This window comes from Candidatus Bathyarchaeota archaeon A05DMB-5, assembly GCA_019685655.1.
GTDB lineage: Archaea > Thermoproteota > Bathyarchaeia > Bathyarchaeales > Bathycorpusculaceae > DSLH01.
This window is the reverse complement of record JABFQP010000002.1, coordinates 1-56,613: the sequence shown is the minus strand read 5'-3', so window position 1 is coordinate 56,613 and position 56,613 is coordinate 1. Positions and strand designations below refer to the sequence as shown.

The window sequence follows — 56,613 nt, the reverse complement described above, 5'->3', positions numbered from 1 at the left end:
GCTTTCGCTCCGCCTCTTTTCTTAACATGGGTTTTCGTAATCATATGGTCCATTGTTTCTGCATTTCCAATATTGATAATTATAACTGGGCTTTACATTATAACTCGGATAAGCGACTATGAATTATTAGATTTTGCAAAAGACTTCACAAAATATAAACCTTCAAAAATCGGCGTAGGGGACTTGAACCTTCTAAAACAAACATGGAAGGTTCTGCGGCGTTCCGTCTTCTTGTCGTTTGTGCTTGCTTTGGTGTTTCTGTCTTTAACTATTGCCTTAACATTTTTAATCGTTTAAAAACGTATCTCTAAATGTACACTTTTTCGATTTTTGAGGCATGAATACTTAATAATAGTGAGAAATTTAAGCGAGCACGTGTAACGTTAGTTTCAGTGAAATAAATGGATGTTGTCTTCAGTTTTCTCTATTTCTTGCTTTCAGTAATTTTATTATCTTTGTCCGGGGTTATGATGCCTGGACCAGTTTTTGCCGTAATAATCGCGAAAGGATACAAGAATAAAATTGCCGGAGCCTTAATCGCTTTGGGACACGGCGCAGTGGAATTTCCGTTAATGTTTCTGATTTATTTTGGTTTTACATGGTTTTTTGCTTCCACCATAGTTCAGAAGATTATGGGGTTAGTTGGAGGTTTAATCCTCATTTTTATGGGTTTTCAAATATTTCAAGCTCGAAAGGAAAAAAGCGAAAACTATGGAACTTTTAGTCACAGCTCTTTTGTTGCCGGTTTTCTCGCAACTATCGCCAATCCTTACTTTTTTCTTTGGTGGGCGACAATTGGTGCAAATTTAATATTAACTACCTTGGCTTTTGGATTTGCTGGCTTTTTGGCTTTGGCTATAGCTCATTGGTCATGTGACCTTGCATGGGACACGTTTGTGTCGTTGGTTGTCTTTAAATCGAGACGTTTCTGGACAGAAAAAACGCGTAGGATAGTTTTTGGCTTTTGCTTCGTAGTGTTGACTGGATTTGGATTATGGTTTATCCTCACGGCGATGTTTTAGATATTAGCCTTTTTGCTGAAAATTTTAAGAGAATAAACATAATGAAAAATATGGAGTGTTGGGAGCGAAATTGGCTATGACTGAATTTCAAATTGGCAAAGCAAAGGTCTGCCTCGTCCAAGGAGACATAACTGACATGGACACTGATGCTATAGTTAACGCTGCAAACTCAACACTTATGGGTGGAGGAGGCGTGGACGGCGCAATCCACCGCAAAGGCGGACCAAAAATCCTAGAAGAATGCAAACGAGTAAGAACTACTGAATGGCCAGAAGGGCTTCCAACAGGAAAAGCAGTCATAACTTCTGGAGGCAATTTAAAAGCTAAATATGTCATTCACACAGTTGGGCCAATCTGGCGTGGCGGAAACAGCGGCGAACCAGAACTTTTAGCAGACGCTTACCGTAACTCGTTGAAACTTGCAGTAGTTAAGGAACTTAAGACTATAGCTTTTCCATCCATAAGCACGGGTGCATACGGCTACCCGATAGAAAAGGCATGCCGAATAGCTTTAGCAACTGTTAAAGAATTTTTAGAAAAAGAAGACAACGTTGCTAAGGTTGTATTCGTCCTCTTTTCTACGCATGACTTTGAAGTTTACAAGAACACAGCAAAAGAAATTCTCCAATGAAAAAGAACTGCTGTATTAGAGCTGTAACTTCATCAAATGCATAGAAGTCTCCCACAAACCCCCTCTTCTCTTTTGGAAATGTCTATTGAGAACAAGCTTGCCAATTGAACTTAGGTTACATGTATCTCTCCAAACATTCCACAAGCTACTTGTTGGTGATGGAGAGAGCGCATATGTCTTTGTCTTCCTATGGCATCTCATAGATTGAACTTGCTTCGATGAAGTAGACCCGCCAACCGGGATAGTCGGGATGAACCCATGCGTAGTCTTTCCTGACGGCTCCAACGATCGTTAAGTTCTTTCCAGACAAATCTGTCTCTGAAGTCCATTTTACACCGATGCGCATTGTGTGGTTTTCTGTGTCATATAGCCAATAATTGAATGGCAGAATTATTCCTAACGCTGGCGTTTGCATGGTTCCATCGACTCTCACTATCTTGTTTTCCCAGGCTGCTGGGTCAGATGCGATTTCCGAGATCGTGATTCTGTAGACAGAAGAATCGCTGAGGAAGCTCTGGAAAAGTATAACCACTCCAATAATAATAGCAGTACCTAAGAAAGCTAAGATAAACAACACACCTTTTTTCGATACCATCTTTTTGCGTGCTCCACAGTTCTTCTCAAAAAACTGAGTTCTAAATGAACCTTATAATACTACATTTTAGAACAATCCATGCTTGGCGTTTTTCGTTATAGGGTTGGCGTGTTGGCTGTAACCCGCCTTCTGTTATGTGGCATTCGACTAATCGGGCTACCCGCGCCTTGGGTAGATTCCGCATCAGCGTCTGTTTGCCCTTTCCACTTGCAGGACGGCCGTTTCACCGCTTCCAACCCGCATTCTCAACAACTTAGCATGCATCATTGGCACTTGCGGGTGGACGTTTCGTTTCTGCTCCGAAGCCAAGGCTCTCGCCTTACACCCTTGCGGATATTGCAATTCTACGTGTGGGCGGAGTTTCCTCAAGCCTTCTGTTGCAAGGCTCGAAAGCCACTCACCAACTCGCCAGCCCAAAATATGATAGGCAAACACTGCTCAATAAGAATTTTGGAAACCTTAATTTCGCTAAGTCCGACTTAATAGTGCTAATGGACGGCTAAGGTATGTGTAAACGTGTTATTTTGGTGACGGGCACTCCATGCGTTGGAAAAACCTCAGTCGCGCACTTGCTTACTTCCAAGCTTAATGCTTTGTATATTAATTTGACCGAATTAGCTGCGCGTGAAAATCTTGTTCTAGGAAAAGATGAACAGCGAAACTCCATAATTGTTGACGAAAGCAAAATGCGACGGAAAATTGATGAAATCGTTAAGAATTCCGCGGAAGATAACATTATCATTGATGGACATTACGCCGTGAATGTCGCTCCCAAAGAACTTATAACTCATGTTTTTGTTTTGAGGCGAGACCCTGTTGAGCTGCACAAGCTCATGGAGAAATGCGGGTTCTCCGGCCGCAAACTGTGGGAAAATTTAGCAGCTGAAATTTTGGATGTTTGTTTGGTCGACGCTTTAAACGCGCTTGAAAAGAGAAAGGTTTGCGAGTTAAATGTGTCTGGTAAAAGCGTAGAAGAGGTTGTGGAAGAAATCCTAGAAGTTTTGGAGAAACGCAAAAAATGCCGTGTGGGCATTGTGGATTGGATAGGAAAGTTAGAAAGTGAAGGCTTATTGAACGAGTTTCTGAAAATCTGACGTTTTCATCTCAAACTAAGCGAAATCTGTTGTCTTGTCAGCAGTGTGACTTTTCTTCTGTTTGCGTAAGCTTTTGCGTGGTCACTGAAGTTTTCTCCAATCAAAATTGGATTTGACAGCCCTGCATCCTCAGAAGCCTTGTCCAAGTTTATTACAACATTTATGCCTATCGTTCGGTTCCAGTCTCTTATCCAAACTCCTTGGGCTGTGCGTCCTTTCTGGACTATTAGGTCGAATTTTCTTGAGATTCCACTGTAGCCTTCGAGGGCGGCTGTTTCCTGTTTTATTTTGTAGCCTGCTTTTATGAAATAGCGCATTGCAAGCTTGGCTAGATTAGATGGCGATTTTGTCTTCTCTTCGCTGTTCATTTGTTCTCCTCGTGCATTAAGCGTTATTTAGTCGTAAGTGGAAAAGGTTTTCGGATGATGCAATCATGGAGCCGTTCCTAATAGTTGTTTGTAGTAAATGCGGAGGCTTTTTATTAGCTAAAGCTGCACAGAAAACAAGAACATGCCCATACTGTGGCTTTAAAGTTGAGTTGAAAAAAGCTAAGAAAGTGGCTTCAGCGAAAACTGCCTACGAGGCGTCTGCAATTTTGCGCAAGATAAAAAGTGTTAAGCACCTATAGCGATTTTAAGGTACGCCATCAACACTATTCCTAACAGAATGACTATTAACTGGACTAGTGATTCAAAGGCACGAAACTTTTTGTGAAGCTCAGGCATGAGGTCTGTGGCTGCAATGTAGATGAATCCGCCTGCAGCAAATGGAACCAGCAAAGCCGTTATGTTCTGTAGATATACCAAGAAGTAAGTTGTTATTGCGCCTAATATTGCGGTTAGAGCAGAGATAAAGTTGTAAATTAGCGCCTTCCTCTTACTCAAACCTCCATAGACTAGAACTCCGAAATCGCCTATTTCTTGTGGTATTTCGTGGAAAATCACAGCTAGCGTTGTAGTTAAACCTAAGTCGAAACGAAACATGAACGTGGCTGCTATCAAGGCTCCATCAATGAAATTGTGGACTCCATCTCCAATAAGATTGAGATATACAAACATATGAACGGGGCATTCTTCTTCGTGACAGTGACGCCAATAAAAGAATTTTTCCAAGGCAAAAAAGACGACGATGCCTAAGATAACGTAGTAAAAAGTGTTTGCTCCATTTGTTTCGTAAGCTTCGGGCAGTAAATGGAGAAATGCCCCGCCAATGAGAGTTCCTGAAGAAAAACCTACCAGTGCCATCATAATATGTTTTAGCCAGTTTTCTTTAGCGCCTATAAAGATTATTCCTACAAATGCTATTAGGCTTACCGTGGTTACTGAAGCCAAAATTGCAAATAACTCGTTCATTGCTTTTTGTTCAAACTCTTCTTGTTTATATGAATATCGGTCTTTTTGTGTATTTGCTTAAGCATTTGGCAGGTTCTGCACACTTTTTCAGTTGTTGGTTCTCCGCATTCACTGCATTCGCCTATTCCTTCTTTCTCTGCAATAGCTTCCAATGCTGGTCGGATTTTTTCGATTGATTTGAATATTGTGAACTTTATTCCAGTATGCCTCTCTTCCATTCTATTTAGCATTACTCGGACATCGTTTCTTAGGGCTTCCGGCGCATATGGGCATGGGATGCTTTGAAACTTTATCTTTTTAACATACGCGTATAGGGCTGTTTCTTTTTCTGGAATTTCGCAGAAGGGCTTTACGCGTTGTACAAGTTTTGGGTATGCTTCATCCGTGACTGGTTTTTCTCGGGCTATACGCAAAACGTCACCGTGAAAGATGTTTAATAGGATTGTTTGCGTTTCATCATCCAATGTGTGAGCAGTTACAAGCTTGTCGACTTTGAGTTTTCTAGCTACTGTGTTTAATGTTCTTCTTCGCATTACACCGCAAAAAGCGCATGGTGTGGGTCCACTGTTACCTTTTAATTTTAAATGTTTAACAATTTCGTCAAGTGTGCAACCGTAAAGTTTTTGGAAAGAAACTACGTGATGTTTGATGCCAAGTTTTCTGCAGTTTTCAGCGGCTATTTTCAAAGCTTCGTCACGGTAACCTTTGATTCCTTCGTCCACCGTAACCGCAACAAGCGAAGCCTTCGGATATCGCCGTTCCAATTTAGCCAAAATATGAAGAAGACTTACGCTGTCTTTTCCGCCGGAAACAGCCACTGCTATTTTATCATTAAAATTGAGCATTTGGTACTTGGCGATTGTTGCTTTCACTTTTGTTTCGATTGATTCAGTGAAGCATTTTTTGCAGAGTTTCTCTCCAGAGTAAGGTCTTGAGAAAAAGGCTTCTTTGCGGTTACAGGCGGTGCAGATAACTGTATTGGAGTTCACGGTTGTTTCACATATTAATTAGCTGAATTCTGCTTTAAACATGTTGTAGACGAGCAAGCCAACGTAGCCTAAAGCCGTGAAAACCGTGAACCACTCAAATATTGGATTGCGATAAACCAACACGAAAAGCAAGTTAATTGCAGCTACTATGAAGCCATAAAAAGCAATCGGCTTCATGTATTTCGGATGAGTAAACAATGCCACGCCTAATAGAACAAGAACTGTTAGGTTAAGAAAGAAGAAAATGGAAGACCACAAACTGTGAAGACTACCGTAATCCTCGGAGAAGACGCCAATCATAATCAGAGACAAAGCAGCAAGAAACCCTACTATCTGCGTACCTATCAACAAGGTTTTTCGCCACTTTTTATCCGTATACCACTTGTATAAACCGCCAAAAAATGGGAAAAGTGCTATTCCCGTGAGAACACAGCCCAAGTTATATAGAATTGCACCTGACGGGTTATAGCTTGAATTTCCTAAATCGCTAAGCCAATTGTCGACTGGGTTGTAAGGCGTCGGAAAGAGAGCCCACGAGGAAAACGTGAATACACAATAAAGAACAATGACCGCTATGCCAGCAATACAGCTCATCGGCCATTTCGAAGGATTCAATTTTCGCATTCAACTCCTAATCTGCAAATATGCTTGCTATTCATATTGTGTTGCTTTTTTTCGCTTATAATAATTATCAGCAAATTACTAAAATAAGTCAGGGCACTTGTCGTTTAAAAAGAGGCAAAGAAATGGCTACCAAACCCAAAAGACACGTAGAGTACCGAGAAATAGTTTATGACGCTGAACGTTGGAGTCTGCTTAAAGATTTTAGGCAGAAAGCCATGCAGTTAATGGAGGCTTTAGAGAATTTTCATTTGAAATCCGTGGTGCATGGAAGCATTGCACGCGGAGACGTGAACAAAAAAAGCGATGTTGACGTTTTCATTCCCTCTCAAGTTTCATCTTTCACCGTGGAAACGGCACTGGAAAAAGCGGGCATACTAGTTAATAGGCGCATGGTTGTCCAAGCTACGCCAACATACGCCATGAAAGCCTACATTGAAATAGACGAAAACACAAGCGTTTCCTTTCCTTTGATGAAAATGCGCACGGTGGAGAGAGAATTTTACAAATTCGGTGGTGAGGCATCAATAGAAAACTTGAGAGATAACATGCGAGTTTGCGGTGTGGACAAGCGTTTGATGCTGATTGAACCTACCAAGGAAGGACACAGAGAAAGCACTATTATTGGGCGAGAGGAACAAATCGCTAAACTGCTTGGGATATCTGTTGAAACTGTTTTGGACCGCGTTCATGCTTTGCTGAGAAGAGACGAAGTAGGTAGAACAGGAGTTTTTGTTGAAAAAGAACTTTCTAGTGACGAAACTTTTGAGATGGCTCTGAAAAGGCTTGCGGACCAGAATCCCGCAGTTCGCAGACGAATGAAAACTGTCTAGCGTATTACAAATCGTAGTAGAGCAGCTATTCCTCCCAATGCTAAAAGTTTTTCGCCAGCCTCATGCTCTGTGCTTAAGACAATTATGCTTCCGCCTTTTTGTTCAATATTCTTCATCAAATCTTCAATTAACAAGCGATTCTTGTCGGAAGATTCACGCAACATCGTGTCAGCCAAGACAAGTTTTTCAATGGCGCCCATTTCCACTGCTTTAGAAACTTCTGTAAAGCCATAGGTAACGTTTGCTTCGCCTTTTCCAAGCCTTCTCAGAATTTCTTCTACAACTTCTGCTTCTTCCAAAATTCGAAGCCGCTTCATAGTTTTCAGCAAAACGCCTGAACGCAAAGCTTCATGTATTCCTGCCACACCGCCATTGTTGACGCTTTTCACGTCCACAACTGATTTAGCGATGTCAGCCGCTTCGTTTTTCAAGAATTTTACAAACTCGTTTTTCACAAAACCAACACCAATAATTGCAATTGGACTGTGCATAGTCGCCCATATTTGGCGTAGACTGTCTAACGCTTTCTGAAAGTATTCCTTTGTCGCAACAGTTCGTTTTTCGGCTTCAAGCTTTCCGGGAAGTTTCACGCTTTGCTCTACTTTCACTTCTACGCCGTATTGGGCGGTAACGGCTATTGCGTAGCCTTCGTCGTCGATGGCAACTATTATTATTGGTTTTTCAGAGGTTCGGCTTGCTCTCTCTAACCTTTCAAGATGATGCCTTGCCCATTCCTTCTTCACGATTGTTAATGGCGTGTTTAACGCAATGTTCAGCGTATGATGTGCGCCATTTGGAACTATTTCTGGCGCTTCGCATATGGTTCCATGAATCCTAAGCCTGCCCAAAAGCTTGTCCCATGAGACAGATTCAACTTTCACACCCAAGAATACCGAGACTCGTTCGCCACGTTTAGGTCTTGCATATCCTCCCTCATCAGGCTTGATTTCTCGGGAAGTATAAGCGTAAACCTTGTCATTTTTGTAGATAATATTGTATAAATGCCAAAAATCATCATAAGTTTCAGGAATAACCTTAACAAAGCCTTTTTTCATGTTTTTTTCCAAGATTTTCAAAATTGCTTAGCCTCTTCGACCTTTTGGTTACGTGTACTAATCAGAGTTTTCTTATTAAAAAGTGTGAATGGCGATTTGAAGATTTTTGCAAGCAGTGAAAGAATGTGTATTTTATGTTGGTGGGGGCGGTGGTGGAGGCGGCGGAACAGTTGGTTTCGGTGGTTGTGTGGAAAGCTGTTTGACTGAAACGGCAATGGTTAAGGACGCTGCTATTAGAATGATTATCCCTGATATGCCGAGTATTAGAAATCCGAGGAACATTATCCAGAGAGTAGCCATCATAGAACCCGTGTAAGGTAGAAGTTTGCTTAGTAGCGAAACGGTTGAAAAGTTGAAGTACAAAAGACCTACAGAAAATAATATGCCTCCAACAGACAATATGACGCTTACAATTGAACGTTTCGCTTCGCCTTCTCGTGTTAGAAATGCAAAGAGAATAGCGCAAATCGACGCTATCATTAACGTCACCGTCTCAAGAGTTGCCTCGGACAAAAGTATTCCAGGGAGAGGAGGCAAAGAAACTAAAAAGATTGGAGTTCCATAGGGAACAGTGCCTATTGTGTGTAATATATTGGAATAAACAGCGTAAGAGTCCCGTAATGGCGCGTATGCAACAATGTATATTAGAATAACGGAGATCAGCATGAGAATTGCACCGACAAGTTTTGAATCGGATTGCTTGCCGCGATAAGCCCTAAAACCTATCAACAGCAGGATTGCTCCAACAATCTCAATTATTGGATATGTAAGATAAGAAGACCCAATTATTGGATAGTACCCAGGTGTTGGATAATAGCCATAGGGGTAGGAAATGCTAGAAATTCCGTTGATTAGAATTATGCTGCCTATTCCAGCGAATAGAATCATACATGAAAACGCTGAAACTGAAGACGAGATTGTATCAAGGCTTATGTCAAAATCTCTTGCAGATTTAGCATTTCTTATTATCGCTCCGCCCAATATAGCGCCAAAAATCACCGCTATCAAATAGCAGATTAGACCCGCTATTAGCCATGGTGGAATAGTGGATATGTATGGTCCAATATATGGTAGGGCGCGAATCAAGACCTCTATGGCTACAACGATTATCCCAATAAAGGTTAACAAGTAACCGGCGCCGAAAACAAGTGCGGCATAGTATCCGGCGTTTCTGGCTTGTTTCTCCAAAGGCGAAACAGTGCTAACTTCTTCAGTCATACAGTCCTCCACCAGACTGCTACTTTATTCGTTAGTGCTTAAAAATTTTCTCAATAAACAGTTAAAGTTGTATTTTATAAGCAACTTTTTCTCTACTTATTAACGGTCAAAAGGGATTTAGCAATGAAGATTACATTTTGGCTTTTAGACTTGAACTATGAAGTTCGCAATAACACGCCTGAGATTTGGCTTTGGGGTGTTGATGATTCTGGAAATCGAGTGCTCGTTATTGACAAGAATTTTGTTACTTACTTTTATGCTGTTGTTGAAGAAGGCGTGAACCCAGAAAAGGTTGTTGAAGAAATTGAGAAAGAGGGTCAAGCGGCAATTACTAAACTTGAGGTTGTTGAACGCAAACTTTTTGGAAAGCCAATTAAAGCTGTGAAAATTTTCTGCAGAAATCCCGACGATATAGTAAAGTATGCTAAGGCTTTTCGAAAGTTCGAAGGCGTAAAAGACTGCTTCGAAGATGACATTCGCCATTCTATGCGCTACTTAATCGATAACAACATCGCACCGTGCGGTTGGCACGAGGTAGAAGTAGACGAAGAAAAGAACACGCTTCATGTTCAAGCTGACAAGATTTATGCAGCAAAATCTTCGCCCACGCTCCTAGAAAAGACAGATGTTCCCAAATTAAGAGTTCTGGGTTTCTTTGTAATATGTTACAGTCGTGAAGGTTCACCCAAACCAGACAGAAACCCCATAATCATTATTTCAACCGCAACAAACAGCGGCGAAGAGAGACAGTTTTTGGCAGATGAAAATAAGAATGATAAGCAAGCCTTGCACGCCTTCATGAATTATGTGCGGAACTATGACCCAGACATAATCGTGGGTTATGGCACAAACGCGAAAGATTGGCAATATCTCAATGAAAGATGCAAAAAGCTTGGATTGCGATTAACTGTTGACAGAGTTGGAACTGAACCTCACACAAGTGTTTACGGGCACGTTTCGTTAACTGGAAGAATCAACATAGACCTATCGGATTATGCTGATGAGTTTCCAGAAGTTAAAGTTAAGACGTTGGAGAATCTAGCCGATTATTTGGGAGCTATGAAACTTGAAAACCGCACGTTAATCGACGAAATAGATTTTGCGGATTACTGGGACAACAAAGACAAGCGTGAAATCTTGAAAAAATTTTCTTCAGATAACACCTATTGCGTTATGGGAATAGCCGAAGCCATACTAGACTTTGCAATGCAGCTTTCAAATCTTGTAAGCTTACCCTTAGACCATGTTGGAACAGCAGCGGTAGGCTTCCGCGTTGAATGGTTCTTAATAAAACATGCTCAAAAAATCGGCGAGCTTGTGCCCAGAAGGATTGAACAACCCTATAGACCCTATGCAGGCGCGATAGTGCTTAAGCCAGAACCGGGACTGCATGAGAACATTGCTGTTTTAGATTTTAAGGCGATGTATCCAAACTTGATGATAACTTACAACTTGTCTCCAGACACGTATGTGTCGCCGAAAGAGCCAATTCCAAAAACCGGAGTTTATGAAGCTCCAGAAGTCAAGCATCGATTTAGGAAAGAACCAGTGGGCTTCTATAAGGAAGTATTGTCGTATCTTATCAACGTGCGGGACGAAGTTCGCAGAAAAATGAAAGCGTTGAATCCTAAAAGTGTTGAATACCGTGTTTTGGACGCACGCCAAAAAGCTGTGAAGGTAATAACCAACGCTTCTTATGGGTATGCGGGTTGGATAGGTGCAAGATGGTATGTTAAGCCCGTAGCTGAGGCTGCCACTGCTTGGGGAAGATACACTATACTTAACGCGGTGGATTTGGCAAAAAAGATTGGGTTGAGGGTTATCTACGGCGACACAGACAGCATGTTCGTGAAGTACGAGCCGGAAAAAGTGGAAAAACTTTCAAGGGGAATTGAGGAAAAGTTTGGGTTAGAAATCAAACCAGACAAGGTTTACATGCGCATTTTCTTCACTGAAGCCAAGAAACGTTATGCTGGGCTTCTGCCTGATGGACGTCTTGATATTGTGGGTTTAGAGGTTATACGTGGAGATTGGGCTGCCATAGCCAAGAAAGTGCAGGAGAAAGTCTTGGAAATAATCCTTAAAGAGCAGTCTCCAAAGAAGGCAGCCGCTTTTGTGCAGCAGTGCATTTATGGGCTTCGCCAGAAACAAGTACCATTTCGCGACCTTATAATTTGGAAAACATTGACAAAACCTGCGGAAGAGTATGAGATTAAGGCTTCTCATGTGGAAGCAGCGAAAATGCTGAGGGAAAAGGGTTGGGAGCTTGCGGTGAGTGACAAGATAGGTTATGTGGTTGTGGTTGGGACTGGACGTTTATATGAGAGGGTTAAACCGTACATTTTTGCTTCTTATGACGAAATAGACGTGGATTATTACGTGTCAAAACAAGTAGTGCCGGCAGCAGCTAGAATTCTCGAGAGTTTCGGCATAACCGAGGAACAGTTGCTGACGCCCAGTGTTGGAGAAAAGGAAACTCGAAAACTCACGGACTTTTTCGGGAGTTAGCCTTCTTTAATTTCTGAAAAGGTCATTAATTGAACGTTTAATGGTGATTTCACAGCTTCAGATATGCGCGAGGCGATTATGTTTTTTACGTTTTTTTCGCTTGCCATGTCGACTATTCTCTGTGTTATTATGCCGTCGAAGACTACTGTGTCAACTCCTTCAATTTGCTGAAGTTTTTCAGCTAGTTGACTAACTGGCAACCGCTCTATTTGTTCCAGCTTTTCGTTGAGAAGCACAGCCTCCAAAGTGCCCTCTAATTCTTTCGCAATTTGAGCTATCTCTTTGGGAACTTCAATCTTTGGTTTCTCTCTTTTCGGGGGCTTGTATACTTCCTCTATTGGAACCTTTGCTTCTAAAGCGTCAAAAATTTCTTTACAGTTTAATTCTTCAACTTCCTTGCCTCTCGGCGCTCTGGCAACGTATTTTATGTTTGCAACTTGCAAGAGTTCCTTTAGGATTAGGTCTCCGCCTCTGTCGCCATCTAAAAAGGCTGTGGATTCTTTTTCTCGAGTTAGTTTTTTGATTGTTTCTGGAACTTTTGCTCCTTCTAGGGCTATGACGTTGAGTAGTCCGCATCGCATTAGGTTTATTACGTCTGCTCTTCCTTCTACGACGATTATTTCTTTGGAGCTGTCAACTTCGGGTCCTGCGGATAATTCGTCTGGTCCGTACTTTTCGACTTTGGCTATTTTTAGTGTTTCTGCGATTTCTTTGAATACTTCGTCTACGGATGGCATGGATTCGATGGTCCATTTGTGGAGAATTTCTTTGGCTCTGTCGATTATCACTTTTCTTCTTGCTTCTCTTACGTCTTCGATTTTTTCGAGTGTGACTTTTGCGGCGCATGGTCCGACTCTGTTTATGCTTTCTATGCTTGCGGCGATTAGGGCTGTGGAGACGCGGTCCATGCTTGTTGGGATTGTTATGCTGCCTGTGGTTTTGTCGTTTTTCGAGTGTAATTCGATTTCGATTCTTCCGATTCTGCCTGATTTTTGTAGTTCTCTGAGGTCGAGTTCTGGTCCGAATAAGCCTTCTGTTTGTCCGAAAACTGCTCCTATAACGTCTGGCTTTTCAACTACTCCTTCTATTTCGAATTTTGCGTGTATAACATACTTTATGGTAAACGTTTGTGATGAACCCGTAAACGTGCACCTCCAGATTATTTTATGTAAGGGTTAGTTTCACCGTGTTATGAGAGAATCTTGCTCTCAATTCACGAGATTATTATTCTAACTCTTTATTAGCTTTATGAATTACAAATCTTGCTCTTTAACGTTTCCATGTAAGTTGTTAGGCTTTCTACATCTTTTATGTCTTTGCCTATGAGGTTTAAGAGGGCATGGCGATATTCAGTGTTGACTTTTATTTTGGTTTTTTCAAGTATCTGTGTTAGGCGTTTGGTCCATTCTTCTCCGCGTCTGTCAAAATCCAACATTAGAATAACTTCTCGTGTTCTACATTTTTCTATTTCTGAAATTACGTCAAGGAGTGTTTTTCCGCCGGTTTTTGCTGAGAGCATTTTTCCTTTGATGCCCATGTTTCTTAATGCTTCAATGTCTTTTTTGCCTTCCACCACTATTGGAATTCCTTTCGCTGATTCTTCAGCTAGGCATGATAGAATTTGCAGAATTTTCTCTTCTTTTTCTTTTAGGCGTGTTGACAAGGTGTTTACCTTGTTATTTGAGCTTTTTTCAGCACTTCTAAGTATTCTTTTGCTTGTTTGTTGGCTTCGAAGTATTTTCTGATGGGACTGATGATTTTGGAGAGTTCTTCTGCCACTGCGTTTTTGAGGTCTTGCGGGTGCAATTTGCCTTGCGCGTAGGCTTTTTCTAGTTCCTCGTAGTTTTCAAATTCAATTGTGCCGCCGAATTTTGCTGGGCGTTCTATTTTGAATGTTTTTGTTTCGTGGAATACTACGTGTTTGGCCATGTCTAAAATGGGGTTCATGTCTACTTGTTTTTCTGGGCACCATGCTTTGCGTAGTTTTTCTTTTATTTGTTGGTCTGTGTCGTGGATGAATATGGCGGTCCATGGTTTGGATTTGCTCATTTTGCTTGCGATAACTTGTTCGAGCTTGTCTTTGGTTTTGAGTTTGACGGGTTCTGCTATGCCCATGAGCACGTGGTGGTGAACTGCGACCGGCTTGGTCCATCCCATTTTTGGGAAGATTTCTCTGGCGAGTACGTGGGCTTTTCTTTGGTCCATTCCGCCGTGTGGTATGTCGGCGCCTATTTCTTTCACGTCAACTGCTTGCATTGGCGCGTAGAAATATTGGGATAAGTCGAGTTTTTCGTTTTCGCTTCTTCCCATTATTGTTAGGCAACGGAGGCTTCTGCTGAGCGTCATGTGTTTCGCGAATTTTAGTAGGTTTCGCCAGTATTCGTCGTTGTTGTGGTAAAGTTCTGAGCCTACGACGATTTTTGCTCCGGGGCAGAAGAATTTGAAGGCTTCAGCGTAGTATTTTGATGCGGAGAGGATTTTGTTCCAGTCACCGCCGAACTTGTTGTTTATGAAACTGTGCCAGTCGGCGAGGTAGACTTGGCATTTTATTCCAGCTTTGAGAAAATCGTTTATTTTAAAACCAGAAATTATTAGGTTTCCTAAATGTAGTAAGCCGGAGATTTCGAAGCCTTGGTAATGCCCAGGATGCTCATTCGTTTGCAAAAGTTGCCTTAGTTCTTCTTCTGTTAAGATTTCTTCTGTTGGCGGCTTCTTGATTAGGTCGATTTTTGTTTCTATGTCCAAATATTTATCCAGCCAGCGTGTTGACCTTTACAGTTATAGATAAGTAAAACATAAAGATTAAGGTAAAATCTTTTTCTTGACTCTATCTGTGCTCACTTTCTTCTGAGAAGAACCATGTTGTCATTCAAATTTTCGGCCTTTTCGAGAGGTTGGTCTAAATGCCATGTGTTACAGTTTCCTTTCCACCAACCCAAGAACTCAAATTTGCCGTTTAGTTTTATGAGTGTTTTGAATTCTTGTGGAAATATGAACTTTAGATTTTCTCTTTGTGTAAATCTTTTCACTTTTCCATGGTCGTTAACTACAAGAGTTATTTCTTCAGTGTAAATCTGATTGAGAACATCTTTAAGATGGGTTTCGAAGGTTGCTTCCACCGAAATCCCATCTCTTTCCATGCTCCAGCTTTGTTTTGCACTCTGTGTCCAGTCAATAGTCATATTCTGGATGAAGTAAAGTCCTCCTTTGTTTAGAGAAGCCGCTACAGAATCCAAGTGTGATAGGAATTTTTCGTTTGACTCTGCATCCAAGGAGCCCATCATGATAAACGCGAAGTCTGCTTTCTTTTTTAATCTAAAATTGTACATGTCTGCTTGTACTGTTTCTATTTTCACTCCTTCTTCTTTTGCTTTCTTTCTCAAATACTCTAACATTTCGGGATACAAGTCTAACCCGATTGCTTTGTAGCCTCTTCTGGCTATTTCTCTCAGCTGTAGACTTGGTCCGCAAGCTATATCCAAGAATCGGTTAACTTTTATCTTACTGAATTTACGGATTATTTTTTCGAAATTGTCGACTTGTTCTTTGGGGTCGATGAAGCTGAATGCTATTTCGTAGTAGAGAGGGTGCCGGTATATTTTCATGTTAACTAATTTGTTTATGTCCAGTTAGATAAGGCTAATGAATTTTTCAAATGTTATAGGTGTGACTGGAAAGTGATGATTGTTTTCGCGGGCGTTTGTTTCCCACGTAACCTATCACTTAACTTCATTGTGGAGCGTTGCGCTCCTCTAGGTTAAGCTCTCTCGGCGTGGGATTTTTGCGCCCGCGCCCACCGTGTCCCATGTTTGGGTAAACCCTTCGTCATTGGCTTGTCGCCTTTGTTGGGTCCGTCTTCATGGATTTGCCGGTGGGATTTGGGAAGCTCCAGAATTTGTCATCGCCAAAGGATTAGGTGGGTTTTTGAAAAGTTAAGCATTACTGTCTACTGTTGAGTGGTTGTTGGAAAAAATGGGTTCTTTTTTGTGACTAGCCCTCCCTTATATATAGGTTGACCCGTTAGTCTACTCTCTTCCAAGGTAATGTGTTATAGGCTATGTTTCATTTTTTTTATTAGTGGTTCTAGGTCTATTTCGAATGCTGCTGTTGGGTTTTCAAGTTCAAAGTTGTTTAGGACTTGCGGGTGAATCTCGCCTAAGACGCCCAGCTGTTTGCCGTTGATGATTATGGCGGCGGTTCTGCCCTCTAAGAAGCTTGGGTGTTTAGCCTCTTTTATTTGCCATTTCAATTCCAAATTCGCAAGAAAAGCCTCAACAATTGATTTTATCTCGGTGAAGTTCGCTGTGGAATGTGATGAAACTGCGGCTACGTGAAGTCTCCTTTCGCACATGGTTTCTGTTCGCTTATTTATTTTTCCAACATCCGACGCCTCGAACAATCGCTGTGGAAAGCTTTCGCTTTTGTTGTCAGCCAAATTTTTTATCAGTCCAGGCAATAGGGATTGCCGCATTATTGTATAGTCCATGGAGACTGGATTGGCAAGTTTTATTGGGTTTTCTGGTTTGGTTCGCATGTACTCGTAGTGGATGCGTTCGTTTGTAAGTGTGAAATTCATGGCTTCCAAAAAGCCTAAGCCTATCATTATTTGACGCGCAGTGTTCGCCAGTCTGTGGGCTGGATGCTGTTCGCCGACTGTTACAGCCTTAGGAATTGTTGGCTTCAGCTTGTAATATCCGTAGCCTATGGCGACCTCTTCAACCAAATCCACTTCGTGAAGTATGTCAATTCGATAAGCGGGATAATAAACTTCCAAGACGCCTTTGCTCATTCTCTTTGCGTCCAATCTGCATTTTCGCAAGCACCTAATAGTTTCTGCTTCAGAAAGCTTCAAACCGAGAAGCTCATTTGCATAATCAACTCTCAACTTCATTTTTTCAGCGTCAAGGTTTGGCGAAACCACAGTGCGGTCAGAGTATTTCACGTTAACCTTTTCAAGCGTGCCGCCCATGTCCGCTAAAGCTGTAGCTAAAATATTCAAGCTTTTTTCAACAGCCTCATAGCTTGTGCCAGTAACATCCAAAAACAAGTTTCGCGTGTTAGCGTCTACTCTCGTTAATTCGCCATTTATTATTGGAGGCATCGAAAGAACAGCGCCGTCCTTGTCAATTAACAATGGATACGTTGACGACCAGTCCACAAGATGGCGATAATCCATTCCCTTCTCATGCTTCTCCAAAATCTCCTTCAAATCCATCTCTTCAGTCTTGCCTAAAGGAACAAACTTCACGCTTTTAGGTTCAACAGCCGTGAAAGTTAAAGGCGGCTTGACTACGTCTAGGTTGTGAATGCCAATAGACGCTTTTTTGCGGTCTCTGCCGATTCCCCAGTGAAGGTCTTCCTGAATCTCCATCAACTCGACAACAGCGTCTTCGTCAAGCTTTATGTTACGAACTACGCCCGCGAGCATGTACGGTCTAACATTGGCGACAGCTTTGTCTATGACAAGCGTGGTTTTCGGAGCGTTCAAAGTGTATTTTGGCATTCCAGTTTCCAATTCCAAGAATCCTTTCAAGGCTCTAGCGACGCCCGCGTAACTGCAGAAGTCGATGCGGTTGGGGTTATACTCGGCTTTCACGTAATCTTCAGTTATCTCTTCCAAGTCGAAGCCAATCCATGGCAAATTCTTTGTTAATTCCTCAATCGTGACTTTTTTGCCCATGAATTTGGAAAATCTTTCCTTGTAAAGTGTTATCACTGGCATAGTGGTGTCCTCCTAAGCCATTCAAGGCGATTACCATAAAGTGTTCTAATATCATCCACGCCAAGCTCAATCATCGCTAAACGCTCTAATCCACCGCCCCACGCGAGCACTGGATATTTGACGCCGACGGGAGCAGTGACTTCTGGTCTGAAAATGCCCATTCCGCACAGTTCCATCCACCGCTTAAGTTTGGGATGGTAAACCATTGCTTGAGCTGAAGGTTCAGTGTATGGGAAGTAGCATGACCAAAACTCCACTTTTTTCAGTCCCATTTTCGCGTAAAACGCCTTTAACGTGCCCATCAAATCTTCAAGTGTCACGCTCTTATCCATGACTATGCCTTCTACTTGATAAAATTCTGGAAGATGCTTGTACGTGACTTGCTCGTTGCGGTAAACCCTATCTACAGAAAACACTTTTATTGGCGGTTTTCGATGCTGAGAAAGATACTTTATTGTTTCAGCTGTCGTATGCGTTCGCAAAACAAGCCTTTTCGCTTCTGCATGACTCCACTTGTAATGCCAACCCTTAGAACCCGTTGTCCAACCATTTTCATGCGTTTTAGCAACCGCGTTAACTATGCCTTTTGAAGGCAGTTTCCCAGCTTTAGGATTAGCCAAATAGAAAGTGTCCATCATCTCGCGAGCTGGGTGGTCCTGAGGCTGGAATAAAGCGTCAAAGTTCCAGAAGGCAGTTTCAACTAATGGTCCACGGATTTCTGTAAAACCCATTTCTAGAAAGATTTCGCGGACACGATTTATAATCTGCTGCAACGGATGACTTTTGCTCGGATAAACAACCGGTCCAGGCGCGGTAACGTCGAATTTTCTCAGTTTTGTTTCGCGCCACTTTCCAGTAATAATAAGTTCAGGCGTTAGCTGAGTTACTTCTTCCTTAATAATTTCTAATCCTTTTTTGACTAGCTTCCTTCCCTCTTCCGTTAGCTCCAACTCGTAAATTGACTTCTCCTTTGTTTCCATAAGCTTACGACGCTTCAGCAAGGCAACAGCATCTTGAAGCCGCTTGTCCAACTCTTCAACAACCACCGATTTTCTTTCCGCTAGAATCTCGAGAAGTTTTTCTTCATCAGTTTTGGATGGTTTCTGAGCTAAAATGTCTTGGGCGATGGCAAGCGTATGGTTCTTCTGGTTTATTACAGCCCATTTTCTCCGCACAAGCCAACCTAACGCTACAGAAACTGTGTCGGAAGGAACGTCTGCTTCCTTCGCAATGGTAGAAATTGCAGTTTCGCAGCCTTTGTTATAAAGAACGTTTAAGATTCTGCGTTCCGGTAATCCCTTTTTGGCATATAATGCCCCTTCTTTGCTAAGCTTTGCAATTGTCTGCTTCTTCTCGTTTATTTTAGTGAGCTTTTTTTCTTGCATTGTCAGTGCTGCACGCATTACTGCAGCGTTTGACAATCCGCTTTCGGCTATTAGTTGCTCAACTGAGGCTTTTCCTCCAAGCTTTTCTAAAGCCAGAAGCGTTTTACGTTCGTGCTCTCTGAGGTCAACCATGCTTTTCCCCTTCATGAACGTGGCTAAGTGAAGTTTGTAATGTAGTTGTTATTGTTTTAATAAAAGTATGCGTGGTCCTCGCTGTTTTTCGGTTAGAAAACATTCGCTTTCTTATATAAATTGGCGAGGCATCACTTCACCGCACATAACGGAATATACAAAGAATTATTTAATGTTTATTTCGCCCTCTTATCATTCAACATTCAGAATTTCCTTCGCTTTGTCGATAAACTGCTTCTTTTTGCGTTGATGCTCCTTCACAAACCTCGTAACAATGTCAATTGTTTGTTTCTTATGCTCGCCACAGAGAAGTTTTCCAGTTTTACAATCATTGTAAACCCTTATGATTTCTTCATCATCTTCGACAAAGTGGAACATGCAAACTTCGTAAACAGGACAAATTTCGGGAACTCCGCCGAGCTCACGTTGTTCTTTGATTGTTGCTCTCCCCCCAGTAAAGGCATTTGAGATTCTCTGCGCAATCACTTCAGGCTTGTCATGCAAAGTGAAATAGTTCATCAAGCGTTTGCTCATTTTCGGAGAACCATCCAAACCCTTCATAAGCTTGTGATAAGTCGATGATGGAAGAATAAAACCGTATTTCTTGTAGAATATTTGGGCAAGGTCTCTAGTGAAGCGAATGTGTGGGTCCTGGTCAACGCCGACTGGAATAACTGTGGGTTTTGGTCCTCCAAACTCTTCAAGTTGAGGCAAAAGAATGTCTCCAGCTTGTATTAAAGCAGCCAAGTATAAGCCTATGTTTCGTTCACCGTAGATTGCCTTCATCGTAGCTAATGTTGCGGCTCTTCCGAAAACTATTGCCAAATCCTTTACATGATTTTCTTTGGATTGACGGTAAATGTACGCTTTTTTCGGGTCTAATCCAAGCGCAAGCAAATCCGCCACGTTGTCAACGGCTATTTTTTCGCTTTTTTCAAACGGAACCTTGTTGTCCTCGTAGGATTCAATGTCTGCAATGCAATAAAACGTCTGTGCGCCTTGCTGCTGGAAATAAATGATTTCCTTCGCAGTCATTAACGTGCCAAGGTGAAACTCGCCGGAAGGTTTTATGCCGCTTAAAACTGCAAATTCCTCATGTTTCTTCATTGCATTCAGTATTCTTTCGAAGTCACGGTGCCCAAAAACCACGCCGCGTCTCATGTAAAGCGAAGGATTAGACACTTTCGATAAGAACGGCTTAAACGGCTCAATTCCAAACTCCTTGTATAGGCGTTCGTAGTCAGCGATTACGCTTGTTCCAAAGGGGTCAAGCACCGTTTTCTTGCTAGGGTCTTGTTGCAAGAGTTTCTCCTCCATAGACGTTAAAGGAGCATATAAAGGCTAGAAGGTTTTTAAAGTTAAGTGCATACGCTACAAAAACAGAGAGAATTTTGGCAAGGGTTAATGCCAGTCCAACGCATTCCCCATTAAAAATGCTCTCAAGCGACGTTTAAACTTTCTGGAAGAATATTCCACACGTTGACTTGTTTAGAGCAAACCACGCTCTCGCAACATTTCGGCGAACTCTTCCTTTGAAGGAATCACGGAATCCTTAACCAGCTCTGCAGTTATTTTGCTGACCATTTCCATGGCGCCTCTATACTGCAACACCTTAAAAAGCGAACCATCCAACTTCACAATTTTGTTGAAGTAAAGCGACTCCAAAGATTTTCTACCCGTAACTACCTCAATAGATAATTCATAAGTGGGAATTTCCACAACAAAATCGCTTATTTTTCGATGTTCTTCAATTTCGCTGGAAGGCACATGCTTTCTTTCGATAAGCTCTCCATTCTGAAACTTTGAAAACGTAGCAAAAGGCAATTCTTTAACGATAACCAGCGTTTTCCAGTTCATTCCCTTGGCTTTTTCACGATACTCCACGTTAGCGTTTATTCTTTTCTTCAGCTCGTCTGAAAATTCTGGAGATTCATACTTGAATGACATGTGTGTCTTGTTAGGGCATGGGATATTTGAATCTTATGAGCGCTTCCGATTAGGGAAATTGTCAACTGCACGAAAACGTCATAACAAAACTTAATAGATGTCTAAAAATACCAATAAAACGTAAACTTCAGATATGCCTGTTTGAGGTAATAGCCATGTCTGAAAAGGTTAACGTTAATCCTTCCTCAGCTTCCAGACTGCTACATCCCATGCACACAGTGCTTGTTTCCTGCATCGGCAAAAGTGGAAAACCAAACATTATAACCTTAGCGTGGGCAATGCCAACGTCAATTAACCCGCCATTAGTCGCAATAAGCATCTCACCACGAAGACACTCACACAGCCTAATTGAAGAAACAAAAGAGTTTGTTGTGAATATCCCGACAGTTGACATCCTAAGAGAGACACTGTTCTGCGGTAGAGTCAGCGGCAGAGACCATGACAAATTCAAAGAATCCGGCTTAACGCCTTTACCAGCGAAAAAAGTGAAGTCGCCAGCAATAAAAGAATGCGTAGCACATTTGGAATGCAAACTTTACAGTCAATTCACAGCTGGCGACCACACAATATTCATTGGCGAAATACTCGACGCCTACGTAGATGCTGATGCTTTCGCTGAAACATATAACCTAGAAAAAGTAAAAATGGTGTTCCACCTAGGCGGAAACGAATTCGCAACAATTGACCCTAAAGTCTTAACGCCTAAACTTTGAAAGCATTGCTAAGCTAGAACTGGTAGCTTTCGCCAGGCTTAAGCGTCACCACTTTCACTTTCGGCACTTTCTCTTTAACAATCTTTGCGAATTCACCAGCTGACTGCGCCAGAACCGGAAACGTCTTATAATGCATCGGAATGACCGCCTTAGGTTTAAGCATTTTAACAGCTTCCGCTGCTTCCTTAGCACCCATAGTATAGTAACCGCCTATCGGAATCAAAGCCAAATCAGGCTTGTATAACTCGCCGATTAGGCTCATGTCTCCAAAAAGCCCCGTGTCTCCAGCATGATAAACTCTTTTTCCTTCACCCTCAATTATAACACCGGTCGGTGCACCACGCGAGTCCGTATGCAAGGCTTGAGTTACCAGAAGCCTTATTCCTTTGACTTCCACGTTTCCGCCAATATTCAATCCTTCCACGGTTTTGACACCGTTTTCTTTTGCAAAATCGCCAAGTTCAATGTTAGCCACGAAAGTCGCCCCTGTTCTCTTGCAGATGTTTATTGCATCACCTAAATGGTCGCCGTGGTCATGCGTAACATAAACTATGTCTGCTTTAGTAATTTCTGAAGCCTTAACTGGCGATGTTGGGTTTCCATCAAGCCACGGGTCAACCAATACAATTTTGTTGGCAATTTCAATTTTGAATGCAGCATGCCCAAACCACGTTACTTTAGCCAACCATTTTCACCTCACCACTAAACCCTTTTAAATTATAACACTGTTAGCGTTATTAAAAGTAAAGTGTGAAATTAATGAATAATCACGATAAAGATGCCCTTGAAAAGCTTCAACTTTCTGGAAAAATCCTCCGCGAAACACGAGAAGAAATGATAAGCTTCGTTCGCGAAGACATGCCAATAATAGAAATCTGCGAAAAAGCCGAAGCGCTTATACGAGAAAAAGGTGGAAAACCAGCGTTTCCATGCAATGTTTCAGTGAATGAAATAGCCGCGCATTACACGTCGCCGCGAAACGACACCACAAAAATTCCCAGAAACTCTATTGTTAAAGTAGACATCGGCGTTCACGTGGATGGTTACGTAACCGACACCGCATTCACAGTATCCTTCAACCCAGAATATAAAATCCTTGTAGAAACGGCTGAACAAGCCTTAAAAGTAGCCATAGATAACATTCGCCCAGAAATGCCCACATCCAAATTAGGCGAAATTATTGAAAAAACTATAAAATCACGCGGCTTAAAACCGATTTCAAACTTGACGGGGCACTCAGTAGGACGATACCTGGTGCATGCTGGCACTTCTGTGCCGAATGTTTCACAATTGTCTTTTTCAAAAATCAAGTTGGGCGGAGTTTACGCCATTGAGCCATTCGTGACTTTGTCAGACGCTGTGGGACGCGTTGAAGATGGAGATGAAGCCACAATTTTCCGTTTTCTCAAATCTAAATCTGTAAAAAACCCATATGCAAAGCAACTTATGAAATACATCGAGGAAAACTTCAGAACCTTACCCTTCGCTGAACGTTGGCTAAAAGACGTAGTGCCAAATGAGCATCATCGAGACGCGTTCCGAGAACTATTAGCTTCAAAAGCAATCATGAGCTATCCAATCTTTGTTGAAATAAGCAGAAAACCCGTGGCTCAAGCAGAACACACTGTCTTAATAGTGCAAAGTGGCTGTGTCGTCCTAACCTAAGGACCCAGTTTTTCTTTGACTTCTCTATAAATTGCCGTTATCAACATCTTGTCATTGCATTTTTGGCAAGGCTCAACTTCTTTGAAAATGTAATCGCCACGCTGGAATTCTCTTACACTTTTGAAACCGCACTTTCGACATTCAATTGTGGTCGTCACTGGGGGAATCTCAATTTTTAAACGCATGATTCGCCTCCTTGTCTGAAACAACACATACGTAGATAAAGCTACTCCCAAGAAACCCACCAACAAGAAGTATCCAGCCAAAACTTCGTTGCCACTTCCAAAATAAGCAAGAGCAACCATTAACGCGCTCAAAGACAACGCTAATCCTATAAAGATTATTATTAACACGAACGACGAAATTTTAGTTGCAGAGTTTTGTGGTGTTCTACTCATTCCATTTGCCTCCTTATTGTGCAATGCCTATCGTGTTGCCAACACCCGCGATTATAACCTTGTCGCCCTCTTTGGTTTTCTCCAGAATGACTTGCTTTATTCTCTCAATAGCCTTGTCCACAGCCTCAAAGATTTCCTTGCGCATGGGCGAAACTGCATCGCCGATGTCCTCTTTCACTATTACTGCGTTTATTGGGATTCGGTACTTCAAAAGTGACTCCTCAATTTTGAATTGGTCAACGCCTGGTCCGCCTATCGCTGCGCCGACTCCTTCAGCAACTTCGCCAATTTCTTCCCCTTCCAGCTTCATAGCGGCATCAATCATTATTACCGTTGCAATTTTTCCTTCATTCTCTTCAATAACCGTCCTTATTCCATCTCCAATTTTGCCGACGTTTCCACCTGGCCCCTCAGCTTTTATCACGTAGGCTGTGCGTCCCTCTATTGGCACGGTTGCAACAACGCAATCTTTAGGTATTTTCCTTTTCTCATGTCCATACATGAGTTTTGCAGCCACTAATGCGCCAGCACCGTCGCCGATTGGTTGTCCGTAGGCGAATGCCTTTAACGCGCTTGCGTAGGCCTCTGCTTCTCGCATGATGAGGGGCAGTATCATTTGCAACTGCATTATAATGTATAGGCTTAGCGTCTTTTTGCCAAGCAAGTAATAGTGCCTTATCACCTTGTAAATGTAGTTTAACGCCATTGCCGCTTCAAGAGTATTTTCTAAATTATTGACTTGCGTTTCGTCTGCGGCTGGAGCCATAAACTTCACTTCGTCCTTAAACCGGACATCCCTAACGTCAAGTATATGCTCAAGCTTCCAAACAACGCCAGCTGGGTCGAGGCTTTGAGGCGATATCGTGAAGTATTCCAGAAATCTGTCAACTCTCACGGTTGGGTCTACTTGCGGCTTTCCAATTTCTTTTATCGTTTCTATTGCAGTTTTTCGTCCTTCATCCTTTATGTACTTCAATTTATAAAGTGAACCTTCAACTTCCCTAATCATAACATACATTTGAATTCTCTGTCCATAAAAAATGAAAATTATGAAGACGACATAGAAAAGTAAGTTAAGAATCCAGGAGAATTCTCCAAACGGTTCCTGCGTAACCGTATTTTGCAGACCTGAAATCACTGCGAATATGTTCACATGCTCACCTTTCGAAAAGACTAACAAACGCTTAGTTATAAATTTTAGGTAATTCTCCTCCAAATTAACAGATTAAATGAAAGGGGCAGCCAGCTTTCCCGGGTTCGCGTGGCCGAAGACCGCACTACAGCCGAGAACGGAGCGCGGTTTAACTTCCGAGTTCGGAATGGGATCGGGTGGGTCCCGCGCCCTATGACCGGCAAACCCCAGAATACACGTTAAGCTTATGCTCATTAACTTTTCGCTTTAAAGGGCATCGAATCAACAATTTTCTTAGGTGGGAATTTGTCTACACAAAAAAAGGAAGAAGTTGTTGCTTTACTTTTCTTTTATCATGGGAAGCATGGATTTAACTGCTATTATGACTGCGGCGGGAGCTGCGAATGCTACGATATAGGTTAGAATTGCTTTTGCCCAGTAGTAAAGTAACTCATGAATGTTGCTTAATGGGCTCCAGACGTCTGCAACGGCTGCTACCAACAAGGCAATTGTTGCAATGAGGAATGGAGTGACTTCTTTCTCTGTTATACTAGTCAATCCTGTGATAACTCCTAATATTAGCATTATTAAAATAACCCATCCGTTGGTGTCGCTAACACTTTTGTCAAGCCAATGAAGCTCTGCAGTGTATGCCATATAGCCGACGACCAGTCCCATTATGATTGCTATAGCAACAAAAGCAATGTACACGTATCTCGTTATTTCTTTCATTTCCATGGGAACCACAAAAACTTAGTTATTTTCTGTGATATATTATAAACTTTATGGCTGAATAAAAACAACGACACCAATGTCTCTACAGCATACAATCAATTATAAGCAGAGAATAACGTCTACATACTTCGAATTTCATGAAGAATTAGGGTTTCATAAGCAAACTTCATTAACTTTTAGCTTTCCTCTTTTCTTATAGCTTCCCAAATGCCGAATCCGCCTACAGTTTCGGGGCGCTCGACAGGATTGTACCATGTTTTCTTCGTACCAATTTTTGCCCGCATTTTCCATCCGAAAGATTTCGGTTCTTTCTCTATTGCTTGCAAGATTGCTTCAATCTTTTTGGTTATTTCTTGTCGGTCTTTTTCCTCGATTTTTTTGGGGTCGATGTCTGTTTCTGGTCCGAGTTTGTCTATTTCTGTTAAGAATTTTTTGAGGTTTTTAAGGTTGGTTGTGGCTGTGTACCAGAATCCCCAGTCTTGTGATAGGGTTTTGGCTATGTATGCAGAGTCTATGCATTCTTTTTCGTTTTTTTCTTTAACGTCATGTGCTTTCAACAGAAGCATGCAGTCTTTTAGGTCTTTGATGCTGAAGGCTTCCCACATTTGTATTTTTTCAAGAAGCATGTCTGTTGCCGTGATTGTGGGGTATTCTAACTCAAGTCTTCCTTTGAAGTCTATTGGGTGGTTTGCCACCATTAGTTTGTCGAAAAAAACGTCAACATAAAACCAACCTTTGGGATGGTAATATATTTGTCTGTCAGAGGCTGCTGAAGAAAGTGTTGCTCTTCGTTTTGCGTAGCCGATTTCTCCAAAAAATTCTTTCACTTTTTCTCTATGTTTGCCGTACGACATAAAGTCTATGTCGCTGTATTCTTGCCCTTGGACAACGCCTGTTCCAACTCTTCCCAGCTTAATTGCAAAGTCTCTGAATTCTCGGCAGCGTATGGCTATTCCCAACCCGCCCATGATTCTTAAAGGTATGTCTTTTTGGTTGGCTTTTTCAACTATCTTTTCTGCTTCTTGCATGAAAACTTCGGTTGGAACTACATCTTTCCATTCTGCCGGTAATTCTCTTTTAATTTCTTTGTCCAACAGCCAAGCCATCAGGCACTGCCTCTAACCTTCTATTCTCTGCAACCTAGTGAGTTTGTCTCCTTTAAATTCTATGAAGAACGCTCTGATTATTCCTTCGGCGTATTCGCTTCCTGGGTTAACGCAGTGCGTCCTGCCTATTTTTATGCAACCTGCAGATTCGTGTATGTGACCATGTAAGCCCAAGAAGGGCTGATATTTTTCTATCATTTTTCTTACAGCCTTTGAGCCTACTGGAACCATCACGACGCTTCCGCTTCGTATGATTGGATTCAAATCTTTGTCCAACAGTGGCGCTTCATCAATTTTGGACTCAAATGGCGGAGCGTGAAAGTTGAATATGGCGTTTTTCACGTCTGTCAGCTGTGAAATATACTTTTCAAGTCTTTCCTCAAGCTTTTCTTCTTCTTCTTCGCGAGCCGTCTTCCATGGACTGGGGTTAACCCAGCCGCAGCTTACCATTTCGTGAGTTTCATCTATTTTGATTACTTTGCCTTCTCCGTTGATTACGCTCTTGTGTTTCTCGATTAGCTTGTCCACTGGAAATCTGTCATCGTTTCCGGGGCAAACAACCACTTTTGTTTCGCTTGGAACTTTTTCTGGTATGAGGTCGAGCCATCGTTTCAGTGTTGATATCATAACGTCATGGAAGACTTCGTCCACTTTTTTGGGGTTCTTGGTCATTTCTTCGTATTCGCTTTCGTTGGTCACGTGTGGATAGTAGCCTATTCCTCTAATGTCTTTGAACGCTTTCTCTAGACCAGCTGAGTCTGTAGTGTGTGTTCCACCCATAAGGTAATAAGTGTACTTTCCGTCTTTCTGCTCAACAATCGGAACAATCATTTTCCCAGTTAAATCTCCGCCACAAATAGCCACATTAACCTTGAGCATAGCAGAAGCGTTTAGAAATTTTCTCCAAGACCCTTCTGACCCATGCATGTCTGTGGCAAAAAGTATCTTAGTCGTTTCCTCTTTTTTCCTTCCAAACAGAAAGCTCAATTACGCATACTCCATCAAATTCAACTATTTTTAATATCGCCGAGTTATTTAAAATATACGTTACCATGGAAAGTTTTAAATGCTCTCAGCATTAAAACATTTGAGATTGGGTGCATTATAAGAAATGGCCTCAAGTAAGCCTGGACTTTTTGCTAGGGAAGCAACTGGACTCGTAAGAGAAATTGGATTCACTTTGGGTGTCATCATCATCCTTAGCCATGTCATCGGCTTAGGATGGCAGAAACGCGCATTCCAATTCACCGGACCAATGCCAATGCCAACGGATTGGATGCCATTAGGACTTCCTGCAATATTCTGGGCATTCCTCATCTGCGGCTTCATCGTGCTTATCACTGGATACGCAGCAGGCTACGTTGCGGCGGCGATGCCAAGGTCGGGCGGTGGCTATGTTACTATATCGAGAGTTATCCACCCGTCGATAGGCTATATGTCTGGATGGCTGATGTTCCTTGCAGAAGCGTTTAGCTACGGATTAATTGGTGTCGCGGTTTTCGAGGGAATCGAAACATTCTTCGGCATTGCAATGGCTCCAACAGCCTTTGATTTCGGTGTTGCTGGGCGTTTCCTTGGGGGTCTCGTGATAGTCTGGATATTTGCAGTAATCGCGCTTCTAGGAACAAAGCTGTATGGACGATTGATGGAAGTCATATTCTATATACCCGCAGCAATTACAATCATATTCTTTGCGATGTGGATAGCTGGTGCAATGAATCCTACAGCAATCGCAACTGGCGTTGAAAATGTGATGGGTGCCCCGCCAACTACGTTCGAGGCAGTTGCAAATGCCACAGGTATGACAGCCAACCCCGTCGGCTTCTTTGACGCCTTCTCAGTTGCGCTTGGTGGAGCCTTTTGGGCTTACATGGGTTGGTATGCCACAACGTTCTTGGCTGGCGAAGTTAAAGAAGCGAACAAAAAACTTCCTCAAGTGCTTTTGGTCGCGGGGCTCCTCATAATGGTAGTTTATCTGTTGGCCTCATCGCTTTCAGCAATTGCAGCAATGAATGTAGAACCTTACACGGATGCTGAAGGACATCAATGGAGCTTTTTCCAAGCATACGCTTGGCTAAGTTACCCACCAAGCAGCATTAAAAGTACTGTTGTAGCCGCGAGAGATGCTGCCATACCCAATTTCAAAGGTGCGTGGAGCACTGGTCTTGCATCTATAATTGCTAATGGCATGGGTATAAGCTGGCTTCCAATGCTCATAGCGATAGGTGCTGTACTCTGGGTTGCCAATGACATTCCACCATTCCTGCTTGTTGCTTCTAGAACCTTCTTTGCCATGTCGTTTGACAGAATGATGCCCGAAAAGTTCTCTTACGTCAGCGAAAGATGGCACGCCCCAGTGTGGGCAATATTAATCACAGCTATCTTTGCCATTCCAGCATGTATGGCAGAGGCTGACTTTCCAGCAGGAGCAGCGAGCTATTTGGCTTTTGCAGGTGTCGTCGGAACAGACATTTTTGACGCGTTCTTCCTAACAATGTTCTGTATATCTTGCATGTTGCTTCCGCTAGAAAGAAAGGAAATCTACGACCGTGCAGCTGTCAAGCATTCGATAGGCGCAGTTGTCACTTTAGGATTTGTTGCGACACTTGGCGGAGCCTTCTGTCTTTACATCTTCATAAAAGAGTCACCGTGGATATGGTCTCTGTTTACAACCGGAGCAGAAACTGCAGACATTATAAGCGCAATTGGGTTCTTCGGTTGCATAATCGCGGGAATACTGTTGTATCTAGGGTTCATGTATCGCAACACAACAAAGGGCGTTGACATGCGGACGCTGTACCTCAGCATCCCACCAGAATAGCCTTAAATATCCTCCCTCTTTTTATTTTTACATTGTCATTGGTGCTTAGAAATTGTATGAACTTAACTTTGTCGTTGACATGGTGGAAGAACAAATAGCCAAAGGACATTTAAGATGGCTGGCTAATTTCAACGAAATCTATAGAGACTATAAAATCGGCAACGTTACTTTTCCAATTTATGCTTCAGGAAGCCTTCAGGAGAAAGGATTCTTCCTTTCAAAAATATTCTCAGCCTTGGTGACCCCAAAATACAAGATTAACTTTTTCATTTACACATCTCCAGCAATGGATACTAAATCTTTTAGAGAAATGATTATCTCGTTGAAGAGCAAGTTTGGCGAAGACGAATGGATTTTTCTAGGATTGGTCCAAAGTCAACCATTCGACAAAACATTGAAAAACGCAATAAACGATTTGGTTGACAAAAATATTGGTGTTGCCGCCTTTAGTCTTGCATCTAAAGAAAATGTCACGTCCAACAACGTTCTCGGAAAAGGACTTGCTAAACACCTCAAATTGACAGAAGCAAAGTTTGAAATTTTCGACGTGCCCAACTATATGAAAAGCTTCATTATCCTTCTTGGATTGGGCGTTCTATTTTTAGTGGCAATTGCTCTCGCTGGGTGGCCTCAAGCCATTCATCCTTTAACCCTTCTGGTAGTTACGGGTTTATCTTTGGTGGGAGGTTATCGTCTTTACAAGAGTAACTACCACACTATCCTTTTGTTGAACAGTCAAGGATTCACTATTCAAGAAGGAAAAACGGTGAGAGAAGGCAAGTGGTCAAATTTCAAGGATGCAACAATGTATGTTACTCCAAAACGTGAAGTTTGCATAAAACTGTATTCGGAAAAAGAGACGGTGGAGCTACCGATTTCAAGAGCTGGAATGTCCAGAAAAGACGCCTACAACACAATAAAACAGCTGATACGCAAGAAATAGCCTTACTATTCAATCATTGGTGTTTCCACAGCGGTATTCCACCATGGCTTGTCCCATTTTTTGTCAACCTTAGGCAAATACTTCAACAACTCGTTTATTCTGTTGGAGACGGTTGCGACGTCGTTTTTCTTCAGCCATCTTTCCATAAGCTCAGTTCTATTCGCTAAATTTTGAAGATTGAGTGTTACGGTTAACGTGAGTTTCTTATCTCTTTCCAAAGCCTTTCTCATCTTGGTAGGACTGATTTCGTCTTTTTCTTCACCTATAGAATGGTCTAAGAAAATTGCGCAGACATCTTTCGTGTCTTTTTCTTCCATTCCCAAAACAATCTTGTCTGAAGCATAGTGTTCATATGGTAAGATTCTGAATTCTTGCTTGTACTCTTTCAGCACGTGCGCGTCTGATTTGGGATAGTCCATGATAAACTGTGACTTAGAAAGTATCAAGTTTTCCAAACCGATTGTGCACAAGTTTTCTCTGCAGTTTTCAAAGGAGTCTTTAATTTCTATTCGGTGGCGCAGTTCTATGTAATCACAGAAAATATCCAGCACGGTAACTGTGGGAAGACCTTCTTCAGTTATGCCGTTTATTGTTCTAATCCGATATCTTTGACCCTGTCTCATAGCATTGAAAAGCACGTCGCCTTTTGTCCGAAAATACTTAAACTGTGTTCCAAAAGCCTTGTCCATGTTCAAAAGAAGCTTGCAAAAGCTCATTCCTTGTTTCTTGGGGATGATAAAATCTGTATCCTTTATCGCTCTTGCCAGTGGACCGCCAGCATTTGCGCTCTTGCAGAGAATTTTGACTGCTGCTCCTCCAAACAGCAAGGCGGGAATAGGGTTGTCGCTGATTTTTTTCTCGAAAGCTTCGGGGTATAACTCGTGAAGTTTAGGCGCGTTTATAGTCGCCCAAAGGGTTACCATGGCACTTTTTAATGGAAAATAGTTGAGGTCGATGTAGGAGGGCAAACCTATTTTTTCTCTTAACTCATCTGGGTCAACGTTGGAAGTTAACGGCAAATCCACTTCGTAAGAAGTGCCGTCTATCTCTTGATAAAGAACACATTTCTTTCGTACATCTCTGCTTAACTCGTTTCCCGTTATAAACGCCCTCCACAAACACACACGTTACCGGAATCGATCATAAATACTTTAAGATAATTAGATGTTCACGCATCTAACGCATAAGCTTCTCTAGTTATTCTAGAAAGGACGTAGGAATAACGCATATATCTTATCCTCTACAGTAAATTTAATGCCACAAACACAACGGGGCTGTAGTCTAGGAAGGTATGACGACGGGCTCCAGAATGCAACAAACGGGTTTGCGGACCGCCCGAAGCGGAATGAAGAAGTTCTGGAGCGGTCATAGAGAAACCCGTAGGAACAGCCAAGCGCTGTCTCCGGGGAAAGGTCGTCGGTTCAAATCCGACCAGCCCCACCAATACTCAAACCAAAGATGATGATGCTTCTTTTCTGTTATTTCTTTGAATATTGTTTGGGGTTCTTACATGCTCAGTGTTGTTGACTTAACACGCTTGCGTTTTGCATAAGTTCTGTGTTTTGGCACGTTTGAGAATGTTTAAAAGTAACATGCATGTTTAAGGGTGAATTGAGGCTGACTTCAATGAAGGTTCTAATTGTCTATGATACAGTTTCTCCTATGCGGTTAACGGAAAAGGTTGCCGAAACAATCGGCGAAGTGTTAAGAGAAAAGGGAATCGAAGTTGACTCTTTCTATGTTAACAATGCCAACGCGACAGTTATAAAAGATTATAATTGTTTGATTGTTGGCGCACCCACCATGGCCTTCAGAGCTTCGAACGACATGAGAAAGTTTCTGGATAGCTTGCAAAATGAAGATTTTTCCAGTAAACTCGCGGCGGCTTTTGACACGCAAGTGCAATCAAGAATAAGCGGAAGCGCAGTAAAGGGCATAGAAGGCAAGCTTAAAAAATTAGGCTTTAAGCTGATAACAACTCCGTTGATTGCTTACGTTGAAGGCAAAATGAACCAAATGCGACTGAAAGAAGGAGAGTTGGAAAAGACGAAAAAGTGGGCACAAACAGTCGCTGAAACGCTTCAGCCCCAATCTTCATAGATTCAAAAGCTAGAAGATATGGGAACTGCAATAATTTCGTTCTATGCGACACTAAAGTTTTACTCCCTAACTTACTGTAAGCTAGAAAATACTTTCGTAAGGCATAAATAACAAGAGAATTCTAAGTGCTGGCTCATGGTGAAAAAATGCTTGACATGACGAAAATAGCGATACCCATAGTACTTTGCCTTATCCTACTCTCTGTAACGCCAACAATTGCAGTCGCAACAGTAGGCGTCAAAGAAAATGAATGGATAAAATGGGAAATTAAGGTTACTGCCCAAGGGCAATCAGTCACGACATGGATAAAAATCACCATCCAAAACGTTAGCGGCACACAAGTAAGCGGAAAATATGAGGGAAATCAGCCAGGATGGCCTACCACTCCCAGAGACTTCACGATAGATGTCGCTACAGGTTCAGGGTTCACAACAATCTCCAGTGTGCCACTTATTGTTTCGGCAAACCTAAGCACTGGCGATCTTGTCTATGGCATGACATTTCCAATAACGGGAACGACAACAAAAGATGGCAGAGATGCTGCTTATCTTAATGTTTCTGTTCCAATGATTGGAACAAGCACATACTACTGGGATAGAGAGAAGGGCGTGCTTCTGGAATTCTATAGCTCCTATGGAGGCTCAACAACTTTGATGAAAGTTGTCGAAACAAACATGTGGAGCACTGGAGGTTGAGACTTGTGGCTCATAATAACAGTTGCAGCTGTTGTTTGTGTCGTTGTAGTTGTAGCCGCTCTTGTACTGCTCAAGCGAAAACCGCCAACGAAAACTCTAGAACCGCCTCCACCCTCAGAAAAACCAAAAGAATAAACTCTAACTGCAAAAATCAACATCTTCTCTTTTTTATGTTAAATCGTTACTGTTATACGTGGCTGTGTCTCTAAACGTTTTAAACTGAGAACTTTTGAATCGATGAAGTCCTAGGGCGTCTATGCTATTCGAACCGGAAAAACTGTGTTCAGTTTATGCGGATAGGAATCCTCCGTCAACAGTTATTAATGTGCCATGCACGTAACTGGATAAATCGCTTGCAAGAACCAAAGCCATACGTGCAATTTCATCTGGCTTAACAAGTCTGCCCAGCGGGTTCCTAATGCCATATTCTATGCCAGTTTTCACCACTTTAAACTTGAACTGCAACGCTTCTTTTGCCAAACTTTTTGTTCCTGGCGTCCAAACTCCACCCGGCACAAGCACGTTTATTCTGAACCCGTGTTTGCCGTATTCGCTTGCTAAGGCTCTCGTAAGCACCATGACTCCAGCCTTGCTAATGCTATAGTGGCTAAGCTCTTCTTTCAGAGGCATTACAGCCTCAATAGAACCAACGTTTATTATTACTCCGCCCTTTTTCAATCTACTTCTTATCATGTGCTGGCACATCCAAAAAACCGAATTCAAATTAACATCCATCACCTTCTGCAGAAAGGCTTCGTCCACTTCGAGAAAAGACTTGGAAGGGTAAATGCCCGCGTTATTGACCAATATATCTGGTTCTTTGCCTTCCAACCTCTTCCATAAAGCATCTATCTCTTCTTTCTTAGAAAGGTCAACTTTGTGAATGTTTATGTGCACCTTAAACTGTTTAAGCTCTTCTTTTACAGCGTTTAAGCCCTCTTCGCTGATGTCGACGAGTTCCAAATCAGCGCCTGCTTCAGCAAACCTGTAGGCTATGGCTTTGCCAATGCCCGCGGCTGAACCAGTAATTAATGCTTTTTTCCTTCGAGAAAAATAAGTGTGTGCAAAGGCGGCAAACCAGTTTTAGCAGTATCTTTCTTGGTCATTACTATGCGCTCCCAAACTATTGAACCATCAAATGAAGCGGATTATTAAAATTTTTGTGAATTTAGAGTACAATATTTTTGAAAAGATTATTTAGCTTTCCAGTCGGAATAGCTTATGCCTCGTTTGACTCTTTGTTCTTGTTCCTCCATCCATTTGTGGACGCCTATCTTTTGCAGGCGTTTTCCGTCTTGAATGAGAGTCGGATAGCATTCTGCCAGTTTCTGAATGTGCTGGCATGGGTATTCTCTGCACCGTGGGCAAACAGTAATTCTCCTTTGTCGGGCACATTTGCGGATTTCACAATTTGAAGGTCCACCTTTACCTGACCTGCATGTGCAATCGAACTTTGCAAGTTTCTCCAGAAATTGCGAGAATTGTGGAAAGGCATTTTTCATTTCTGGAAAGTGTTGGTAAAAATCCCCATACCCTTCTTCTTGTAGCGTTTGTTGGAGTTGGCTTGCTTGGCGTGTTATGCGAGCGTGCTGAGCGCACAGTCTGCAGTATAAGCCACAATAGGTTACAAAACGGAGCGAATTTTTGTCAATCATGTTTAGGGCATGGTAGGTTAAAGGATAAATAGTTTTCTTGATGACTCTTGCCATAGCTACTCGTTTAAGGCGAGAATAAAGAATCGTGGAGAATATCATATGGAAAAGTTAGTTGCAGGAGACAAAATAATAGAATGCAAGTTGGTAATTTTTGACAAGAACGGCACTCTTGTCAATCAGCATTTGTTGTTGTTGGAACTGGCTAAAGCACGCAAAAACGCAATTGAAAAACATGGTGGAAAGACCGTTTCTGAGTTATGGGAGAGAATTGTCGGTGTTGATTTGAAGAATGAGAAAATAGACCACGGTGGACCTTTGGGAACTGCTCCAAGACGTGAAGAGATTTTGATTGCGGCTGAAGCTTTCTATCTGAGTGGCTATTCGTGGAGTGAAGCTAAGCAGTCGGCTCAGAGAGCTTATGATGAGGCTGACGGTTCAATCCAGTCTCCTTATGGTTCAGTTCTTTTAGAAGGCGTAGCGGAGGCTCTTAAACGGTTAAAGCAAAGCGGCTTAAAACTTGCAATTGCTTCCACAGACACTCACAAGCGCACGGTGGAATCGTTCAAAACCTTGGAGATAGCGCACTTTTTTGATGCGGTAGTTGGAAGTGACGACGTTATGAATGGGAAGCCTTCACCTGACATGGTGCTTGAAATCTTAAAAAAGACAGAATCTAAGCCAAGCAACACTGTTATTGTTGGAGATTCCGTGTCGGACATGCAGATGGGTAGAAACGCGAAGCTAAAGGCGTGTATTGGCGTTTTGACTGGTTTTACTTCTCAAGAAAAGCTTGAGCAAGTAGCAGACGTGGTTGTTTCTTCAGTTTCTAAATTATATGTGCTCTAATTTTCTTTATCAAGTTTGCAAACGTTTAATTTTTCAGCCTTTTCCGCGTGATTTAAGAAAATTTAATATAAGAAGAACGACAAAAACTGTAATTCAATCTGTCAAAATAAGGTGAAAGAAAATTGGCTTCTAAAGAATTGTTGAAAATGTTGAATGACGGTATAGCAAGAGAATTGCAAGTTGCGATTCAGTATATGTGGCAGCACGTTCAATGGGGCGGCGTTAAAGGCTTCGCGGTGCAGGATGAGCTGAAGAAGATAGCGATAACCGAGATGAAGCACGCTGAAGCCATTGCTGAAAGACTTTATTATTTAGGTGAAACACCGACGACGAAGCCAACTGAAATTGTTGTGGGTAAAACGCTTAAGCAGATGATACAACGCGACATAAAGGACGAAGAAAACGCGATAGCGCTTTATAAGAAAATAATCGAGCAAGCGCGCAAAGAGAAGGACCAAACAACCGAAATACTCTTCATGAACATTTTGAAAGACGAAGAAGAACACCACGACACATTCACGACTCTGTTTGAAGACCTAAGGTAAAACCAAAAATACCCCCACCTTTTTTATCCACCCTTTAGCTTCTGCACATTTTTACATAAGTTTTAATTTCGCAGAAAATGATATACTATAATGGGAATTAACAAATGAAATCAGAAGAAAAGGAGCCTATATGTGAAAGATGTGGCTATTCAATTGATGATTGCAAATGCGTGTGCCCCTACTGCGGAGAATCTACTAACTGCGAATGCAGCATAGGTACCGACAAAGCCACAGGCGGATAAAAACTGACCCTTTTTGTCCTAAGAGAATTCAAGTTGGTGAGAATATAAGATGGTAAGAGAGGAACTTAACTGGATGGCAGGTGGACCACAAGGCAGCGGCGTCGATTCAGCCGCGAACATTTTTGGAAGAGCTTGCGGTTACGGAGGCTTGTATGTTTACGGCAGAAGAGAATATCACTCAAACATTAAGGGACTGCACAGCTATTTTCATTTAAGAGTTTCAACTTGTGAAGTTTCGGCAAACGTTAATGATGTAGATTTGCTTGCGGCATTTGACGCGGAAACGGTTGTCAGACACATAAACGAAGTTGTTCCAAACGGCGGAATAATAGTTGACAAAGACCAAGTTAACACAAAAATATTCAGCATACCTACCTTGCCTTACGAATTCAAAAAAGAATATCGGCAGTTTTTGGAGAAAAAAGGCTGGGGCGACGGTTTAAGCGATTTACTCTCTGAAGCAGAAAAAGCAGGCATTCACGTGTTTCGTATTCCTTACATGGATTTGTTGAAGGAAGTCGCAGCAAAATTGGGCATTGAACAGTTGAGCAAGGTTACTCGAATGATAAACGTTTTAACACTTGGCATCTCCTTCGGGTTGCTAGATTATGACGCTGCTCTTGTAGAAAAGGCGATTGCGTCGATTTTTGCAGAAAAACCCAAAATTGTAAATATGAACGTTTTAGCCTTCCAAACATCCTACACATATACCAAACAAACCTTTGGCAACGGTTTCGAACACAAACTCGAAAAAACCGATACAACCGAAAAACGGATTTTCCTATCTGGGAACCAAGCAGTAGCGCTTGGTAAAGTCTTAGGCGGGTGTAGAATACAAACCTATTATCCAATAACTCCCGCTGCAGACGAAAGCGAATATTTAGAAGCTCACGAAATCATACAAACAAAAACTGGGGATGAAAAAGGCGCCATAGTTGTCATTCAAACGGAAGATGAAATTGCAGCGGTCAACATGGCTTCTGGAGCAGCCTTAACTGGAACCAGAGCAGCAACTTCCACGTCTGGACCTGGTTTTTCGCTCATGGTTGAAGGCTTAGCTTGGGCTGGAAACAACGAAGTGCCAGTTGTCATCACATATTATCAACGAGGTGCGCCTTCCACTGGTTTACCGACGCGGCATGGACAAGACGACTTGCGATTTGCCATTCACGCTGGACACGGCGAATTTCCGCGGATAGTGCTTGCGTCTGGTGATATTCGTGAATGTTTTTATGACGCTGCAATTGCGTTTAATTACGCTGAAAGGTATCAGTTGCCAGTTATCCATTTGGTTGATAAAGCTCTCGGCAACAGTTCCCAAACGTATCCAATCTTTGACTTCAGCCAATTTAAGATTGAGCGAGGCGATATTCTCGATGAAGCAAAACTTCAAGGCATAGAATACAAACGGTTCAAATTCACAGAAAATGGCATTTCTCCACGAGTTTTTCTAGGAACAAAAAATGGCGTGCATTGGTACACGGGCGATGAGCATAACGAGTTTGGGCACATAAGCGAGGAATCTCCCAACAGAACAATGATGGTTGAGAAACGCATGAAAAAGCTTGAGGCAATAGAAAATGAAGTGCCAATTGAAGAGAAAGTCAACTTTTTCGGAGACAAAAACGCGAAGAACATGATTGTCAGTTGGGGTTCTTCGAAAGGTGCAGTTCTCGAAGCCCTTGGCATGTTATCAAAAGAAGGTTTCAGTTTAGGTTTTCTGCAAGTTCGGATGGTGCATCCCCTTCCCAAAGAATATATCGCTGATGTTTTGAAAAACACCGAAAAAGTCATTGATATAGAAATGAATTATTCTGGACAGCTTGGAGGAATAATTACGGAAAAAACAAGAATTCCAATGAGTTATCATATTTTAAAGTATAATGGGCGTCCCATGACAACGACCGAAGTGTATGAAGCATTAAAGCGTATTCTGCTTAATCAAGCTCCAAAAAGGCAGGTGTTAACCTATGGCTCTTAAAATGTCAGATTTCAAAACAGACGTTTTCGTTGACTGGTGCCCAGGATGCGGCAACTTTGGCATACTCACTGCCATGCAGATGGCTTTTGCCGAGCTTGGATTAGAACCACATAGCATTGTGATAGTTTCCGGAATAGGCTGTTCTGGCAAACCGCCACATTTCATTAAAGCCTATGGAGTTCACACACTTCACGGTAGAACCTTGCCTTTCGCTCAAGGAATTAAAGTGGCGAATCCAGAGTTGGAAGTGATAGCTGTGGGTGGAGACGGCGACGGCTTAGGCATAGGCGCTGGACATTTTGTGAATGCTGGAAGGCGCAATGTGGACATGGTTTATTTGATTCATGATAATGGCGTTTACGGGTTAACCAAGGGACAAGCTTCTCCAACATTAAAGCTGGGCTTAAAAACAAAGTCTCTTTCAAAACCAAACATAAACGAGGGCGTGAACCCCCTTGCTTTAGCGGTTATGGCTGGCTACACTTTCGTTGCAAGAGCGTACGCTTACGACACAAAACACTTGAAAGACATGATAAAACACGCTATTCAACACAAGGGACTAGCCTTCGTGGATATTCTGCAACCGTGCCCCACATACAACGACATAAACACTAAAGAATGGTATGCTGGCATGGACAGAATAAACCCCAAAACTGGAAAACCAAACCCGAGACTTTACAAACTAGACGAAACTGGCTACGAGCCGGTTGTGCATGAGCCAACTGAAGATTTCAAAAAGAAAATGGCTGCTCTTGAAAAGGCTCAAAAATGGGGCGACAAAATTCCAATAGGCATATTCTACCAAAACGAGCTTGTACCAACCTTCCAAGAACGCCTCACTCAAAGAATACCCTTCTACCTTAGCAATCCTCCTGCAAAACAGAAAATCAGCGAAGAAATTGGTTCTCCAATAGCAATTTTAGAGCAGTTCTTTGAAGAGTTAAAAACTTCTTAAAACTAAATTCAACTATGGTGAATGTATCGCTTGGCAGAGATTGAGTAGGAAATGAGCCTAAAAGAATATGAGAGAAAACGGAGGTTCAATAGAACAAGCGAGCCGAAGGGTGAAGTAAAAATGAGCGAGGGAAACATTTACGTTGTTCAGAAGCACGCTGCAACACATTTGCATTACGACCTACGTTTAGAAATGGATGGAGTACTGAAAAGTTGGGCAGTGCCTAAAGAGCCGCCTCTAACGGTTGGCGTTCGAAGATTAGCCGTCCAAGTTGAAGACCACCCAATTGACTATGCAAGTTTTGAAGGCACGATTCCTGAAGGCGAGTATGGCGCTGGCACGGTGGAAATCTGGGACAAAGGCACCTACAAAATGATAGACCAAAAAGAAGACAAGCTCATTGTGGAAATCAACGGCAACAAACTGAAGGGCGTATATGTGCTGGTGAGGTTTAAAGACCAGAAAAACTGGCTTTTCTTCAAAAAGAAATGAGTGTTAAAAGTAGAAAAGAACAGATATTGGAAAAAGTTTCGAGAAGAAATATTCTTTCGTTTTTTGGTTACTCTTCTTCTTTTTCTTCGGTTTCTGCTTCTCCTTTTCCAACAACTTCGGCTTCTGCAAATCTTCTGCTTATCCTTGTTATTTTAATCGTGACGTGTTCGCCTGGTTTAGTGTTCGGTACGAAAGTCACTAAGCCCTGAATTCGGGCTATTCCTTCGCCACGTCGGCTTGTTTCTTGTATGTCAACTTCGTATTCTTTGCCGATTTCTACTGGTTTCGGTGGGAATCTGCTTCCTCCGCCTCTTCCTCTGAATCCTCCTCTTCTCGGACCGAAGCTTCTTCTTTCACTCATTCATTTCACCTCTCATTGCGTTAAATAAAATTTGATTCGCGGTTATTCAACTGTTAGTTTTCCGTATTTTCCTACATTCAGCTGGATTTCTCCTCGGAAGCTTGTTATGTAGCCGTTTTCCACTTTGACTGTGTCGTTGATGTTTACTTGGTTGATTTGTTCGTTCCATAACGTCAGTTTTATTGTGCCTGTTTCGTCTGCGATTATTGCTGTTGCAACCTTGTATGTTTCGTCTTTGAATCTTGACAGAACTTCGCGTGGGTCTGATTTTTCTGTTACTTTGGCTTCTACTGTAACGTTCTTCATGCCGTTTCGCAATTCTTTTATTTTCAATTTCGTCCTCCGTCTAAGCTATTCTTTCCGCGACTGCAAATTTCTCATGAACCGAGCGAATTACGACCTTAACGCGTTCGCCTATTTTGCTGTTTGGAACAAAAATCAAAAAGTTCTGTATTCTAGCTACTCCGTCACCTCTGCTTCCAATATCGTCGATGACAACTTCTATTTCCTGATTCTCTTTGACAGGCGCCATCGAAAAGAGCGGTCTGCTTGGGCGGAACCTTCTTTGGCTTCCAAATCTTCTTGGTTTTCTTGGCGCATTTTTTGTTTTTTCTGGCAGCCTTCTTGGCATGTTGCGTTTTCGTCCTTATCGCGGAACCAGCCTTTCACCCTAAAACTCACATACCTTTGTGATGGTCACTTGAGTTTTTGGTTGTTGGCCAGTTACATGCAGAAAAGTCCTTCAACCATATAAATTTTGCTAAGTTTTTATTCATAACGTAAAGCTTCAACTGGGTTTAGTTTGGCTGCTTTTCTGGCAGGGTACAAACCGAAGATTATGCACACGATGATTGCGAAGACAAAGGCTATTATTGTCCATTCTGGTGAAAATGCTGGGTTTATGTTCATTCCATGGGTTTCAGGTGTTCTGAAAATAGTGTCTTGCTGTTGTTGTGGTTGCATAAAACTTGACAGCATATAGGCTAGTCCGTAGGAGATTCCATATCCAGTAAACATGCCTATCAAGCCGCCTATTATTCCTATCAGCACAGCTTCAGCGAGAAACATGCCTAGTACAGTTCGACTTTTCGCTCCGATAGCCTTCAAAATTCCAATTTCGCGGGTTCGCTCCATCACTGAAACCGTCATGATGTTCATTATGCCAATTCCTGCCACAAGCAAAGAAATTGAAGCTATAGCCATCAGAAACAGTTGAACAAAATTTAGAATTCGGTCCACTTGACGCATGAAAGCTATCGGCACAAGTATGCTTATGGAATATGGATTTTCAAAAGTGTTCTCTATATCTCTCGCGATTTGTTCTGATTTTTCCGGGTTGGAAACTTTGACTAAAATTATATTGTATTTTTCATTGATTGGAGCGGGCACCGCATTTAATGGTATAAATGCCCAGTAATCAAAATTTGTGATTCCCGAAGTCCCGCCTTTATTTAGTATCGCAGCAACTTGAAGAGTTTTATTTATTGGTATTCCAGAAACGTCAATTTGCAAAGTTACATTTTCGCCTACATTGACAATCGGTGTCACATCATTCAAATAGCAAGTTCTGAATCCCAAAACAGTTGTGTCGTTTTCTTCCTGGCTTGGTAATTCTCCTGCTAATGGAATAAACCTGTCTGGGAAGATTTGGCGCATTTCTGAGAAATTCACGGCGCCTACTGTTATGGCGTTTAAGCCTTCATTCGTTTGTGTGTTATTCAATTTTACTTGTGGCAACGTTATTATTGGAGTGACAATTTCCACGCCTGTAACGTTTTCCCGAATGTTTGCGACATCTTGTGGTGTAAAGCTTCCCATGAGTCCTGATGTGAAGCTTCCTGGAATTACTATTAGCACGTTTAGTTCAAATCCTTGTTCCATGCGTTCTTTTACGCCTAATCTGAATCCTTCGCCTAAGGAAGCTAAACTGATTATTGCTGTTATGCCTATCACAACGCCTAGGGTGGTTAGTGAGGTGCGTAGTTTTCGCTGGGTCATGTTTTCCCATGCCATAGCTAAAATTTTGTTCAGCCTCATCGTTTATTCCCTCTCGGCGCTTCTTTTATTGCTTCTATTAAGCCGTCTTTGAGGTGTATTATGCGGTCTGCAGTTTCTGCGATGTGCAGGTCGTGAGTGACAACTATGAAGGTTTGTCCTTTCTCTTCGTTCAGCTTTTTCATTAGCTGGACTATTTCCCAGCCCGTTTTGGTATCGAGATTTCCAGTTGGCTCGTCTGCTAACACGATTTTTGGATTATTTATTAAAGCCCGTGCAATTGCTACTCGCTGTTGTTCTCCCCCGCTTAGCTCTGTGGGTTTATGATTCATGCGAGTTTCCAGTCCCACAAGCGTTAGCATTTCTTTTGCTTTTTCCACCGCTTCCTTCTCTGGCACACCCGCAATCGAGAGTGGCAACTCAACATTCCTTAATGCAGTCAATCTTGGTAGTAAATTGAAAAATTGAAAAACAAACCCTATTCTGGTCAAACGAAGCTCAGCCAACTTGTCACCGCTCATCTCAAGAATGTTAAAGCCGTCGATAATGATTTTTCCTTCGTCCGGACGGTCTAACCCTCCAATCAAATGTAGCAGAGTTGATTTTCCACTGCCAGAAGGCCCGAAAATTGTTAAAAATTCGTCTTTCTTGACTTCAAAACTTACTCCACGCAAAGCTGGAACATGCACTTTGCCCATTCGATAAGCTTTCTTGACATCATGAGCTTCAAGCAGAGTTTTCATGCGTATCAACGCAGACTCAAAAATTTTGCTTAACTATTTAACTTTATCTTATTGACGTCATCGGATTCTGTTGTCAACTGCCATGTGTAAACTAAAGCCAGACCGTTCCATATATTATAAGGCGAAATATCAGCATGCTAATCAAGCTGCTCAGAATTGAGATAGAAATGCTCCTTGTCCATGAAAATGCAAACATTAAATGAAGCGCAATAGTGCACAAAGCTACAATCCAAACATAGTACACTATCCTATCTAAAATATCATATCGAATCATTAGAATGGACTGGAAATTTTGGGCGTCAACTGTAAATCCTTCTCCGGAGACTCCGCCTAGGGTTGAAAGAGAAAAGTGCGTTTCTGGATAAGCAAGAACTACTCCAGTGATTATTAAATTTTGCAGAAAGAACGTTATCAAGGCAAATCCGGATATCGTAAGCATACTTTTCCAAATGGGCTGTGCTTTAAACAATTTTGAAAGTAGATATAAAAAGATGCCGAGTATAGTCCATTGTATAGTGAACTGCATGAACCCGCTTATTACGGAATTAACTAAGATTCCACTTCCATTAATTTCAAGTGCGGATTTATAAACGCCGTGAAAGAAGAGTCCATCAACCAGAACGGTGATATTCTCATTGCTAGTCCATGCCAATTCAAGTTTTAAACCAGTGATGTTGCTCCAGTCGGCATTATTAACCTTTGTAAATTCGCTCAGCAGAATTGTTTTGTTGTTCCAGATTCCTGTTTCAGCGATGCCATCTGCTATGGAATGGTAAAAGTAATTATCAGTGGTGTTCGCCGAGAACAAATAAATGCTCAAATTATATGGATTAGTTTCTGGTTCAACTATTTTCACTCTAAACGATACGTTCGCATAACCGTCAGCGCCCAGACAGTTTAAGGAGGTTGGAATTTTTAATTCCATAGAAATCTGTGTTTCATTTTCAAGATGGAACTGAATACTCTTGTTTCCATAATAGCTGCCTTTTATGTAGTCCGTGCTGTTCTCTGATACAGCCGCACTTAAACTCCAGAGGGTAGCGTCTTCTGTCCATTTATCAAATTCTGTTGATGACAATTGTGGCGCTGTTTGGTCATAATAAACTCTAGAAGAAAGAACATAATAAAAAATTGCAAAGGACAACACAAACAATCCCATGATTATTATTGGTCCTTTGTATCCGGGCTTTTGGATTATCTCTTTAAATGCCTTATGCGGTGCGTATATGACTCTGAGCACTTCTTTTGCGGACATTTAGTTTAGACTCCGCTGGTAACTTGTTATTCTATCACTATTAAAGTTTGCTTACATTCCAAGTTTTAATCTTCTATACGTTGTGTAATCCACATATTCCAAGAACGGATTTTCCGCCTGATACTTAACAGTCAACTTCTGCCGCTTCCGTTTATCCAATATTTGGCTCGTAGTAACAAGCGAGTAAGCGTCGCTTCCAGCACCAGAACCATAACTCGCGATTAAAATGCGCTCTTCGGGTTTAGCAACATCCAAGACTGCCGCAAGACCAACAGGCGAAGAGCCAGAATACGTGTTGCCAAACTTTGCCACTTGCAATGAAGGCAAATACTGCTCTTCTTTAAATCCAAGCTCCTTCGCGATGCGTACTGGAAACTGAACGTTTGGCTGATGAGCAACAAAATAGTTGATATCGTTGATTTGCAAGTTAAGCCGTTCCATTAACTTTTTTGCCGCCTTTCTGATATGTTTGAAGTATGCTGGGTCTCCGGTAAAGCGTCCGCCATGCATTGGGTATGGCTCGCCGTCTCTTCGCCAGAAATCCGGAGTGTCCGAAGTGCACGAATACCATCCTTCAATTTCAGCTATGACATCGTGTTTTCCGAAAATGTAAGCGCAAGCGCCGAAGCCGACGAAAAGGTCTAACTCGCCTCCTGGGCAATTTCTCGGTGCCGCTTGAGAATTGTCCGTGCCTATGGTCATGGCGTATTGGATGTTCGATTTGGGATAACTTACAAGCGAAGCCGCGTCCTTAAACATGCTTGTTGCAGCTTTGCATGCAAACTCCGTGTCTACAGCGTCTACTCCTTGCACGTCTTCGCATTCTTCGCCCAATTTTAGCACTTGCGCCACTTTGGAAGCAATGGGCTTAACAGCGTAAGGGTTAGATTCGGAGCCCACATATATTTTGCCGACAAGCGCACTGTCAACGCCAGAATGAATCAGTGCTGTTTTTCCAGCTTCTACAGCCGCAGTTATGGAGTCTTCGTCAATGAACGGTACTGAACGTTCAATGTTTCCTTCTCTTATCCTAAACCTTGATGTGTAAACTCCGTAGCCAACTATTCCCGGGTTATCGTATTCTTTGTTAGGCTTTGCCACAGTGTATTCTTGATGGGGATAATATTCGTCTGCAAAGGTGAAAGCCAAAGAAATTGTTGGGATGACATCGCTTCTGTCCACTGAATAACGTCTTCTAAACCTTGGAATGACTTCTCTTCCTTCCAAAGCCGAAAAATCAATGTTTTCTCCTTGCCTTATCATGCGGTCAGTTAGTCTTCCCGGAACCCGTATTTTTCCATCGTGAAATGAGACTATTCCGTAAATGTAACTTCCAAGTTTTGTAAATTTGTTTGTTGGCTCATTGACAAGCGTGCATATTTCAAGTTTGCCCTTCTCATAGAAAAGGTCTATGTCAACCATTTTTCCGAAACTTTTTCTTCCGCAGTTTCCGCAGTAGTCTCTAAATTCGAAATATTCTTTTCCGCATATTTGGCAACGTCTTCCTCTAAGCCTATCGCCAAGATAGGAAACTCTTCTCTCTATGGGTTCGCTGCTCATTTACTAATCCCTCCCTAAAATGTAAACGTAGCCTTTAGTGCCGAATCCCTCAAGCTCCAGCACACAGCCATACTCGAGTTCTTTTTCGCTTTTGACTTGTCGCTCGCCAGCTTCGCCTCTTAATTGCTTAACAACTTCAAAAACTTGGGCTCCACCCGTGGCGCCGAGCGGGTTTCCATCTGCTTTTAAGCCGCCATTCATGTTCACAAAAATTTTCTTTCCCTCAATTTCATAATAGCCCTTACAATCTTGATAGCTCTCGTAAATGCTTCTCCACGCTTTTCCACGTTCACAGAATCCCAAATCTTCAAGCGAAACCATCTCCATAACCGTGGACTGGTCATAAAGCTCCACTATTTGTATATCCCACAAATTCACTCCAGCCATTTTCAAAGCATTCTTCATTGCAATTTCGCTTACAAGAAAACGCGTTAAATCTTCTCTTGCCGGAAAGGTTAGGTAATCTGTTGCTGAAGACGAGCCGAGAACATGGACTGGTTTGTCTGTGAATTTTTTGGCAACGTCTTCGCTTGTGAGGATAATGATTGCAGCGCCGTCTGAGATTGGCGCGTAATCATAAAGTCCCAAGGGTTTTCGGGCTTCTTTTCTGGCGTTTATGACCTGCTCTACGGTTATTTTTCGTTGGTACTGTGCGTACTCGTTTTTTGTTCCGTGTAAGTGGTTTTTTACTGCGATTTGTGCTAGGGCAATGTTCAGTTTTTCTGCATCATCTCCTTCTATTCCATATTCCTTCATGTAGGCTCGAAGCATCAGCTCATGGTTTGCTTCTGGCGTGCATCCCGCGTAGTAGCTCCATGGGTCTTCGAGAAGCATGAGGTCGTCTCGGATTTTGTCCCATCTGTCAGTCATTTTTTCTATGCCGCCCACTAGAACCACATCGTATTTTCCAGCTTGGATTGCATTGCAAGCGTTAGATAATGCGGAGCCGAAGGAGCGGGTTACTTCCATTGGCACGTGTAGTTCTGTTAGTTCTGAAAGGAAACCCTCTTCGAGTCCAAGCTTGTTCGTGATTGGAAGAAAATAGTCTGATAGGTAGCATGCTTCTAGGTCTTTGCGTTCTATGTCAGCTTCCACCGAAGCCTTAAGCCACGCTTCCTCAATTAGTTTTTCTGGTTCTTTCTCGTAATGTTCCCCGAATTTGGTTCTTCCAGCGGCAACTATGGCTGGACGATTCTGCATTGCTTTTACACCTTTCTCTCTCAATTATCAAATATCCCTTTCATGATAACTTTTAAGTGTTTGCCATTTCGGCGTTTCCCAAAACTTCATAACTCATGCTAATAAGCATATTGAATGTAATGGAGTGAAAGCCATGTTCAAAACTGGTAGGTACCGTCTGGTTATTACGGTTAAGGATGTGCGTGGAAACTGTCCGGTTCATAAGGTGGGAGAACAAATAGTTGTGGATTCGCCCAGAATAGCCGTTAGTGAAACTGACAATCTTTGCATTCACGCTTTAGGCTGTATGCTTTCTATGGTTGTTCCCTTAAGCCACGGAATAAGCTTTAAGCAGTTGGGCTTAGCAAAAGAGGAAGGCGAGAAAGGCTATTTTCAATGTTTGGACCCTGGGAAACCTTACACGGACGGCGGAACTGTGCTTTTCGAAATAAAGCGGGAAAAATCTAGTCGTATGCTTCATAAACTTTTTATTTTGTTCCCTTAATAGGGCTACGCATTGAGTGATTTACATGGCAATCGCGCATCTCTTGAGAGTTTTCATTTTTTCATTCGTAGCTATGGCTGCCGATGGAAGAGGCGGCTGGTGGAACCTCATTCCATCAGAATTTCAGATTCTGTTTCCCTTAATTTTCTTCTTTGTTCAGCTTTTGGTTCTGTCCGTGGTTCTTTATGTTGCAGGGCTAATTGTTGTTGGCGGAAGGCGCGCCCGTTTTAGAGATGCCTTTCTGATTTCTTTTCTTGGAACGGTTTTGTCAACGGTTTTCTTTTTGTTTATTCCTTACCCGTTCATCCCGCTGATTTTGAGCATTTTTGTGTGGCTGCTTCTTATTAAGAGTCTTTATGAGACTGGTTGGCTTGGAGCAATTGCTGTTGGCTTGTTGGCTATGATAATTTTCTTGGTTGTTGCCATACTTCTTGCTATAATTTTCGGAATAATAAAAGAAATATGGGAATTAGGGAAACTTCTGTTTCCGTCATTTGTGTTTTCTCTTTAGGAGCGTTCAAATACTTTGGATTCAAAAAAGACAACGGCGCTCCTAGGATTAGCCTTTTTAGGTTTTTTGGCGCTTTCGTATTATGAGAACCTGTTTTTCTTTAACATAGTCGGCGACATTACACGTAATCAGCTTTTAGCGGTTCTCATGCTTTTTGTTCATAATGTTCTCGTAGTGTCATTGATATTGCTTGGAATGACGTTCTACGTTAACCTAGTCCTTTTGGATTTTTTTAAGAGAGAAAAGCATGGGCGAATCGTGATTGAACATCCGAGAACTTTCGCGATAGCCTTTACTGTAATGATTATCTTTTTGAGCATTTTGCGCGGAGCCATCCTCATCTATGGCAGAGTGTACGTTGAAGATTTGCCTCTGATTTTGTTGGTAAGCACGCCAATGGGCATTATTGAAGGCTACGGCATATACTTGACCCTAAAGAAAACTTTAAGCCGCACAATGACTATCAAAGATTTGGTTTTTATCTATGGCATATTCTTTATCGCAGCCATAATAGAAGTTGGCTTCATAAATCTTCTTTTGGCTGTTACTGCAAGCTAAAAGTTAACGATTTCTTCTTCCTTTATTCGCTTCTTTAGCTCTCTCATCAACCTTTTCAGTTTTGGGCTAAGCACGAGGGGGTAACGTGGCGCTCTCTTCAGCTTCTTATACTTCTCAGGAAGTTTTGAAACGTTTTCCATGGCTCTTTTTCTTATCTCATCCAACGATGGGAGACTGCAAACTATTTTGCCATTAGCCATAACCTTCATGAGAAGCGGTTCTCCCTCTATTTTTTCATCGTGCAAGGCGATTGTGTCTTTCACAAAATTTCCCGTAGCGTCTTTGAGTCGGAAAACCTGTTTTTTCCCTGGAAGTGTGACCTTGCCTTTACTCAGTTTCATTATGGGCGAAAACTCTCCATTTTCGTTCATTTTTTCGGACAGTTTGTAGATGACGTCCACGTAGGGTTTGTCTGCTGATGTTCCCATTTTAGTTCCAACGCCGAAAGCGTCAATCTTCGCGCCTTTTCTTAACAGTTCTTCTATTTTGTACTCGTCTAAGTCTCCACTTGCAAAAATGTTCACATATTTCAAGCCGTTCTTGTCTAAAAGCTGTCTAACCTTCTTGCTTATTTCCACCAAGTCTCCACTGTCCAGTCTCACTGCGCGAAGTTTGAATCCTTTCGCTTCAAGCTCTTTCGCAACGATGATTGCTTTTTCTGCGCCTTTTATGTCGTCGAAAGTGTCAATCAGAAGTGTGGATTTGTCTGGGAAAGTTTTCGTGAAAGCTCTGAAAGAGTCTATTTCTTTATCAAACAGCATTACAAACGAGTGCGCCATAGTGCCAAAAATTGGGATGCCATATCTCATTCCTGCGAGAACGTTTGAAGTGCCACTGCAGCCTGCTATGTAGCTGCTTCTCGCTGCTTTCATTCCCGCATCTGTGCCGTGCTCTCTTCTTAAACCAAATTCGATGATTGGTCTGCCTTTTGCGGCGTTAACGACTCTTGAAGCTTTCGTGGCTATTGTTGTTTGCAAGTTGACAGTGTTGAGAATGAAGGTTTCTATTAGTTGAGCCTCTGTTATGGGCGCTGTAACCCTAATCAAGGGCTCGTTTGAAAAAACCACAGTGCCTTCGGGGACAGCCCACAGTTCGCCTGTAAACTTGAATTTTCTAAGGTAACCGAGAAAATCATCCTTAAACCCTTGCGTTTTCAAAAAGTCAATCTGTTTCTCGTTGAATCTTACTTTTTCAAGATAAGCCAGAACCTGTTCTAAGCCAGCAAATAAAAAGTAAGAGCGATTTGGTGGCAGTCTTCTTATGAAGAGGTCGAAGGTGGCAGTCTCAAATTTTCTGTTGTCGAAATAGCTTGCACACATTGTTAGTTCGTATAAGTCAGTGAACATGCTCATGTCTTCTTCGCATACAAAATCCAACTTTGGGCTCACGCATATCATCTCCTTTTCAAAGTTTCCGTTAAGCATGTCTTAAAGTTTCTTACCGACGCATGAACTTTAATTATCTCAACCTGGAAACGGGCAAGTTTGAGTTGGGCAACCGCCAGCATATTCTGATTCTGCTGAGATGAATTTTCCTTCCGGAGTTTTTATTTCACCTATGTAGAGGACTTGTTCTGGTTTGCTCCCGTAACGAAACACTGTAACTCCTTTACATTTCAGTTTCCAAGCTAAATCATACACTTTTCTGACATCCTCAACGGTGGCATTAGCTGGCAAGTTGACGGTTTTTGAAACTGCGTTGTCAGTGTATTTCTGAAAAGCTGCTTGCATTCTCACGTGCCATTCTGGTTCGATGTCTAGGGCTGTTACAAAGAGTTTCTTAACGTCTTCTGGGACTCTGTCAATCTTTTGAACAGAGCCTGTTTTCGCGATTTCTTCGAGAAGCTTTGCATCGTAGAATCCTCTTTCTTTTGCTATCGCCTCGAATAGAGGGTTAGTTTCGAAAAGTCTTGTTCCACTCAAAACGTTTCTTATGAAGGAAATTGCAAATATTGGTTCGATTCCCGAGGAGCAGCCGGCTATTATGCTTATGCTTCCGGTGGGCGCTATGGTTGTTACTGTGGCGTTTCTGAACGCTTTATACTTGTTTTTCCATATGCTTTTTTCAAAGTTGGGGAACGACCCTCTTTTCTCGGCAATCTCTTGGGATTTCTTGTGTGCTTCTTCCTCGATGAATTTCATTAGTCGTTCAGCAAGTTCCAAGGCTTCATTGGAATCGTATGGAATTTTCAGTTTTATGAGCATGTCCGCGAAGCCCATGACGCCTAAACCTATTTTTCTGTTGGCTCTAGTTATCTTCGCAGTCTCTTTCAGCGGGTATTTGTTTGCGTCTACAACGTTATCGAGAAAATGAACAGCATTTCTTATGGTCTCTCTCAGTTTTTCCCAGTTAATCTTTCCATCTTCAACTATTCTTGAAAGATTTATAGACCCTAAATTGCAAGATTCGTATGGAAGTAGCGGTTGTTCTCCGCAGGGATTAGTTGATTCTATCCTTCCAACTTCTGGTGTTGGATTATGCCGGTTAATTTCATCAATAAAAATGACTCCGGGGTCGCCGCTTGCCCAAGCAGATTTAACCATCAAATCCCAAACGTCTCTGGCTTTAAGCTTCGCCGTTTTCTCCTTATTTCGAGGATTAACAAGCCAGTATTCGCCGTCTTCCTCTAATGCTTTCATAAAATCGTCAGTAACCGCGACTGAAATGTTAAAATTTGAAAGAAATCCTGGTTTCTGCTTTGAAGTTATGAATTCCAAAATGTCTGAGTGGTCAACTCTTAAAATTCCCATCATAGCGCCTCTGCGCTTTCCTCCAGCCTTTATAACTTCGGTAGCCATGTCAAAAACGCGCATGAAACTGACAGGACCTGACGCGACTCCTTTTGTTGACATGACAATGTCGCCCTTCGGTCGCAGTCTTGAAAAGTCAAACCCAACTCCGCCACCGCTTTTCTCAATTAAAGCCGTGTTTTTCACCGCGGTGAAGATGCCCTCCAAAGAGTCTTCAACTGGCAAAACGAAGCAAGCGGAAAGCTGACCTAACCTTGTTCCAGCATTAAAAAGCGTCGGCGAATTGGGAATAAACTCCAATCTCGTCATCATCTCATAGAAGATATTCTCGCTTTTCTTTGGGTCTTCACCATATTTCTTGTCAACCTTAGCAATGGCTCTCGCGATTCTGCCAAACATCTGTGCTGGGGTTTCCACAATCTTTTCAGTTACGTCCTTCAAAAGATATCTCCGATTCAAAACCTCTAACGCGTTAACCGTCAGTTTTGGCTCTATTCTAAACTCTTCTCTTAACGCCCTTAATTCTTCCTTCTTCTTCCTGTAAGCCTCATACTCCACTGCGACCTTTTCGTAACCTCTCTTTCTCAAAACTTCAATAACAAAATCTTGAGCGTCTTCCACAGAAGGAATTTGCTCTTTGAATTTCTCCTCTAAAAGGCTAACAACTTCTCTTGTGATGTTTTCCGCTCTTTCGCCGTCCTTAAGCTCAACCGCGACAAAAGCCTTGTGAATAGCGTTTTTGATTCTTCCAGCGTCGAAATCAACGATTCTCCCGTCTCTTTTCCTTATCTTAGTGATAGCCATGTGTGGTCAACTCAGAATTGCGCTAATTTCGATATAAAGTTTCCAGAAGCATGCGGTTTTACTAGCGAACTTAAGCTATTTCCTCTTTAATCCGTATTCCCTTATTCTCCAGCTCAGCCAGGAATTCTCGGAAAACGCTTTCATTCATTCCTAACAACTCAGGCGGAACAACGCCTTTCTCTCTTATAGCGCCTTTAAGTATCAACTGCGCAATTATCGAAGCCGGATAAGCTGTAGTTCTCGCCATCGCCGTCACGTTGTGGATAGAATCGTAATGGTCAACCAAATGATAAATGCGCCGCACATGTTTGCTTCCTTTAACGCCAGAAACCTCCACCTTCAAAACTACAATGTCTCCGATTTCTGGTTTCCAAAGTTTCTGTTGAAACAGTTTAGCTGTAAGTTTTCTCGGCGGCAATCGGACGCCTTCTATTTCAACTGGTTCTTCTTCAAAGAAGCCTAATGCTCGTAGTAGATTGATTTTTTCTACGTGTCCGGGATATCTGAGCGTTTTCTCCCACATTTCTTCCACGCCTTTTATGGTGTCCAGCAAATTTCTGAGTCCGTCAGTGTAGAACGCCTCAAATTTTCCAACATTTGGGAATTTGATTTGCTCCAGTCCACTTAGGGCTTCCACCTCTTCAATCTTGCCATTTCTGACAATCCTGGCTTTTCTCGTATATTCATCGATAAGGCTTTCAGGCGACCAAGTTATCGTATAGCCCAATGGTGGGACAGGTTTTTCTGGAAGTCCACCAACCATTATGTGCACGTTTATAACCCTATCCAGTTTTCTTACGGCGTTTCCTACGAGGATGTTGCTTATTCCAGGAGCGAATCCGCAGTCTGGAATGATGGTTACGCCGGTTTCTATGGCTTTATTGTTGAGTGTTAATGGGTTTTCTTCCATGAAGGACACGTCAACTAGGTTGGTTTTGGCGTTTATGCAGGCTTCTGCCAAACGATAGCCGAGTGTTGCTGGCAAAAACCCTGCTACTATGTCGAAGCCTTTCAAGGAGCTGGCTAGTTTGTTTTGGTTTGCTGCATCTATTTGAGTCCACGAGACGTTTGTTTTGTCTATTTTTTTTGCGACTTTTTTGGCTCTGTTTTCGTCTTTGTCAGCTACTACGATTTCGAGTGAGCTTAGGCTTTTTGCAAGGTCTTCTGCCGCAGCAGAGCCTATGTTTCCGCAACCTAACACAAGCGCTTTCATGGGGCATTATGAAGGGGCTAAATAGATTAAAGTCTTACTAGAAAAAGGTCTGAAATGTATTCTAATTATAGAGGATTGATTTGAAAATCTTATATACTCCCACGGTAATTGTTAGGGTTGAGCATCATGGCTGAAATCTGTCCGACATGCGGGCTTCCCAAAGACTTGTGCGTATGCAGTGAAATTGAGAAGGAGCAACAGCGCATTCGCATACGGCTTGAGACACGCAAATTTGGCAAACCAACAACCATAGTGGACGGCATAAATGACAAGAACTCGAATTTGGCAAGTTTGGCGCAGAAGCTGAAGAGTCATTGCGCGTGTGGCGGAACAGCAAAGAATGGTCAGATAATGCTACAGGGAGACCACCGCGAGAAAGTTCACCAGTATCTGATAAAGCTTGGATATCCCGCAGAAAATATAGAGTTGCAGTAACTTCCGCATAGTAAAGGAGTAAGCCCAATTTGAAACTGTTGCAGAATCTACGAGAGGTATTCGGAACACTGAAGCGTAGGAAACCTGCGAAAATTTTTTGTCCAAGATGCGGAAGTCCAAAGATTCATTTGTCAAGCAGCCTTGATTATTGGTTAACTCCTAGAAAATACGTGTGCGATGATTGCGGCTACGTTGGCATTTTAGTTATGGAACTTGAAAAAGAAGAAGAGAGTTAACCAAATATTGTTGCTTAGTCTGGAAGCTCTAGGTTAAGCTGTTTCTTTAAGGTTTTGTAGCGGTTTCTAACGGTAACTTCCGTAACACCTGCAGCCTCTGCAATGTCCTTCTGCGTTTTCTTCTCGTTATTCTGCAGACAAGCAATGTATAAAGCCGCTGCAGCCAATCCCATAGGGTCTTTACCCGCCGCAGCCCGTCTTTTTCTTGCGTCTCTGAGAATCTGTATGGCAATTCCCTGCGTTTTACCTGAAATCCCTGTTCTCTCAGCAATCTTTGAGATATAAGTCAATGGGTCAGCAATCGGCATCTGCACATCAAGCTCACGAAGCAGCAGTCTATAACAACGCGCAACATCCTTCTTATCAACCAAGCTCGCTTCAGCGATTTCCCTAAGCGTTCTAGGCGTTCCACTTCCACGACACGCAGCATACAACGCAGCAGCTGCAATCGCCGCAATCGACCTACCACGAACCAAGCCCTTGTCTAAGGCTTTGCGATAAATAACCGCCGCCTTCTCCTTTATTGGCGGTGGAATGTAAACTTTGTCTGATAAACGGTCAAGCTCAGCCATTGCTTGTGCAAGGTTTCTGTCAACTGAAGAATGCACTCTTGAGCGTATTTGCCATTTTCTAAGGCGCCACATCTGCAAACGTGTAGATAACGGAAGCTTTCTTCCGAATGCATCTCTGTCCACTTGGCTTATGGCTGTTGACAAGCCTTTATCATGCACTGAGTATGACGTTGGCACTCCAACACGGCTTCTTGACGCTTTCTCTTCTTGGGTGAAAGCACGCCATTCAGGTCCTTTGTCCATCATTTGCTCATACAAGACAAGTCCACAGTCGCCGCAGACAGTTTCGCCAGTATCGTAATCGTGAACAAGGTTTGCGCTTCCGCATTCTGGGCATTTGTCAACTAGACGTTGACGGGCTCCGCCTTCTTTTTTACTCATTTTTATTCACTCCAATATTGCTGGAGAACCGTCACTTTTTCGGGTTCCTCATCAAATGCTTCGGGAACAGAAATCAGTACATCCGGCCCCGTGTGCCTATTCAGATGAAATGTTTTAATATATAAATTTTACGGTTCTTTTAGGAGTATCCATTTCACAAATTTTGAATACTTACACAAACTACTAACTATAAAAGGAGGAGAGTGGTTTAAGTGTTGAAGCTTCCAGAAAAAATACGAAGAATACTGGAGAAAACAGTTGCTGAGTTGCGGGTTAGAGAAAACGTTTATGGTATAGGCTTGTTTGGAAGTTGGAGCCGAGGTGAAGCCTCAGCGTCAAGTGATGTCGACTTGCTAATTCTTGACAAAAGCAGCTCCAACTACAAGTATGTAGAAAGAATCGATGCGGCTGGCTTACTTATAGACTTAGACCACGTTCCGAAACGATGGATTCAAGGTCCAATTCCTCCTGAAATAGACCAAAAACTCTACGAGATGCAAATCCTCTATGATAGAGATTGGTCTTTAACAAACACTAAACTTTTGATGACTAAATTCTACAATTCAGCAGAACGTGTTGACATTCGAACAGAAACGCACGTAATAGATTCAGACATTTACTTGAGCCGTGCAACTTCAGCCTTTTCAAGAGAAGATTTTGAAAGCGCTTACCTTTTCGCTGCTGTCGCCTTGGAAAGCATTTTGAAAGTTTTGGTTGAAATTGCTCTTGAGCCTTTCTCGAACAGCCGGTTTATAGAGCGATTGGAAACTTCAGTGACGAAGCTGAAAATGTCCGATTTGTTTAAAGAGTACTTGGAAACGTCAAGATTGAAGGAGGTGGATAATGAAAGTGTCAAAGAAAAACTGCGTCTTTTCAAGCTTATCTGGGATGAGGCAAGAGCGACAGCCTTGCAGAATATTCCAGTTTTGGAGTCTGCACACTTCAAGGTTAGGACTAAACTGAATTACTATTTGGCTCCCGCTTTTCTTAATGGCATAGTATTGCGTGCAAGCTCTCTGATTGAAAACGGAAAACTCGCTGAAACAACGCATTACCTGAACAACGTGCTTATTGACATTGTTGAAAACTATGTCTGGCTGGCATCACTAATTGAAAAAGTCAAAGTTGACTACACAACCATGATGCGCTCTTTGAGAAGCCTCGAAGAAAAAAACCCGAAAAACTACGAGCACATAACAAAATTTTTTGGATTAACTGACATAGACAAACGTGAAGCAAAGCAAGTTATCGAGAAAACCCGAGAAATAACACTTAAAATACGCCAAAATAGGAAAGTTTTAATCAAAAATCACTTAAGAAAGAGTTAGCTGAAAGACTTTGCCTGACAGAAGCCCGGTGGTGTAGCGGACAAGCATAGCGGGCTTTGGACCCGCCGACGAGAGTTCGAATCTCTCCCGGGCTACCAT

The 56,613-nt window shown here is 42.2% G+C and carries 61 protein-coding genes, 2 tRNA genes, 1 rRNA gene and 1 other RNA gene (1 of these 65 only partly in view); 27 read left to right on the top strand and 38 right to left on the bottom strand.

What is annotated here, in order from left to right; genetic code table 11:
- The 3 genes from HM003_03135 to HM003_03125 form a co-directional block, all read left to right on the top strand.
- On the top strand, positions 1-297 hold the 3' portion of the coding sequence (locus HM003_03135; GenBank protein ID MBX5328334.1) for a hypothetical protein. Its footprint begins 201 nt before the window's first position; only the last 297 of its 498 coding nucleotides appear in the window; its start codon lies beyond the left edge, outside the window; it ends in the stop codon at positions 295-297.
- Between the two features lie 104 nt (positions 298-401).
- Positions 402-1,022 (top strand): LysE family transporter, encoded by a 621-nt coding sequence (locus tag HM003_03130; protein MBX5328333.1) that lies wholly within the window; start codon positions 402-404, stop codon positions 1,020-1,022.
- A gap of 76 nt (positions 1,023-1,098) precedes the next feature.
- On the top strand, positions 1,099-1,653 hold the full coding sequence (locus tag HM003_03125; GenBank protein ID MBX5328332.1) for an O-acetyl-ADP-ribose deacetylase: 555 nt from the start codon (positions 1,099-1,101) through the stop codon (positions 1,651-1,653).
- A gap of 187 nt (positions 1,654-1,840) precedes the next feature.
- Here the strand turns inward: HM003_03125 and HM003_03120 are convergent, their stop codons facing one another.
- On the bottom strand, positions 1,841-2,248 hold the full coding sequence (locus HM003_03120; GenBank protein ID MBX5328331.1) for a hypothetical protein: 408 nt from the start codon (positions 2,246-2,248) through the stop codon (positions 1,841-1,843).
- A 106-nt stretch (positions 2,249-2,354) separates the two neighbouring features.
- An RNA gene (gene rnpB, locus HM003_03115) (RNase P RNA component) lies at positions 2,355-2,657 on the bottom strand.
- Between the two features lie 97 nt (positions 2,658-2,754).
- On the opposite strand from rnpB, the gene HM003_03110 reads away from it, so the two are divergent.
- The gene (locus HM003_03110; protein MBX5328330.1) at positions 2,755-3,342 is read left to right on the top strand and encodes an AAA family ATPase; all 588 of its coding nucleotides are present in this window, start codon (positions 2,755-2,757) and stop codon (positions 3,340-3,342) included.
- A gap of 5 nt (positions 3,343-3,347) precedes the next feature.
- Here the strand turns inward: HM003_03110 and HM003_03105 are convergent, their stop codons facing one another.
- Positions 3,348-3,710, bottom strand: a complete 363-nt coding sequence (locus HM003_03105; GenBank protein MBX5328329.1) for a hypothetical protein — start codon at positions 3,708-3,710, stop codon at positions 3,348-3,350.
- 65 nt (positions 3,711-3,775) lie between these two features.
- On the opposite strand from HM003_03105, the gene HM003_03100 reads away from it, so the two are divergent.
- Complete coding sequence (locus HM003_03100; protein MBX5328328.1) at positions 3,776-3,970, top strand: DUF1922 domain-containing protein; 195 nt, start codon at positions 3,776-3,778, stop codon at positions 3,968-3,970.
- Here HM003_03100 and HM003_03095 read toward each other — a convergent pair.
- Genes HM003_03095 through HM003_03085 form a run of 3 tightly spaced genes read right to left on the bottom strand, consistent with a single transcriptional unit; the run spans position 3,957 to position 6,307 of the window.
- Positions 3,957-4,694 carry a ZIP family metal transporter gene (locus HM003_03095; GenBank protein ID MBX5328327.1) on the bottom strand — a complete coding sequence of 246 codons (738 nt, stop codon included), beginning with the start codon at positions 4,692-4,694 and terminating at the stop codon, positions 3,957-3,959. The genes HM003_03100 and HM003_03095 overlap by 14 nt on opposite strands.
- Complete coding sequence (locus HM003_03090; GenBank protein ID MBX5328326.1) at positions 4,691-5,683, bottom strand: TIGR00269 family protein; 993 nt, start codon at positions 5,681-5,683, stop codon at positions 4,691-4,693. Before HM003_03090 ends, HM003_03095 begins: the two co-directional genes overlap by 4 nt.
- A gap of 18 nt (positions 5,684-5,701) precedes the next feature.
- A complete protein-coding gene (locus HM003_03085; GenBank protein MBX5328325.1) occupies positions 5,702-6,307 on the bottom strand; it encodes a DUF998 domain-containing protein in 606 nt (201 codons plus the stop codon).
- A 122-nt stretch (positions 6,308-6,429) separates the two neighbouring features.
- Between HM003_03085 and HM003_03080 the strand changes: the two genes are divergently transcribed.
- Positions 6,430-7,137, top strand: a complete 708-nt coding sequence (locus HM003_03080) for a DNA polymerase subunit beta (protein ID MBX5328324.1) — start codon at positions 6,430-6,432, stop codon at positions 7,135-7,137.
- Here the strand turns inward: HM003_03080 and HM003_03075 are convergent.
- Complete coding sequence (locus HM003_03075) at positions 7,134-8,213, bottom strand: mRNA surveillance protein pelota (GenBank protein MBX5328323.1); 1,080 nt, start codon at positions 8,211-8,213, stop codon at positions 7,134-7,136. The two genes, HM003_03080 and HM003_03075, sit on opposite strands and share 4 nt — an antisense overlap.
- A gap of 111 nt (positions 8,214-8,324) precedes the next feature.
- A complete protein-coding gene (locus HM003_03070) occupies positions 8,325-9,410 on the bottom strand; it encodes a hypothetical protein (GenBank protein MBX5328322.1) in 1,086 nt (361 codons plus the stop codon).
- Positions 9,411-9,533: 123 nt separating this feature from the next.
- Here HM003_03070 and HM003_03065 point away from each other — a divergent pair, with 123 nt between their 5' ends.
- Positions 9,534-11,918, top strand: a complete 2,385-nt coding sequence (locus HM003_03065) for a DNA polymerase II (protein ID MBX5328321.1) — start codon at positions 9,534-9,536, stop codon at positions 11,916-11,918.
- Here HM003_03065 and HM003_03060 read toward each other — a convergent pair.
- From HM003_03060 to HM003_03025, 8 genes are all read right to left on the bottom strand, one after another.
- Positions 11,915-13,078, bottom strand: a complete 1,164-nt coding sequence (locus tag HM003_03060; GenBank protein MBX5328320.1) for a DNA primase — start codon at positions 13,076-13,078, stop codon at positions 11,915-11,917. The two genes, HM003_03065 and HM003_03060, sit on opposite strands and share 4 nt — an antisense overlap.
- 86 nt (positions 13,079-13,164) lie before the next feature.
- Positions 13,165-13,581, bottom strand: coding sequence for a toprim domain-containing protein (locus HM003_03055; GenBank protein MBX5328319.1), 417 nt, complete (start codon positions 13,579-13,581; stop codon positions 13,165-13,167).
- Between the two features lie 5 nt (positions 13,582-13,586).
- Positions 13,587-14,663: a tyrosine--tRNA ligase gene (locus HM003_03050; protein MBX5328318.1), complete on the bottom strand. Its 1,077-nt coding sequence runs from the start codon at positions 14,661-14,663 to the stop codon at positions 13,587-13,589.
- 92 nt (positions 14,664-14,755) lie between these two features.
- The gene (locus tag HM003_03045; GenBank protein ID MBX5328317.1) at positions 14,756-15,523 is read right to left on the bottom strand and encodes a class I SAM-dependent methyltransferase; all 768 of its coding nucleotides are present in this window, start codon (positions 15,521-15,523) and stop codon (positions 14,756-14,758) included.
- Positions 15,524-15,966: 443 nt separating this feature from the next.
- The gene (locus tag HM003_03040; protein ID MBX5328316.1) at positions 15,967-17,640 is read right to left on the bottom strand and encodes a phenylalanine--tRNA ligase subunit beta; all 1,674 of its coding nucleotides are present in this window, start codon (positions 17,638-17,640) and stop codon (positions 15,967-15,969) included.
- Complete coding sequence (locus HM003_03035; GenBank protein MBX5328315.1) at positions 17,631-19,157, bottom strand: phenylalanine--tRNA ligase subunit alpha; 1,527 nt, start codon at positions 19,155-19,157, stop codon at positions 17,631-17,633. Before HM003_03035 ends, HM003_03040 begins: the two co-directional genes overlap by 10 nt.
- Positions 19,158-19,349: 192 nt before the next feature.
- Positions 19,350-20,459 (bottom strand): tryptophan--tRNA ligase, encoded by a 1,110-nt coding sequence (gene trpS / locus HM003_03030; GenBank protein MBX5328314.1) that lies wholly within the window; start codon positions 20,457-20,459, stop codon positions 19,350-19,352.
- Between the two features lie 186 nt (positions 20,460-20,645).
- The gene (locus HM003_03025) at positions 20,646-21,104 is read right to left on the bottom strand and encodes a hypothetical protein (protein MBX5328313.1); all 459 of its coding nucleotides are present in this window, start codon (positions 21,102-21,104) and stop codon (positions 20,646-20,648) included.
- 155 nt (positions 21,105-21,259) lie between these two features.
- On the opposite strand from HM003_03025, the gene HM003_03020 reads away from it, so the two are divergent.
- On the top strand, positions 21,260-21,817 hold the full coding sequence (locus tag HM003_03020) for a flavin reductase family protein (protein ID MBX5328312.1): 558 nt from the start codon (positions 21,260-21,262) through the stop codon (positions 21,815-21,817).
- Between the two features lie 13 nt (positions 21,818-21,830).
- Here the strand turns inward: HM003_03020 and HM003_03015 are convergent, their stop codons facing one another.
- The gene (locus HM003_03015; protein MBX5328311.1) at positions 21,831-22,502 is read right to left on the bottom strand and encodes a metal-dependent hydrolase; all 672 of its coding nucleotides are present in this window, start codon (positions 22,500-22,502) and stop codon (positions 21,831-21,833) included.
- A 74-nt stretch (positions 22,503-22,576) separates the two neighbouring features.
- On the opposite strand from HM003_03015, the gene HM003_03010 reads away from it, so the two are divergent.
- Positions 22,577-23,482: a type II methionyl aminopeptidase gene (locus HM003_03010; protein MBX5328310.1), complete on the top strand. Its 906-nt coding sequence runs from the start codon at positions 22,577-22,579 to the stop codon at positions 23,480-23,482.
- Here the strand turns inward: HM003_03010 and HM003_03005 are convergent.
- The 6 genes from HM003_03005 to HM003_02980 all read right to left on the bottom strand — a co-directional run bounded on the left by HM003_03005 (position 23,479) and on the right by HM003_02980 (position 27,840).
- Positions 23,479-23,880: a hypothetical protein gene (locus HM003_03005; GenBank protein MBX5328309.1), complete on the bottom strand. Its 402-nt coding sequence runs from the start codon at positions 23,878-23,880 to the stop codon at positions 23,479-23,481. The two genes, HM003_03010 and HM003_03005, sit on opposite strands and share 4 nt — an antisense overlap.
- A gap of 13 nt (positions 23,881-23,893) precedes the next feature.
- Positions 23,894-25,033 carry a DUF1512 domain-containing protein gene (locus HM003_03000; protein ID MBX5328308.1) on the bottom strand — a complete coding sequence of 380 codons (1,140 nt, stop codon included), beginning with the start codon at positions 25,031-25,033 and terminating at the stop codon, positions 23,894-23,896.
- A gap of 84 nt (positions 25,034-25,117) precedes the next feature.
- A 5S ribosomal RNA gene (gene rrf, locus HM003_02995) occupies positions 25,118-25,237 on the bottom strand.
- 114 nt (positions 25,238-25,351) lie between these two features.
- Positions 25,352-25,744: a hypothetical protein gene (locus HM003_02990; protein MBX5328307.1), complete on the bottom strand. Its 393-nt coding sequence runs from the start codon at positions 25,742-25,744 to the stop codon at positions 25,352-25,354.
- A gap of 179 nt (positions 25,745-25,923) precedes the next feature.
- Complete coding sequence (locus HM003_02985) at positions 25,924-26,853, bottom strand: hypothetical protein (GenBank protein ID MBX5328306.1); 930 nt, start codon at positions 26,851-26,853, stop codon at positions 25,924-25,926.
- A 12-nt stretch (positions 26,854-26,865) separates the two neighbouring features.
- Positions 26,866-27,840 carry a phosphoesterase gene (locus HM003_02980; GenBank protein ID MBX5328305.1) on the bottom strand — a complete coding sequence of 325 codons (975 nt, stop codon included), beginning with the start codon at positions 27,838-27,840 and terminating at the stop codon, positions 26,866-26,868.
- Positions 27,841-27,964: 124 nt separating this feature from the next.
- Here HM003_02980 and HM003_02975 point away from each other — a divergent pair, with 124 nt between their 5' ends.
- On the top strand, positions 27,965-29,674 hold the full coding sequence (locus tag HM003_02975; protein ID MBX5328304.1) for an APC family permease: 1,710 nt from the start codon (positions 27,965-27,967) through the stop codon (positions 29,672-29,674).
- 52 nt (positions 29,675-29,726) lie between these two features.
- A complete protein-coding gene (locus tag HM003_02970) occupies positions 29,727-30,617 on the top strand; it encodes a hypothetical protein (protein ID MBX5328303.1) in 891 nt (296 codons plus the stop codon).
- A gap of 5 nt (positions 30,618-30,622) precedes the next feature.
- Here HM003_02970 and HM003_02965 read toward each other — a convergent pair whose 3' ends face one another.
- On the bottom strand, positions 30,623-31,735 hold the full coding sequence (locus HM003_02965; protein ID MBX5328302.1) for a hypothetical protein: 1,113 nt from the start codon (positions 31,733-31,735) through the stop codon (positions 30,623-30,625).
- Positions 31,736-31,887: 152 nt separating this feature from the next.
- On the opposite strand from HM003_02965, the gene HM003_02960 reads away from it, so the two are divergent.
- The 3 genes from HM003_02960 to HM003_02950 all read left to right on the top strand — a co-directional run bounded on the left by HM003_02960 (position 31,888) and on the right by HM003_02950 (position 33,412).
- A tRNA-Trp gene (locus tag HM003_02960) sits at positions 31,888-32,060 on the top strand.
- Between the two features lie 183 nt (positions 32,061-32,243).
- On the top strand, positions 32,244-32,717 hold the full coding sequence (locus tag HM003_02955) for a hypothetical protein (GenBank protein ID MBX5328301.1): 474 nt from the start codon (positions 32,244-32,246) through the stop codon (positions 32,715-32,717).
- 146 nt (positions 32,718-32,863) lie between these two features.
- Complete coding sequence (locus HM003_02950) at positions 32,864-33,412, top strand: hypothetical protein (GenBank protein ID MBX5328300.1); 549 nt, start codon at positions 32,864-32,866, stop codon at positions 33,410-33,412.
- 288 nt (positions 33,413-33,700) lie between these two features.
- Here the strand turns inward: HM003_02950 and HM003_02945 are convergent, their stop codons facing one another.
- Positions 33,701-34,441, bottom strand: a complete 741-nt coding sequence (locus HM003_02945) for an SDR family oxidoreductase (GenBank protein ID MBX5328299.1) — start codon at positions 34,439-34,441, stop codon at positions 33,701-33,703.
- Between the two features lie 164 nt (positions 34,442-34,605).
- Entirely contained in the window at positions 34,606-35,121 is a 516-nt protein-coding gene (locus tag HM003_02940; protein ID MBX5328298.1) for a DUF3795 domain-containing protein, read from the bottom strand.
- A 45-nt stretch (positions 35,122-35,166) separates the two neighbouring features.
- Here HM003_02940 and HM003_02935 point away from each other — a divergent pair, with 45 nt between their 5' ends.
- The 6 genes from HM003_02935 (at position 35,167) to HM003_02910 (ending at position 40,128) form a co-directional block, all read left to right on the top strand.
- Positions 35,167-35,913, top strand: coding sequence for an HAD family hydrolase (locus tag HM003_02935; protein ID MBX5328297.1), 747 nt, complete (start codon positions 35,167-35,169; stop codon positions 35,911-35,913).
- Between the two features lie 122 nt (positions 35,914-36,035).
- Positions 36,036-36,458: a ferritin gene (locus HM003_02930; GenBank protein MBX5328296.1), complete on the top strand. Its 423-nt coding sequence runs from the start codon at positions 36,036-36,038 to the stop codon at positions 36,456-36,458.
- A gap of 104 nt (positions 36,459-36,562) precedes the next feature.
- Complete coding sequence (locus HM003_02925; protein MBX5328295.1) at positions 36,563-36,700, top strand: hypothetical protein; 138 nt, start codon at positions 36,563-36,565, stop codon at positions 36,698-36,700.
- 49 nt (positions 36,701-36,749) lie between these two features.
- On the top strand, positions 36,750-38,681 hold the full coding sequence (locus HM003_02920) for a 2-oxoacid:acceptor oxidoreductase subunit alpha (GenBank protein ID MBX5328294.1): 1,932 nt from the start codon (positions 36,750-36,752) through the stop codon (positions 38,679-38,681).
- Positions 38,671-39,636 carry a 2-oxoacid:ferredoxin oxidoreductase subunit beta gene (locus HM003_02915; GenBank protein ID MBX5328293.1) on the top strand — a complete coding sequence of 322 codons (966 nt, stop codon included), beginning with the start codon at positions 38,671-38,673 and terminating at the stop codon, positions 39,634-39,636. Before HM003_02920 ends, HM003_02915 begins: the two co-directional genes overlap by 11 nt.
- 51 nt (positions 39,637-39,687) lie before the next feature.
- Entirely contained in the window at positions 39,688-40,128 is a 441-nt protein-coding gene (locus tag HM003_02910) for a 3'-phosphoesterase (GenBank protein ID MBX5328292.1), read from the top strand.
- 67 nt (positions 40,129-40,195) lie between these two features.
- Here HM003_02910 and HM003_02905 read toward each other — a convergent pair whose 3' ends face one another.
- From HM003_02905 to HM003_02870, 8 genes are all read right to left on the bottom strand, one after another.
- The gene (locus HM003_02905; GenBank protein MBX5328291.1) at positions 40,196-40,489 is read right to left on the bottom strand and encodes a TRAM domain-containing protein; all 294 of its coding nucleotides are present in this window, start codon (positions 40,487-40,489) and stop codon (positions 40,196-40,198) included.
- 42 nt (positions 40,490-40,531) lie between these two features.
- On the bottom strand, positions 40,532-40,822 hold the full coding sequence (locus HM003_02900; GenBank protein ID MBX5328290.1) for a DNA-binding protein: 291 nt from the start codon (positions 40,820-40,822) through the stop codon (positions 40,532-40,534).
- A gap of 13 nt (positions 40,823-40,835) precedes the next feature.
- Positions 40,836-41,021, bottom strand: coding sequence for a TRAM domain-containing protein (locus HM003_02895; protein MBX5328289.1), 186 nt, complete (start codon positions 41,019-41,021; stop codon positions 40,836-40,838).
- A 236-nt stretch (positions 41,022-41,257) separates the two neighbouring features.
- Positions 41,258-42,526 carry an ABC transporter permease gene (locus tag HM003_02890; protein MBX5328288.1) on the bottom strand — a complete coding sequence of 423 codons (1,269 nt, stop codon included), beginning with the start codon at positions 42,524-42,526 and terminating at the stop codon, positions 41,258-41,260.
- Positions 42,523-43,227 (bottom strand): ABC transporter ATP-binding protein, encoded by a 705-nt coding sequence (locus HM003_02885; protein ID MBX5328287.1) that lies wholly within the window; start codon positions 43,225-43,227, stop codon positions 42,523-42,525. Before HM003_02885 ends, HM003_02890 begins: the two co-directional genes overlap by 4 nt.
- A 91-nt stretch (positions 43,228-43,318) precedes the next feature.
- Entirely contained in the window at positions 43,319-44,482 is a 1,164-nt protein-coding gene (locus HM003_02880) for a hypothetical protein (protein MBX5328286.1), read from the bottom strand.
- 51 nt (positions 44,483-44,533) lie between these two features.
- The gene (locus HM003_02875; GenBank protein ID MBX5328285.1) at positions 44,534-46,042 is read right to left on the bottom strand and encodes a hydroxymethylglutaryl-CoA synthase; all 1,509 of its coding nucleotides are present in this window, start codon (positions 46,040-46,042) and stop codon (positions 44,534-44,536) included.
- A 3-nt stretch (positions 46,043-46,045) separates the two neighbouring features.
- Positions 46,046-47,266, bottom strand: coding sequence for a hypothetical protein (locus HM003_02870; GenBank protein MBX5328284.1), 1,221 nt, complete (start codon positions 47,264-47,266; stop codon positions 46,046-46,048).
- 109 nt (positions 47,267-47,375) lie between these two features.
- On the opposite strand from HM003_02870, the gene HM003_02865 reads away from it, so the two are divergent.
- From HM003_02865 to HM003_02855, 3 genes are read left to right on the top strand one after another with little or no spacing between them, the layout of a single operon-like run.
- Positions 47,376-47,726 carry a TIGR04076 family protein gene (locus tag HM003_02865; GenBank protein ID MBX5328283.1) on the top strand — a complete coding sequence of 117 codons (351 nt, stop codon included), beginning with the start codon at positions 47,376-47,378 and terminating at the stop codon, positions 47,724-47,726.
- A gap of 25 nt (positions 47,727-47,751) precedes the next feature.
- Positions 47,752-48,237 carry a hypothetical protein gene (locus HM003_02860; GenBank protein ID MBX5328282.1) on the top strand — a complete coding sequence of 162 codons (486 nt, stop codon included), beginning with the start codon at positions 47,752-47,754 and terminating at the stop codon, positions 48,235-48,237.
- Between the two features lie 15 nt (positions 48,238-48,252).
- On the top strand, positions 48,253-48,795 hold the full coding sequence (locus HM003_02855; GenBank protein MBX5328281.1) for a hypothetical protein: 543 nt from the start codon (positions 48,253-48,255) through the stop codon (positions 48,793-48,795).
- Here the strand turns inward: HM003_02855 and HM003_02850 are convergent.
- The 3 genes from HM003_02850 to HM003_02840 form a co-directional block, all read right to left on the bottom strand.
- Entirely contained in the window at positions 48,792-50,192 is a 1,401-nt protein-coding gene (locus HM003_02850; GenBank protein ID MBX5328280.1) for a nicotinate phosphoribosyltransferase, read from the bottom strand. The genes HM003_02855 and HM003_02850 overlap by 4 nt on opposite strands.
- Positions 50,193-50,258: 66 nt before the next feature.
- A complete protein-coding gene (locus tag HM003_02845; protein ID MBX5328279.1) occupies positions 50,259-52,349 on the bottom strand; it encodes a vitamin B12-dependent ribonucleotide reductase in 2,091 nt (696 codons plus the stop codon).
- 70 nt (positions 52,350-52,419) lie between these two features.
- Positions 52,420-53,562 (bottom strand): saccharopine dehydrogenase family protein, encoded by a 1,143-nt coding sequence (locus HM003_02840; protein MBX5328278.1) that lies wholly within the window; start codon positions 53,560-53,562, stop codon positions 52,420-52,422.
- Positions 53,563-53,688: 126 nt separating this feature from the next.
- On the opposite strand from HM003_02840, the gene yciH reads away from it, so the two are divergent.
- Positions 53,689-53,997 (top strand): stress response translation initiation inhibitor YciH, encoded by a 309-nt coding sequence (gene yciH / locus HM003_02835; protein ID MBX5328277.1) that lies wholly within the window; start codon positions 53,689-53,691, stop codon positions 53,995-53,997.
- Positions 53,998-54,026: 29 nt separating this feature from the next.
- On the top strand, positions 54,027-54,233 hold the full coding sequence (locus tag HM003_02830; GenBank protein ID MBX5328276.1) for a hypothetical protein: 207 nt from the start codon (positions 54,027-54,029) through the stop codon (positions 54,231-54,233).
- A gap of 14 nt (positions 54,234-54,247) precedes the next feature.
- On the opposite strand, the gene HM003_02825 is transcribed toward HM003_02830, so the two are convergent.
- Entirely contained in the window at positions 54,248-55,186 is a 939-nt protein-coding gene (locus HM003_02825; GenBank protein MBX5328275.1) for a transcription initiation factor IIB, read from the bottom strand.
- A 212-nt stretch (positions 55,187-55,398) separates the two neighbouring features.
- Here HM003_02825 and HM003_02820 point away from each other — a divergent pair, with 212 nt between their 5' ends.
- Both HM003_02820 and HM003_02815 read left to right on the top strand, forming a co-directional pair.
- Positions 55,399-56,514 carry a hypothetical protein gene (locus HM003_02820; protein ID MBX5328274.1) on the top strand — a complete coding sequence of 372 codons (1,116 nt, stop codon included), beginning with the start codon at positions 55,399-55,401 and terminating at the stop codon, positions 56,512-56,514.
- 22 nt (positions 56,515-56,536) lie between these two features.
- Positions 56,537-56,612 (top strand) — tRNA-Gln (locus HM003_02815).
- Position 56,613 lies beyond the last annotated feature (1 nt).

What these genes read in the sequence shown, in the direction of transcription:
- HM003_03130 (MBX5328333.1), top strand. Translation starts at nt 402, where the DNA reads ATGGATGTTGTCTTCAGTTTTCTCTATTTCTTGCTTTCAGTAATTTTA.
- HM003_03125 (MBX5328332.1), top strand. Translation starts at nt 1,099, where the DNA reads ATGACTGAATTTCAAATTGGCAAAGCAAAGGTCTGCCTCGTCCAAGGA.
- HM003_03120 (MBX5328331.1), bottom strand. Translation starts at nt 2,248, where the DNA reads ATGGTATCGAAAAAAGGTGTGTTGTTTATCTTAGCTTTCTTAGGTACT.
- HM003_03110 (MBX5328330.1), top strand. Translation starts at nt 2,755, where the DNA reads ATGTGTAAACGTGTTATTTTGGTGACGGGCACTCCATGCGTTGGAAAA.
- HM003_03105 (MBX5328329.1), bottom strand. Translation starts at nt 3,710, where the DNA reads ATGAACAGCGAAGAGAAGACAAAATCGCCATCTAATCTAGCCAAGCTT.
- HM003_03100 (MBX5328328.1), top strand. Translation starts at nt 3,776, where the DNA reads ATGGAGCCGTTCCTAATAGTTGTTTGTAGTAAATGCGGAGGCTTTTTA.
- HM003_03095 (MBX5328327.1), bottom strand. Translation starts at nt 4,694, where the DNA reads ATGAACGAGTTATTTGCAATTTTGGCTTCAGTAACCACGGTAAGCCTA.
- HM003_03085 (MBX5328325.1), bottom strand. Translation starts at nt 6,307, where the DNA reads ATGCGAAAATTGAATCCTTCGAAATGGCCGATGAGCTGTATTGCTGGC.
- HM003_03080 (MBX5328324.1), top strand. Translation starts at nt 6,430, where the DNA reads ATGGCTACCAAACCCAAAAGACACGTAGAGTACCGAGAAATAGTTTAT.
- HM003_03070 (MBX5328322.1), bottom strand. Translation starts at nt 9,410, where the DNA reads ATGACTGAAGAAGTTAGCACTGTTTCGCCTTTGGAGAAACAAGCCAGA.
- HM003_03065 (MBX5328321.1), top strand. Translation starts at nt 9,534, where the DNA reads ATGAAGATTACATTTTGGCTTTTAGACTTGAACTATGAAGTTCGCAAT.
- HM003_03045 (MBX5328317.1), bottom strand. Translation starts at nt 15,523, where the DNA reads ATGAAAATATACCGGCACCCTCTCTACTACGAAATAGCATTCAGCTTC.
- HM003_03040 (MBX5328316.1), bottom strand. Translation starts at nt 17,640, where the DNA reads ATGCCAGTGATAACACTTTACAAGGAAAGATTTTCCAAATTCATGGGC.
- HM003_03035 (MBX5328315.1), bottom strand. Translation starts at nt 19,157, where the DNA reads ATGGTTGACCTCAGAGAGCACGAACGTAAAACGCTTCTGGCTTTAGAA.
- HM003_03025 (MBX5328313.1), bottom strand. Translation starts at nt 21,104, where the DNA reads ATGTCATTCAAGTATGAATCTCCAGAATTTTCAGACGAGCTGAAGAAA.
- HM003_03020 (MBX5328312.1), top strand. Translation starts at nt 21,260, where the DNA reads ATGTCTGAAAAGGTTAACGTTAATCCTTCCTCAGCTTCCAGACTGCTA.
- HM003_03010 (MBX5328310.1), top strand. Translation starts at nt 22,577, where the DNA reads ATGAATAATCACGATAAAGATGCCCTTGAAAAGCTTCAACTTTCTGGA.
- HM003_03005 (MBX5328309.1), bottom strand. Translation starts at nt 23,880, where the DNA reads ATGAGTAGAACACCACAAAACTCTGCAACTAAAATTTCGTCGTTCGTG.
- HM003_02990 (MBX5328307.1), bottom strand. Translation starts at nt 25,744, where the DNA reads ATGAAAGAAATAACGAGATACGTGTACATTGCTTTTGTTGCTATAGCA.
- HM003_02985 (MBX5328306.1), bottom strand. Translation starts at nt 26,853, where the DNA reads ATGGCTTGGCTGTTGGACAAAGAAATTAAAAGAGAATTACCGGCAGAA.
- HM003_02975 (MBX5328304.1), top strand. Translation starts at nt 27,965, where the DNA reads ATGGCCTCAAGTAAGCCTGGACTTTTTGCTAGGGAAGCAACTGGACTC.
- HM003_02955 (MBX5328301.1), top strand. Translation starts at nt 32,244, where the DNA reads ATGAAGGTTCTAATTGTCTATGATACAGTTTCTCCTATGCGGTTAACG.
- HM003_02950 (MBX5328300.1), top strand. Translation starts at nt 32,864, where the DNA reads ATGCTTGACATGACGAAAATAGCGATACCCATAGTACTTTGCCTTATC.
- HM003_02940 (MBX5328298.1), bottom strand. Translation starts at nt 35,121, where the DNA reads ATGGCAAGAGTCATCAAGAAAACTATTTATCCTTTAACCTACCATGCC.
- HM003_02935 (MBX5328297.1), top strand. Translation starts at nt 35,167, where the DNA reads ATGGAAAAGTTAGTTGCAGGAGACAAAATAATAGAATGCAAGTTGGTA.
- HM003_02925 (MBX5328295.1), top strand. Translation starts at nt 36,563, where the DNA reads ATGAAATCAGAAGAAAAGGAGCCTATATGTGAAAGATGTGGCTATTCA.
- HM003_02920 (MBX5328294.1), top strand. Translation starts at nt 36,750, where the DNA reads ATGGTAAGAGAGGAACTTAACTGGATGGCAGGTGGACCACAAGGCAGC.
- HM003_02915 (MBX5328293.1), top strand. Translation starts at nt 38,671, where the DNA reads ATGGCTCTTAAAATGTCAGATTTCAAAACAGACGTTTTCGTTGACTGG.
- HM003_02910 (MBX5328292.1), top strand. Translation starts at nt 39,688, where the DNA reads ATGAGCCTAAAAGAATATGAGAGAAAACGGAGGTTCAATAGAACAAGC.
- HM003_02905 (MBX5328291.1), bottom strand. Translation starts at nt 40,489, where the DNA reads ATGAGTGAAAGAAGAAGCTTCGGTCCGAGAAGAGGAGGATTCAGAGGA.
- HM003_02895 (MBX5328289.1), bottom strand. Translation starts at nt 41,021, where the DNA reads ATGGCGCCTGTCAAAGAGAATCAGGAAATAGAAGTTGTCATCGACGAT.
- HM003_02890 (MBX5328288.1), bottom strand. Translation starts at nt 42,526, where the DNA reads ATGAGGCTGAACAAAATTTTAGCTATGGCATGGGAAAACATGACCCAG.
- HM003_02885 (MBX5328287.1), bottom strand. Translation starts at nt 43,227, where the DNA reads ATGAAAACTCTGCTTGAAGCTCATGATGTCAAGAAAGCTTATCGAATG.
- HM003_02880 (MBX5328286.1), bottom strand. Translation starts at nt 44,482, where the DNA reads ATGTCCGCAAAAGAAGTGCTCAGAGTCATATACGCACCGCATAAGGCA.
- HM003_02875 (MBX5328285.1), bottom strand. Translation starts at nt 46,042, where the DNA reads ATGAGCAGCGAACCCATAGAGAGAAGAGTTTCCTATCTTGGCGATAGG.
- HM003_02865 (MBX5328283.1), top strand. Translation starts at nt 47,376, where the DNA reads ATGTTCAAAACTGGTAGGTACCGTCTGGTTATTACGGTTAAGGATGTG.
- HM003_02860 (MBX5328282.1), top strand. Translation starts at nt 47,752, where the DNA reads ATGGCAATCGCGCATCTCTTGAGAGTTTTCATTTTTTCATTCGTAGCT.
- HM003_02850 (MBX5328280.1), bottom strand. Translation starts at nt 50,192, where the DNA reads ATGATATGCGTGAGCCCAAAGTTGGATTTTGTATGCGAAGAAGACATG.
- HM003_02845 (MBX5328279.1), bottom strand. Translation starts at nt 52,349, where the DNA reads ATGGCTATCACTAAGATAAGGAAAAGAGACGGGAGAATCGTTGATTTC.
- HM003_02840 (MBX5328278.1), bottom strand. Translation starts at nt 53,562, where the DNA reads ATGAAAGCGCTTGTGTTAGGTTGCGGAAACATAGGCTCTGCTGCGGCA.
- yciH (MBX5328277.1), top strand. Translation starts at nt 53,689, where the DNA reads ATGGCTGAAATCTGTCCGACATGCGGGCTTCCCAAAGACTTGTGCGTA.
- HM003_02825 (MBX5328275.1), bottom strand. Translation starts at nt 55,186, where the DNA reads ATGAGTAAAAAAGAAGGCGGAGCCCGTCAACGTCTAGTTGACAAATGC.